The organism is Saccharomonospora sp. NPDC046836 (assembly GCF_040645195.1).
Taxonomy (GTDB): Bacteria; Actinomycetota; Actinomycetes; order Mycobacteriales; family Pseudonocardiaceae; genus Prauserella_A.
On the sequence record NZ_JBEYXW010000028.1, the window covers coordinates 1 to 56926 of the forward strand.

53 protein-coding genes, 1 tRNA gene and 1 pseudogene (1 of these 55 cut by a window edge) are annotated in these 56926 nt (G+C 67.7%); 27 read left to right on the forward strand and 28 right to left on the reverse strand.

Features of this window, described 5'->3' with window-relative positions:
* Positions 1-119 precede the first annotated feature (119 nt).
* Together ABZ863_RS26055 and ABZ863_RS26060 are read right to left on the reverse strand one after the other, a co-directional pair.
* Complete coding sequence (locus tag ABZ863_RS26055) at positions 120-578, reverse strand: DUF6632 domain-containing protein (RefSeq protein WP_358540554.1); 459 nt, start codon at positions 576-578, stop codon at positions 120-122.
* Positions 571-894, reverse strand: coding sequence for a hypothetical protein (locus ABZ863_RS26060; protein WP_358540557.1), 324 nt, complete (start codon positions 892-894; stop codon positions 571-573). The genes ABZ863_RS26055 and ABZ863_RS26060 overlap by 8 nt, the downstream gene beginning before the upstream one ends.
* A 100-nt stretch (positions 895-994) precedes the next feature.
* Between ABZ863_RS26060 and ABZ863_RS26065 the strand changes: the two genes are divergently transcribed.
* Positions 995-1654, forward strand: a complete 660-nt coding sequence (locus ABZ863_RS26065; RefSeq protein ID WP_358540560.1) for a winged helix-turn-helix transcriptional regulator — start codon at positions 995-997, stop codon at positions 1652-1654.
* A gap of 246 nt (positions 1655-1900) precedes the next feature.
* On the opposite strand, the gene ABZ863_RS26070 is transcribed toward ABZ863_RS26065, so the two are convergent.
* On the reverse strand, positions 1901-2797 hold the full coding sequence (locus tag ABZ863_RS26070) for a TIGR03619 family F420-dependent LLM class oxidoreductase (RefSeq protein WP_358540562.1): 897 nt from the start codon (positions 2795-2797) through the stop codon (positions 1901-1903).
* Between the two features lie 504 nt (positions 2798-3301).
* Between ABZ863_RS26070 and ABZ863_RS26075 the strand changes: the two genes are divergently transcribed.
* Complete coding sequence (locus ABZ863_RS26075) at positions 3302-4387, forward strand: IS630 family transposase (protein ID WP_358540564.1); 1086 nt, start codon at positions 3302-3304, stop codon at positions 4385-4387.
* Here ABZ863_RS26075 and ABZ863_RS26080 read toward each other — a convergent pair.
* The 3 genes from ABZ863_RS26080 to ABZ863_RS26090 form a co-directional block, all read right to left on the reverse strand.
* The gene (locus ABZ863_RS26080) at positions 4384-5529 is read right to left on the reverse strand and encodes a DUF222 domain-containing protein (RefSeq protein WP_358540567.1); all 1146 of its coding nucleotides are present in this window, start codon (positions 5527-5529) and stop codon (positions 4384-4386) included. The genes ABZ863_RS26075 and ABZ863_RS26080 overlap by 4 nt on opposite strands.
* A 177-nt stretch (positions 5530-5706) precedes the next feature.
* Positions 5707-7659: a S9 family peptidase gene (locus ABZ863_RS26085; protein WP_358540570.1), complete on the reverse strand. Its 1953-nt coding sequence runs from the start codon at positions 7657-7659 to the stop codon at positions 5707-5709.
* A gap of 38 nt (positions 7660-7697) precedes the next feature.
* On the reverse strand, positions 7698-8729 hold the full coding sequence (locus tag ABZ863_RS26090; RefSeq protein ID WP_358540572.1) for a TerC family protein: 1032 nt from the start codon (positions 8727-8729) through the stop codon (positions 7698-7700).
* Positions 8730-9024: 295 nt separating this feature from the next.
* On the opposite strand from ABZ863_RS26090, the gene ABZ863_RS26095 reads away from it, so the two are divergent.
* From ABZ863_RS26095 to ABZ863_RS26110, 4 genes are all read left to right on the forward strand, one after another.
* The gene (locus ABZ863_RS26095) at positions 9025-11898 is read left to right on the forward strand and encodes an alpha/beta fold hydrolase (protein WP_358540575.1); all 2874 of its coding nucleotides are present in this window, start codon (positions 9025-9027) and stop codon (positions 11896-11898) included.
* Positions 11895-12857, forward strand: a complete 963-nt coding sequence (locus tag ABZ863_RS26100) for an ABC transporter permease (protein ID WP_358540577.1) — start codon at positions 11895-11897, stop codon at positions 12855-12857. Before ABZ863_RS26095 ends, ABZ863_RS26100 begins: the two co-directional genes overlap by 4 nt.
* 151 nt (positions 12858-13008) lie before the next feature.
* Complete coding sequence (locus ABZ863_RS26105) at positions 13009-13341, forward strand: hypothetical protein (protein WP_358540580.1); 333 nt, start codon at positions 13009-13011, stop codon at positions 13339-13341.
* Between the two features lie 93 nt (positions 13342-13434).
* On the forward strand, positions 13435-13815 hold the full coding sequence (locus ABZ863_RS26110; protein ID WP_358540583.1) for a VOC family protein: 381 nt from the start codon (positions 13435-13437) through the stop codon (positions 13813-13815).
* Between the two features lie 7 nt (positions 13816-13822).
* On the opposite strand, the gene uvrB is transcribed toward ABZ863_RS26110, so the two are convergent.
* The 3 genes from uvrB to ABZ863_RS26125 all read right to left on the reverse strand — a co-directional run bounded on the left by uvrB (position 13823) and on the right by ABZ863_RS26125 (position 17626).
* Positions 13823-15982, reverse strand: a complete 2160-nt coding sequence (gene uvrB / locus ABZ863_RS26115; RefSeq protein ID WP_358540586.1) for an excinuclease ABC subunit UvrB — start codon at positions 15980-15982, stop codon at positions 13823-13825.
* A gap of 36 nt (positions 15983-16018) precedes the next feature.
* Positions 16019-16279, reverse strand: a complete 261-nt coding sequence (locus ABZ863_RS26120; protein ID WP_358540589.1) for a hypothetical protein — start codon at positions 16277-16279, stop codon at positions 16019-16021.
* Between the two features lie 90 nt (positions 16280-16369).
* A complete protein-coding gene (locus ABZ863_RS26125; protein ID WP_358540592.1) occupies positions 16370-17626 on the reverse strand; it encodes a helix-turn-helix domain-containing protein in 1257 nt (418 codons plus the stop codon).
* Positions 17627-17677: 51 nt separating this feature from the next.
* Here ABZ863_RS26125 and ABZ863_RS26130 point away from each other — a divergent pair, with 51 nt between their 5' ends.
* Complete coding sequence (locus tag ABZ863_RS26130) at positions 17678-18214, forward strand: DUF402 domain-containing protein (RefSeq protein WP_358540594.1); 537 nt, start codon at positions 17678-17680, stop codon at positions 18212-18214.
* Between the two features lie 7 nt (positions 18215-18221).
* Positions 18222-19496: a sensor histidine kinase gene (locus tag ABZ863_RS26135; RefSeq protein WP_358540597.1), complete on the forward strand. Its 1275-nt coding sequence runs from the start codon at positions 18222-18224 to the stop codon at positions 19494-19496.
* 20 nt (positions 19497-19516) lie between these two features.
* Here ABZ863_RS26135 and coaE read toward each other — a convergent pair whose 3' ends face one another.
* Positions 19517-20713 carry a dephospho-CoA kinase gene (gene coaE, locus ABZ863_RS26140; RefSeq protein WP_358540600.1) on the reverse strand — a complete coding sequence of 399 codons (1197 nt, stop codon included), beginning with the start codon at positions 20711-20713 and terminating at the stop codon, positions 19517-19519.
* Between the two features lie 159 nt (positions 20714-20872).
* On the opposite strand from coaE, the gene ABZ863_RS26145 reads away from it, so the two are divergent.
* Positions 20873-21085, forward strand: a complete 213-nt coding sequence (locus tag ABZ863_RS26145) for a hypothetical protein (RefSeq protein ID WP_358540603.1) — start codon at positions 20873-20875, stop codon at positions 21083-21085.
* Between the two features lie 161 nt (positions 21086-21246).
* On the opposite strand, the gene rpsA is transcribed toward ABZ863_RS26145, so the two are convergent.
* On the reverse strand, positions 21247-22755 hold the full coding sequence (rpsA, locus tag ABZ863_RS26150) for a 30S ribosomal protein S1 (RefSeq protein WP_358540606.1): 1509 nt from the start codon (positions 22753-22755) through the stop codon (positions 21247-21249).
* 272 nt (positions 22756-23027) lie between these two features.
* Here rpsA and ABZ863_RS26155 point away from each other — a divergent pair, with 272 nt between their 5' ends.
* Entirely contained in the window at positions 23028-23882 is an 855-nt protein-coding gene (locus ABZ863_RS26155) for a class I SAM-dependent methyltransferase (RefSeq protein WP_358540608.1), read from the forward strand.
* A gap of 66 nt (positions 23883-23948) precedes the next feature.
* On the opposite strand, the gene ABZ863_RS26160 is transcribed toward ABZ863_RS26155, so the two are convergent.
* Together ABZ863_RS26160 and polA are read right to left on the reverse strand one after the other, a co-directional pair.
* Entirely contained in the window at positions 23949-24542 is a 594-nt protein-coding gene (locus ABZ863_RS26160; protein ID WP_358540611.1) for a hypothetical protein, read from the reverse strand.
* 223 nt (positions 24543-24765) lie between these two features.
* Positions 24766-27477, reverse strand: coding sequence for a DNA polymerase I (gene polA, locus ABZ863_RS26165; RefSeq protein ID WP_358540613.1), 2712 nt, complete (start codon positions 27475-27477; stop codon positions 24766-24768).
* Between the two features lie 65 nt (positions 27478-27542).
* Here polA and ABZ863_RS26170 point away from each other — a divergent pair, with 65 nt between their 5' ends.
* Both ABZ863_RS26170 and ABZ863_RS26175 read left to right on the forward strand, forming a co-directional pair.
* Positions 27543-27986: a hotdog fold thioesterase gene (locus tag ABZ863_RS26170; RefSeq protein ID WP_358540616.1), complete on the forward strand. Its 444-nt coding sequence runs from the start codon at positions 27543-27545 to the stop codon at positions 27984-27986.
* A gap of 10 nt (positions 27987-27996) precedes the next feature.
* On the forward strand, positions 27997-28959 hold the full coding sequence (locus ABZ863_RS26175; protein ID WP_358540618.1) for a LysR family transcriptional regulator: 963 nt from the start codon (positions 27997-27999) through the stop codon (positions 28957-28959).
* Here the strand turns inward: ABZ863_RS26175 and ABZ863_RS26180 are convergent.
* Positions 28928-29716, reverse strand: a complete 789-nt coding sequence (locus ABZ863_RS26180; RefSeq protein ID WP_358540621.1) for a prolyl oligopeptidase family serine peptidase — start codon at positions 29714-29716, stop codon at positions 28928-28930. The genes ABZ863_RS26175 and ABZ863_RS26180 overlap by 32 nt on opposite strands.
* Before the next feature lie 126 nt (positions 29717-29842).
* On the opposite strand from ABZ863_RS26180, the gene ABZ863_RS26185 reads away from it, so the two are divergent.
* Complete coding sequence (locus tag ABZ863_RS26185) at positions 29843-31489, forward strand: hypothetical protein (RefSeq protein ID WP_358540624.1); 1647 nt, start codon at positions 29843-29845, stop codon at positions 31487-31489.
* A 69-nt stretch (positions 31490-31558) separates the two neighbouring features.
* On the opposite strand, the gene ABZ863_RS26190 is transcribed toward ABZ863_RS26185, so the two are convergent.
* The 6 genes from ABZ863_RS26190 to ABZ863_RS26215 form a co-directional block, all read right to left on the reverse strand.
* The gene (locus ABZ863_RS26190; RefSeq protein WP_358540725.1) at positions 31559-32266 is read right to left on the reverse strand and encodes an ABC transporter ATP-binding protein; all 708 of its coding nucleotides are present in this window, start codon (positions 32264-32266) and stop codon (positions 31559-31561) included.
* Complete coding sequence (locus ABZ863_RS26195; RefSeq protein ID WP_358540626.1) at positions 32259-33182, reverse strand: ABC transporter ATP-binding protein; 924 nt, start codon at positions 33180-33182, stop codon at positions 32259-32261. Before ABZ863_RS26195 ends, ABZ863_RS26190 begins: the two co-directional genes overlap by 8 nt.
* Positions 33179-34321 (reverse strand): branched-chain amino acid ABC transporter permease, encoded by a 1143-nt coding sequence (locus ABZ863_RS26200; RefSeq protein ID WP_358540629.1) that lies wholly within the window; start codon positions 34319-34321, stop codon positions 33179-33181. Before ABZ863_RS26200 ends, ABZ863_RS26195 begins: the two co-directional genes overlap by 4 nt.
* Entirely contained in the window at positions 34318-35328 is a 1011-nt protein-coding gene (locus ABZ863_RS26205) for a branched-chain amino acid ABC transporter permease (protein ID WP_358540727.1), read from the reverse strand. Before ABZ863_RS26205 ends, ABZ863_RS26200 begins: the two co-directional genes overlap by 4 nt.
* Before the next feature lie 97 nt (positions 35329-35425).
* On the reverse strand, positions 35426-36616 hold the full coding sequence (locus ABZ863_RS26210) for a branched-chain amino acid ABC transporter substrate-binding protein (protein WP_358540730.1): 1191 nt from the start codon (positions 36614-36616) through the stop codon (positions 35426-35428).
* A 435-nt stretch (positions 36617-37051) separates the two neighbouring features.
* Positions 37052-37666: a response regulator gene (locus ABZ863_RS26215; RefSeq protein ID WP_358540631.1), complete on the reverse strand. Its 615-nt coding sequence runs from the start codon at positions 37664-37666 to the stop codon at positions 37052-37054.
* Positions 37667-37857: 191 nt separating this feature from the next.
* Between ABZ863_RS26215 and ABZ863_RS26220 the strand changes: the two genes are divergently transcribed.
* Both ABZ863_RS26220 and ABZ863_RS26225 read left to right on the forward strand, forming a co-directional pair.
* A tRNA-Leu gene (locus tag ABZ863_RS26220) sits at positions 37858-37931 on the forward strand.
* 470 nt (positions 37932-38401) lie between these two features.
* Positions 38402-38725: a hypothetical protein gene (locus tag ABZ863_RS26225; RefSeq protein ID WP_358540634.1), complete on the forward strand. Its 324-nt coding sequence runs from the start codon at positions 38402-38404 to the stop codon at positions 38723-38725.
* A gap of 3 nt (positions 38726-38728) precedes the next feature.
* On the opposite strand, the gene ABZ863_RS26230 is transcribed toward ABZ863_RS26225, so the two are convergent.
* The 3 genes from ABZ863_RS26230 to ABZ863_RS26240 are packed head-to-tail and all read right to left on the reverse strand — an operon-like array spanning position 38729 to position 39997.
* Positions 38729-39196, reverse strand: a complete 468-nt coding sequence (locus ABZ863_RS26230; RefSeq protein ID WP_358540637.1) for an SRPBCC domain-containing protein — start codon at positions 39194-39196, stop codon at positions 38729-38731.
* Between the two features lies 1 nt (position 39197).
* Positions 39198-39668, reverse strand: a complete 471-nt coding sequence (locus ABZ863_RS26235; RefSeq protein ID WP_358540640.1) for an SRPBCC family protein — start codon at positions 39666-39668, stop codon at positions 39198-39200.
* A complete protein-coding gene (locus ABZ863_RS26240; protein ID WP_358540642.1) occupies positions 39665-39997 on the reverse strand; it encodes a metalloregulator ArsR/SmtB family transcription factor in 333 nt (110 codons plus the stop codon). The genes ABZ863_RS26235 and ABZ863_RS26240 overlap by 4 nt, the downstream gene beginning before the upstream one ends.
* A gap of 320 nt (positions 39998-40317) precedes the next feature.
* Here ABZ863_RS26240 and ABZ863_RS26245 point away from each other — a divergent pair, with 320 nt between their 5' ends.
* From ABZ863_RS26245 to ABZ863_RS26260, 4 genes are all read left to right on the forward strand, one after another.
* Positions 40318-40683 (forward strand): BlaI/MecI/CopY family transcriptional regulator, encoded by a 366-nt coding sequence (locus ABZ863_RS26245; RefSeq protein ID WP_358540644.1) that lies wholly within the window; start codon positions 40318-40320, stop codon positions 40681-40683.
* Positions 40680-41645, forward strand: a complete 966-nt coding sequence (locus tag ABZ863_RS26250; RefSeq protein ID WP_358540647.1) for a M56 family metallopeptidase — start codon at positions 40680-40682, stop codon at positions 41643-41645. The genes ABZ863_RS26245 and ABZ863_RS26250 overlap by 4 nt, the downstream gene beginning before the upstream one ends.
* 611 nt (positions 41646-42256) lie before the next feature.
* Positions 42257-43186 carry a cation diffusion facilitator family transporter gene (locus ABZ863_RS26255; RefSeq protein WP_358540649.1) on the forward strand — a complete coding sequence of 310 codons (930 nt, stop codon included), beginning with the start codon at positions 42257-42259 and terminating at the stop codon, positions 43184-43186.
* A 261-nt stretch (positions 43187-43447) separates the two neighbouring features.
* Entirely contained in the window at positions 43448-44494 is a 1047-nt protein-coding gene (locus ABZ863_RS26260; protein ID WP_358540651.1) for an NlpC/P60 family protein, read from the forward strand.
* Positions 44495-44929: 435 nt separating this feature from the next.
* Here the strand turns inward: ABZ863_RS26260 and ABZ863_RS26265 are convergent, their stop codons facing one another.
* A complete protein-coding gene (locus ABZ863_RS26265) occupies positions 44930-45178 on the reverse strand; it encodes a hypothetical protein (protein ID WP_358540739.1) in 249 nt (82 codons plus the stop codon).
* A 167-nt stretch (positions 45179-45345) separates the two neighbouring features.
* Between ABZ863_RS26265 and ABZ863_RS26270 the strand changes: the two genes are divergently transcribed.
* A complete protein-coding gene (locus ABZ863_RS26270) occupies positions 45346-45477 on the forward strand; it encodes a hypothetical protein (RefSeq protein WP_358540741.1) in 132 nt (43 codons plus the stop codon).
* Positions 45478-45530: 53 nt separating this feature from the next.
* Here the strand turns inward: ABZ863_RS26270 and ABZ863_RS26275 are convergent.
* From ABZ863_RS26275 to ABZ863_RS26285, 3 genes and pseudogenes are all read right to left on the reverse strand, one after another.
* Positions 45531-45695: pseudogene (locus ABZ863_RS26275) on the reverse strand (cation transporter); the annotation flags it as partial.
* Between the two features lie 219 nt (positions 45696-45914).
* Positions 45915-46523, reverse strand: coding sequence for a vitamin K epoxide reductase family protein (locus ABZ863_RS26280; protein WP_358540733.1), 609 nt, complete (start codon positions 46521-46523; stop codon positions 45915-45917).
* A 41-nt stretch (positions 46524-46564) separates the two neighbouring features.
* Entirely contained in the window at positions 46565-47224 is a 660-nt protein-coding gene (locus ABZ863_RS26285) for a thioredoxin domain-containing protein (RefSeq protein ID WP_358540654.1), read from the reverse strand.
* Between the two features lie 224 nt (positions 47225-47448).
* Here ABZ863_RS26285 and ABZ863_RS26290 point away from each other — a divergent pair, with 224 nt between their 5' ends.
* The gene (locus tag ABZ863_RS26290; protein WP_358540657.1) at positions 47449-47811 is read left to right on the forward strand and encodes a metalloregulator ArsR/SmtB family transcription factor; all 363 of its coding nucleotides are present in this window, start codon (positions 47449-47451) and stop codon (positions 47809-47811) included.
* Positions 47808-49820 carry a cation-translocating P-type ATPase gene (locus ABZ863_RS26295; RefSeq protein WP_358540660.1) on the forward strand — a complete coding sequence of 671 codons (2013 nt, stop codon included), beginning with the start codon at positions 47808-47810 and terminating at the stop codon, positions 49818-49820. The genes ABZ863_RS26290 and ABZ863_RS26295 overlap by 4 nt, the downstream gene beginning before the upstream one ends.
* Positions 49821-49863: 43 nt before the next feature.
* Here the strand turns inward: ABZ863_RS26295 and ctaD are convergent, their stop codons facing one another.
* Entirely contained in the window at positions 49864-51642 is a 1779-nt protein-coding gene (gene ctaD, locus ABZ863_RS26300; RefSeq protein ID WP_358540663.1) for a cytochrome c oxidase subunit I, read from the reverse strand.
* 267 nt (positions 51643-51909) lie between these two features.
* On the opposite strand from ctaD, the gene ABZ863_RS26305 reads away from it, so the two are divergent.
* The 5 genes from ABZ863_RS26305 to ABZ863_RS26325 all read left to right on the forward strand — a co-directional run.
* Positions 51910-52293 (forward strand): hypothetical protein, encoded by a 384-nt coding sequence (locus ABZ863_RS26305; RefSeq protein ID WP_358540666.1) that lies wholly within the window; start codon positions 51910-51912, stop codon positions 52291-52293.
* Positions 52294-52347: 54 nt separating this feature from the next.
* The gene (locus ABZ863_RS26310) at positions 52348-53439 is read left to right on the forward strand and encodes a PLP-dependent cysteine synthase family protein (RefSeq protein WP_358540669.1); all 1092 of its coding nucleotides are present in this window, start codon (positions 52348-52350) and stop codon (positions 53437-53439) included.
* Positions 53436-54683 carry an MFS transporter gene (locus ABZ863_RS26315; RefSeq protein WP_358540671.1) on the forward strand — a complete coding sequence of 416 codons (1248 nt, stop codon included), beginning with the start codon at positions 53436-53438 and terminating at the stop codon, positions 54681-54683. The genes ABZ863_RS26310 and ABZ863_RS26315 overlap by 4 nt, the downstream gene beginning before the upstream one ends.
* Before the next feature lie 146 nt (positions 54684-54829).
* On the forward strand, positions 54830-56098 hold the full coding sequence (locus ABZ863_RS26320) for a peptidoglycan DD-metalloendopeptidase family protein (protein ID WP_358540674.1): 1269 nt from the start codon (positions 54830-54832) through the stop codon (positions 56096-56098).
* Positions 56099-56401: 303 nt separating this feature from the next.
* On the forward strand, positions 56402-56926 hold the 5' portion of the coding sequence (locus ABZ863_RS26325; RefSeq protein WP_358540676.1) for a DUF6796 family protein. It continues 213 nt past the right edge of the window; the window shows 525 of its 738 coding nt (coding positions 1-525); its start codon is at positions 56402-56404; its stop codon lies off the right edge, out of view.

Here is a 56926-nt window from a genome sequence, read left to right on the forward strand (position 1 = left end):
TTCCGGAATCGCACACCTGCACAACATCCTCCTCACGGACTGACCCACAACACCAGTCCCATCAACCACAAGATCAGTTACGAGACAGCCCTTAGGCCACGGCGTCGTGCATCCCTTGCTCAACCGGGACCTGCAGTCGCGGCCGACTGCTGACGTCGGCCAGCACCCGATCGCCACACATAGATCACGGCGACCGGGAGCAGGACGAAGGGAATGTCGGTGAGGAACTTGCTCCAATAACGGTCGATCTCCATTGCGGCTTGGAAAGTCATGAGCACGCCGTGTGCCGCGTTCGCCCACATCGTGAAGTCGAGAAACGACCGGTGTGCCAACGGGTCACGGGCTGCGCGTAGCAGGAAGGCTCCCCACACTACGTAGATGAGCAGCAGCATGGGCGGAACGTGCGCGTGCTCGTCGCCGAAGCGAACGTCGTTCCAGATGAGCCAGTTCAGCGGCCCGCCCTGTTCGGCGAGAAGCGACGTGTTGGCCATGAACCCCAGGAACAGCAAGGTAAACAGGATCACCGTTATCGCGCCGTAGACGCGCAGAAAAATTGTGAATCCACGGTGGTCATTCATGTGCGGACACCGCCGTCCCGGCGAAACGGTAGGAACCGATCAGAGTGGCCTCGTCGGCGGTCGGCTCCCCGATGACACGGTCGCCGAAGCCGCGCTGGAACTCCGCGAACGCCGCCGACCGCGACAGGCCATTGTCGTCGATGTCGAAGTGGACGATGTGGACGAAGCTCACGCCGTCGGCGAGCCGGAATACTGCGTAGCGCATGCCATCTGGGTTCTCGGCCGCGAACTCGGCGACCACGTTCTCCACCAGTCGCTGGTTCTCGTCGGCGACCTCTGGGCGCACCCGGTACTGCACCACTTTCGACTTACCCATGATCCTCCTAACCAGATCTGAGTTGGACAATACAACTAGCTAGTTGGTTTGTCCAACCAGGGAAGCCGACTGTCGTATCTGGGCTGGTAGGCTCGGCGACATGGTGGGCAGGAGGAAGTACGACGAGGGCTGTGCCGTGTCACACGCACTCGACCTGGTTGGGGAACGCTGGGCGCTGCTGGTCGTACGCGAGCTACTGCTTGGCCCGAAACGTTTTACCGATCTGCGTGCGGGGATTACCGGCGCGAGTTCGGATGTACTGACGACCCGGCTCCGTGAGCTCCGCGAGGCGGGCATCGTCTATCAGCACAGGCTGCCTCCGCCCGCTGGCTCCCAAGTCTACGAACTGACCGCGTGGGGCGCCGAACTCGAACCGGTCATCACCGACCTGGGCCGTTGGGGCAGCCGCTCCCCGTCCATGCCGCACAACGCCCACAGCAGTATCGACTCGCTACTGCTGTCACTGCGATCGCTGTTCGACCCCGAAGCCGCACACGGCTTCAACGCGACGATCTCGCTCAGAATCGAAGGCCGCCCGTTCCGCGCCCAGGTCGCCGACGACGAGTTCCATCTGTCCAGTGGCGAGCCGGCCGACCCCATTGCAACGCTGGACACCACCCGCCAAACCCTGGCCGACCTGCTTTATGGTCCTCGCCGCCTTGACGACGCACGACGCAGTGGCCAGGCCACGACCACCGGTCCCTCCGATGTGATCGCCCGGTTCCTGAAACTGTTCCCACTACCCAAACCAGCGGAGTGAGCTGACCCCCTGCTGCGATGCGCAGGAGACTGTTTCGAGATCGCTCTGGCCTGACACGCAAAGTTCTGGCCCGTATCTTGTGACCCGCAGCCTCGACCCCACCGAAAAGGCGCAGCGCGATGTAACCGCTGGCCGGTCACCGAGACCTACTAACCAAACCCGGTGAACACGCCCATCACGCTCAGCAGCATAGTCGCCGTTGGCGAGTCCTCGCCCGCGAAGGTGTACCCCAGCCGGGCGGGCAGGTTACGGGTGTTCGAGAACGAAGCGTTCTGCGAACCGCGACAGCTCGTCACGTTGTTCGTTCGGACTTGAAGCCGTGGCGCTGACGACGACACGGGTGACGCCCTGCGCGGCGAAGGCTTCGAATTGCTCGTGGGTCATGTCGATTCCGCCCCAGCGGGTGTATTCGAGGCTATCCGGATCACGCCCGGCATCCTTGGCGGTCACGCGAGCCAGTTCCCACTGGGCCACACGTTCCTCGGGCACCAGCGCCCCACCCGGGAAGTACCCGTCACCCCGGAGACCGGCCCGGCGTGCCGCCGCCTGACTCGATCCACCGACGTGAATGGGCAGCGTCGTGCTCTGGTACGGCTTCGGAAACTGCACAAGCTTGTCGAATGAGAAGAACTCGCCCTGGAAACTGACGCCCTCTTCGCCGCCCTCCCACAGCAGACGCAACACATCGATCGCTTCATCGGCCCGCCGTCCGCGTGTGCGGAAAGCAACGTTGGTAGCCGTGGCCTCCTCCGGCAGGGTGCCCAACCCCACTGTCAGCAACCGCATCCGGCCTTTGGACAACACATCGATGGTCGCCAACTGCTTGGCGAGCACCACAGGGTGCCGATACGGCAACAACAGCACGCCCGTGCCCAGCAGGAGCCGCTCGGTCGCTGCGGCGACATAGGCGAGGGTGTCAAGCGGATCGAGGAACGGCAGCGACGGCGGGACCTCAACGTTATAGAGTCGCGCTCCGGGATACAGAACCAGGTGTTCAGGAAGGTACAGACCCTCGAAACCACACGCCTCCGCATGACGTGCATAAGCGACGATCCGATCTGGATCGAAGCCGAAATGGGAGGTGGAGTAGCTAACTCCGAACTTCATGCCTTTGCCTTCCTCGCGGATTACCAGTGCCGCCACTCAATAGCCGAATGTCATCGCCAGAAACGCCACACACGCACGTATCGTCAGCCCCGACAGTAGACTGAGTGGGTAACTTCTCACCGCGTCACAAAATTCCCGAACCAGGACAACAGGCATGTGACAGCGGACACAGTCGATCGCTGTTGAAACACGGAGGAGGTAGCGCACACGAGTTCCGACATCCACACAGGCGACCGCGGACATTGGCATCGGACACCAGCTCAGAAAGAACAAACCATGCTGACCTCCTCGCGAACACCTCAACGAGTGCTGGCCAAAGCCGAAGCGGAATTACACTCATTCCAGAAAGAAATCAAGGCACGAATCGGCCCCGGCAAGCGTTGGTGGATGCGATCAACGAAGCACAGGTGCAGCGGGCGGCGCGAGCTGGGACTGCGCCAAGATCGCTGACACTCCCGTCCGCCGCGGGTTTCAGGCAATCGTCAATACACAAGCTAGTGTCGTGAGTCAGTAGTTCGTTGGTAGTTGTAGGGTGTGGCGGTGCCGAGCCCGAAGCTTGATCCGGTGGTGTTGTCCGCCGAGGAACGGTTGGTCCTGGTGGGGTGGGCGCGGCGCCGGAAGACCGCGCAGGCATTGGCGTTGCGGTCGCGGATTGTGTTGCGCTGCGCCGAAGGTGGCACGATCGGCGAGGTTGCGGAGGACATTGGGGTCTCGCGCAACATGGTGTCGAAGTGGCGGTCGCGGTTTCTGGCCAGGCGTCTGGAGGGGCTGTCGGATGAGCCCCGTCCGGGGAAGCCTCGGACGATCACCGACGTGCAGGTTGACCAGGTGATCGTGAAGACGTTGGAGGAGATCCCGGGCGAGGACACGCACTGGTCTACCCGGTCGATGGCCGAGGCGGTGGGCATGTCACAGTCGGCGGTTTCGCGGATCTGGCGGGCCTTTGGGTTGAAGCCGCATGCGATCGAAACCTGGAAGCTGTCGACCGATCCGCAGTTCGTGGACAAGGTCCGCGATGTTGTTGGCCTGTATATGGCGCCGCCGGAGAACGCGCTGGTGCTCGCAGTGGACGAGAAGAGCCAGATGCAGGCGATCGACCGGACCGCCCCGATCCTGCCGATCATGCCCACCACCCCGGCGCGGATGACCCATGACTACGTCCGTCACGGCACGACCAGCCTGTTCGCCGCGTTCGACATCTCCAGCGGTTCGGTCATCGCCCAGCATTACCGCCGGCACCGTCACCAGGAGTTCCTGCGATTCCTCAAACTCATCGACGACGCAGTGCCTAAGGACCTGACCTTGCACCTGGTGTTGGACAACTACGCCACGCACAAGATCCCCAAAGTCAAGGAATGGCTGATCCGCCACCCACGGTTCCACCTGCACTTCACCCCGACCAGCAGCTCCTGGCTCAACCTGGTGGAACGCTGGTTCTCCGAGTTGACCAACCGCAAGCTACGGCGCTCCGCCCACCGCAGCGTCACCGAACTCGAACGCGACGTCCGCCGCTGGATCAACGAGTGGAACGCCGACCCCAAACCGTTCATCTGGACCAAGCCCGCCGACCAGATCCTCGACACCCTCGCCACATACTGCCAACGAATTAACGACTCACGACACTAGAACGGTGGGTCGTGGAGTGGTTCGGGTTTGCTGGTGTAGGTGGTACCCGTGGGTGTGGTGACGGCGACGGCTGCCGTGGTCGGGTGTAACCGGTAGGTCCACCCTGGACGGTCCTTAAGGCGGTGGTGCCGCCGACACAAGTTGACCAGGTTGGCCTGATTCGTGGGTCCCTGGCGGTTCCAGGGAATGTGGTGATCGTTGTCGCCGAAATGGGCGGGCCGATGGCACGACGGGAACCGACATTCGCGATCGCGCACCCGGACGAACTCGTCGGTCACCGCCGGCGGGCGATACCGTTGTCGCCCCACGTCGACCGGCGCCCCGGTGAGCGGATCGGTGACGATCCGCCGCCACGTCGAGGACGGTTCCTCGGCAATCTGCCTAGCCACGTCTGCCGCGATCGGCCCGTACCCCGCCAACTGAGCCGGATTGTCGTTCAAGCCAGCCAGAGTCGTGAGGTCAACGTAGACGTGCACGTCGGCCTTCGCCCCCGAACCGGTGGCATTCGAGCCGAGCAATTCGGCGAACACGTCGGCCCGAAGTTGGTCGAGAGTGCGGGATTCATTGCCGCCACGCAAGGTGCGGGCCATCCGATCAATCCGCGCATAAGCGGATGAGGCAACCTCGGCAGGCAGGTCAGCGAGCAATGTGGACATCCCGTCCTCACCCGGCAGCAACTGCACCGACCTCTCAGCCCGACGAACGGAAGCCCGTCGGGCAGCCCCCTCCGGATCGACCTTCAAAGCCCAATAGGTAGCAACCCGCCGCACCTGATGCGGATTCTTACCGACAAGACGAGGAGCGACGGTCGAGTCGACCTCCCGAGCCTGCGAGTCATTGAGCCAAGCGGTAGCGCTGGCGACCTTCGAAGCCCGATAGGAATCGACAACACCGGACTCCATAGCAGACAAAGTCCGAGGCAACCGATGAACCAACGCGGCAGACAAATCCACCATCCGCCGAGCATGCTGCTCACTCACCGAGAGCACCAACGCCAACTCAGCTACCACATCGGGAGCATGCCCCCGATGCTCGTCGAGCGAGTTCACGGCCCGATGCAGCAGGGCCTCAGCCCGCATTTTGAGCCGATTCAGACCTTCGATCTGGGTCAGAATTTGTTGGTCTAGCAAGGAATCCCCCACGAGACCATCATACCGAACCAAGTAGCCAACTACAAGCAGAACCTGACAACGATACCCGGACCGTGGGGAACTGTCGCTAGTGGACAGTGACAAAACCCAACCACAGGAGCGACAGTTTCACACGGCGCGCCGACGGCGTGCCTGAAACCCAACCACCCCAACCCAAATCGTCCCAAGTTAAGCCAAGTGACGCGCCCACCACTCGAGGACGGCGTCGAACCGCTGCACGCGATGCTGTGGTTTCCCGGACCGGGTCAGCTCATGCCCCTCCCCGGGGAAAAGCAGGAACTCGGTCTCGGTGCCGTTCTTCTTGAGCGCAACGAACATCCGCTGCGCCTGCTCGACCGGACACCGCCAGTCGTGCTCGGAATGCACCACCGCAAACGGGATTCCGATGTTGCCGACGTGGCTCAGCGGGCTTCGCGCCCGCTGCTCACCGGGGTCGGTGCCGACGTAGTTCTCGGTGAAGAACCAGCCGATGTCCGAGCTGCCGGCGAAGGAGTCCCATGCGTTGACGGCCCGCTCACTCCACGCGGCACGGAACCGGTGCCCGTGGTGCGCGGCGAGCCAGCCGGTCATGAACCCGCCGTAGGAGCCACCCATCACACCGACCCGGCTCGCGTCGGCGTCAGGGCGTTCCAGTGTGACGTCCAGCAAGGCGAGTAGGTCGTCGGCGTCGACGGTGCCGAGCTTGCCGAGTATCGCCTGACCGTGCGATTCGCCGTAACCGGCCGAGCCGCGTGGGTTCGCGAGGACGACCAGGTAACCGGCCGAGGCATAGACCTGCGCCTCGTCGAAGAGGCTCCATTCGTAAGCGGCGAACGGGCCGCCGTGGATCACCAGCAGCACCGGATGCGGGCCCGCGCCCTCGGGCGGGACGACCCATCCGTGTACCGGGTAGCCGTCGGGCGCCTGCGCGGTGAGCTCCTCGGCGGGCCGGACGCCCGCTGCCCGTAGCGGTCGCGAGAAGTCGGTCAGGGTCCGCACGGTGTCGCCTTCGAGCCGCACGACCTCGCCCGCATCGGCGGGCCCGGCCTGGACGAGGGTGATCGTGTCGCCGTCGACGGCGAAGCCGCGCACGGCAGCGCCCTCCCCCGCCAGGAGCGGGAGATCGGCCAGCGGGGCCCGGTCACCATCGCGTGGCACCGCGCGCAGCTCGGCCGCGCCGCGATGTTGCACCACGACGAGCACACCGTTGCCGAAGGGCGCGGGGTCGCCGGCGGTCTCGTCGCACAGCACCGTTTCCGGGTCGGTGAGCCGCCGCGGTTCGGCGACCGCGCCGTCGCCAGGCAGCGTCGCCGCCCACAGCCCGGAGTTCTTCGCCACGCTGAAAACGCCGGCGAACTCGGTGCCGTAGAAGAAGACCGTGCCGTCGTCGCTCACCACCGGATGCGAAGCCCGCCCCGTCGTACGCACTGCCAGCACCGGGTCTCCCCCATCGGCTGGAACCGCGTACAGGTCCTGATGCAACGTCTCGGCGCGGTCCCAGTCCCGCGCGGCGACCACGATCACCCGCTGCCCGTCCGGCGTCCACGCCGGGTCGGCAACATCGGCCGCACCGCCGGTCAGTGCCGGCGGTTCCTCGGGAGTGCTTTCGCTGAGCGCGTCCATAACGAACAGCCGCTTCGGCCGGTCCCGCAGGAAGCCGATGTCATCGATGCGGTAGTCGAAGCGGGTGATCCGCCGTGGGGCCTCCGCGGCGGGTTCGGGTGCCTCGTCTGCGCCGTCGGCGGTGGTGCCGTAACGACCGGGCTGCGGCACGCGTGCGGTGAACGCGATGCGCCGGGAGTCCGGCGCCCACACCGGTGCGTCCACCCCGAGGGGCAAGGCGGTGATGCGCCGCGGCTCGCCACCGGCTGCGGGCATCACGTGCAGCTGTGGCCGGGACAGCGCCCCGGAGGTACCCGTGGCCCGGAGGAATGCGACCCAGCGGCCGTCGGGAGAGATGGCGGGAGCGGTATCGCGCTCACCGTGAGTCCAGGGGCTGTCACAATCCGGCCCGATCCGGCGCAGCGCACTCCGGTAGGAGTTGCTGGCCAGATCGGGCCGGGTCAGCGTGACGAGGGTCAGGTCACCCCGGCAGGCGGGGCGACCGGGTACGGCAAGCAGTGCCAGGTCAGCGGGACGCACGACCCGGACATTACCGGATCTTTAGCGAAACTAACGAGTTACTTCTCCGGTCGCGAGCCGGCGGCCTCGTCCTCCGGCTCGGCCTGCTCCGGCGCAGCGGCGGACAGGTTCAGCTTGCCGGTGGCCCCGGGATCCCGCTTGGCCTTCATCAGGCTCGCGATAGTCGTGATCGTGAGCACCGTGACGATGAAGCCGAGCGACACCCAGTTGTTGATCTCCAGCCACGACGGCGTGACGTGGTACTCGTGCAGGGCGTGCAGCACGAGCTTCAGGCCGATGAAGCCGAGGATGACGGCGAGACCGTAGGACAGGTAGACCAGCTTGTTGACCAGCCCGCCGAGTAGGAAGTACAGCTGGCGAAGGCCCATCAGCGCGAACGCGTTGGCCGTGAACACCAGGTAGGCGTCCTGCGTGATGCCGAAGATGGCGGGGATGGAGTCGACCGCGAACAGCAGGTCGGCACTGCCGATCGCGACGATGACCACGGCCATCGGCGTGAGGTAGCGCTTGCCGTTCTGCTTGACGACCGTGTGGTGCCCGACGTAGTCGTCGGTCACCGGGAAGATCTTGCGCACCCAGCGGGTGACCGCGTTCTCCTGGTACTCCTCGTGCCCGCCCTTGTCGCGGACCATGCTGTAGGCCGTCCACACGAGCACCGCGCCGAACAGGAAGAACACCCACACGAAACGGTTGATGAGCGCCGCGCCGACCGCGATGAACGCACCACGCATGACGAGTGCGAGCAGGATGCCGATCAGCAGCACGCGGTGCTGGTGAATGGCGGGGACGCGGAACGACGCCATGATCACCATGAAGATGAACAGGTTGTCGACGGACAATGAGTACTCGGTGATGTAACCGGTGAAGAACTCGACACCCGGGTCGTGCCCGCCGAGCACCCAGACACCGATGCCGAAGACCACCGCACAGGAGATGTAGAAGATCACCCACCGGGCGGCTTCCCCTGTCGTGACTTCATGTGGCTTGCGGTCGACGATCACCAGGTCAACCGCGATCAGAGCGAGCAGGCCACCGATCGTGGCAAGCCAAAGCCAAACGGGCACCGTCATGTACCAAACCTCCGGTTAGCGGAAAGAACGGCCACTACCCGGAGGTCTCTTCCACCAGCGATGCTGGTCGACGGTGCCGGGTGCCACTAGGGGCAGCCGTGCTGACGACACCGCCGCGAAGGAATACTCCCCTCCACAACTCCTCCATCATCGCGGCTCGGCCCACGGAAAGCCAGCCGTGATCACCTGGGTCACCGGGTTTGCAGTCGTTACTTCGGTCACACAGGACAACGGGTCACCCCGCCTGGTGGTAGCCGTCCGGTCGTTCTCAGCAACCGTTCAATACTGTGAACCCGTGCCCCGTACTTCCCTGTTGCACGGCCGTCGCGGGCGCCTGCCGGCGCTGCTCGTCGTGGTCGCCGTCCTGATCACCGGCGGTACCGTCTGGCTGAGCGGCGACGACCAGCCCGCCCGGTTCCGCACACAGGACGCGATCATCGACGTGCCCGCGGCACCCGGCTCGGCCGACCGCGTGCAGCTCGACACCACGCTGTACGTGCCGGAGAGGACCCCCGCGCCCGCCATCCTGCTGCCGCACGGCTTCGGTGGTGACAAACAGAGCGTCAGCCGGGAAGCCGGCGAGTTCGCCGACCGCGGCTTCACGGTGCTGACGTACTCGGCGCGGGGCTTCGGCCGCAGCACCGGCCAGATCGCGCTCAACGACCCCGACTACGAGGTCGCCGACGCGTCCCGGTTGCTCGACTTCCTCGCCGGCCGCCCGGAGGTGCTCAAGGACGGCCCTGACGACCCCCGCGTCGGGGTGACCGGCGCGTCCTACGGCGGCGCGCTCGCCCTGCTGCTGGCCGGCACCGACGAGCGGGTCGACGCGATCGCTCCGGTCATCACCTACAACGACCTCGCACAGGCACTTCTGCCCAACGCCGCGACGCAGGGCACCGTCGACGCGCGCACCCCGGCCGCCACGGCGGCCAGCGCGGACGGCGTGTTCAAGAAGGGCTGGGCCGGCACGCTGTTCTCCACCGGGCTGGGTACCCCGATGGCCTCCGGCGGATCCGGCGCCGACGCCGTGGAAGCCGGGGACGAGGTGGACAACGGCACCGCAGGCAGCGCGCAGAACGGCGGCGGTTCGGCGGCACCCGCGCAGGACGCGCAGCCGGCGCCGCCCGCGGCGCAGCCAGGTGAGTGCGGCCGGTTCACCCCGCAGGTGTGCGCCGCCTACACCGACGTCGCCACCAACGGGCGCGCGAGCGCGCAGACCGTCGCGCTGCTGCAGCGGGTGTCACCGGCCTCGGTGACCCGCAACATCACCGCGCCCACGCTGCTCGTGCAGGGCGAGAGCGACACGCTGTTCGGGCTCGACCAGGCCGACGCCAACGCCCGGCAGATCACCGAGGCGGGCGGCAAGGTGACGACCATCTGGTACACCGGCGGCCACGACGGCGGCGGCCCCGGTCCCCAGCTGCGTGGCAAGCTCGGCGACTTCCTGTCGTACCACCTCATGGGCACCGGCAGCGACCCCGGCACCGGCTTCACCTACGACGTCCAGGGTGCGCTGCGGGCCAACGGGGCTCCCTCGGTCCGCAGTGTCGAAGCGCCTGCCTACCCAGGCCTGGCCCCCGGCAACACCGAGCGCCACGACGTCGCGCTGACCGGCGGCGAGCAGCCGGTGCTGCGCCCGCCGGGCAGCTCCCCGGCCGCGGTCAGCGGCATCCCGGGTCTCAACCGCGTCATCTCCGGCTCGTCGCGGCTGTCCGGCATGTTCGCCAGCGACCTGCCGGGGCAGTCCGCGGCCTTCACCTCCGCGCCGGTCGGCTCGCAGCTGCTCGTGGCGGGAGCATCGACGGTGCGGTTGCGGGTGGCGGCGCAGGGCCGGGTACCCGAGGGCGGTGCGGTCCTGTTCGCCAAGCTCTACGACGTCAACCCGGACGGATCACGCACGCTGCCGGGCAGTGCGGTCGCGCCCATCCGTATCCCGTCGCTGCCTGCCGACGGCTCACCGGTTGACGTCACAGTGACCCTGCCGGGCGTGGTGCGGCCCGTCGAGTCGGGTCACTCCCTGCAACTCGTGGTGAGCACGACCGACCAGGCCTACCAGACGCCCGCCGAACCGGCCCTGTACCGGCTCTCCCTCGCCGACTCGCAGCTCTCCGTCCCGGTCGTGCCGGGTACGTCGGTGACCTCCGGCTGGCCCGTCGGCCAGCTGCTCGGCATCGGGGGCACACTGCTCGCGGCCGCCGTGATCGCCGTGGTAGCCGCGCTGCGCCGCAGGCGCTCACACCAGGTCGACCCCGAGCTCGCCGACATCCCGATGGTGATCGAGGGCCTCACGAAGTCCTATCCCGGCGGGCTGACCGCGGTGAGGGAGCTGTCGTTCCGCGTCGAACCGGGACAGGTGCTCGGCCTGCTCGGCCCCAACGGCGCCGGCAAGACCACCACCCTGCGCATGCTGATGGGCCTCATCACGCCCAGCGCCGGAGAGATCAAAGTGTTCGGCCACCGGATCTCCCCCGGCGCGCCGGTGCTGTCCCGGATCGGCTCGTTCGTCGAAGGCTCCGGCTTCCTGCCGCACCTGTCCGGTGCGGCGAACCTGCGCCTGTACTGGGAGGCCACCGGCCGGCCTGCCGAGAAGGCGCACTTCACGGAGGCGCTGGAGATCGCGGGCCTCGGCGATGCGGTGCACCGCAAGGTCCGCACCTACAGCCAGGGCATGCGGCAACGGCTCGCCATCGCACAGGCGATGCTCGGGTTGCCGGAGCTGCTCGTACTCGACGAGCCCGCCAACGGGCTCGACCCGCCGCAGATCCACCAGATGCGCGAGGTGCTGCAGCGCTACGCGGCGACCGGCCGCACGGTCGTCGTGTCCAGCCACCTGCTCGCCGAGGTGGAACAGACGTGCACCCACGTGGTCGTCATGCATCGCGGCAGGCTCGTGGCCGCCGGTGAGGTGCACGAGATCGTCGCCGCCGGTGGCGAGGCGACGTTCCGGGTGGACAACCCGCAGACCGCCGCGGAAGCGCTGCGGGTGGTCAGCGGAGTGTCCAGCGTCGACATCGACGGCCCACTGGTGCACGCCGATCTCGACGGGCTGCCACGGTCGGAGGCCGTCGCCGCGCTCGTGCGGGCCGGTGTGTCGGTGGAGCAGGCCGGGCCGCGGCGCCGGCTGGAAGATGCGTTCCTGCAACTGGTCGGGGAAGGTGACGGCTCATGAGCAAGGCACGCAGGACGGCCGAGGAGAACGCCCACCTCGACCAGGGCGTGCACACCGATCCGGCGGCACTGGAGGAGCTGACCGACGCGGCCAGCAGCGAGGCCACGGAGGTCGGCGCCGACGGCGCGGTCGCCGGGTACCGCGCCGGCCGCACCCTGCGGCTCGGCGTGGAGCTGCGCAGGCAGCTGCGCCGCAGGCGGACCCAGCTGGTGCTGGGGTTCGTGGTGCTGCTGCCGCTGATTCTGGTGGCCGCGTTCGAGATCGGTGACGCCAGCCCGAACCAGCGCTCCGGCGGCTTCATCGACCTGGCGACGGCGAGCGCGCCGAACTTCGTCGTGGTGGCGCTGTTCGTTTCCGGGTCGTTCCTGCTCCCGATGGTCGTCGCGCTGTACTTTGGCGACACGATCGCGAGCGAGGCGTCCTGGTCGAGCCTGAAGTACCTACTGTCGATCCCGGTACCCCGGCACCGGCTGCTACGCCAGAAGGCGACGGCGTCGGCGTTGCTGTCGGCGATGACAGTGGCGGCACTGCCGCTGGTCGCGCTGATCGTGGGCATCATCGGTTACGGCGCGGGCGAGGCGATCAGCCCGACCGGCGACGCGATCCCGTTCGGCCGGAGCCTGCTGGCGATCCTGCTCGGAACCGGCTACATCATCATTCAGCTGGCCTGGGTGGCCGCGCTCGGCCTGTTGCTGAGCGCGTCGACCGAAGCCCCGCTCGGCGCGGTCGGCGGCACAGTGCTCGTGTCGATCCTGTCGTCGATCCTCGACCAGATCACCGCGCTCGGCGACCTGCGGGAGTTCCTGCCAACGCACTACTCGTTCGCGTGGGTGGACCTGATCGCCACCGACATCGACTGGGCCAACATGGCCAGCGGTGTGCTGTCGTCGGTCGTGTACGCGACGGTGTTCGGGCTGCTTGCCGCCCGCCGCTTCGCCACCAAGGACATCACCAGCTGACGGCACAACGAGAGGTTGGCAGTGCCGTCTCTGCACACCGAGCGGGTTGGCGACATTGCCGTGCTGCGGATGGCACACGGCAAGGCCAACGCGCTGGACACCGACCTGTGCCGGGAACTGATCACCCGGATCGAGGAGGTCACCGCCGACGGTGACTGCCGCGCCGTGGTCCTCACCGGCGCCCTACGTCGAGGAGTTCCTGACGCTGCTGTCGGAGGCCTTCCTGACGCTGTTCGACCTCCCCCGGCCGGTCGTCGCCGCCGTGAACGGGCATGCGATAGCGGGCGGCGGGGTACTCGCCGCGGCCTTCGCCCAGACCAAGTACCAGCTCCACCGTCCGTTCAACGAGCGCATCGGCGAGCAGCGCGCGGCCGACGACCCGCGGGCGGGCGAGCTGTGGACAGCCCCGGAGCCCTGCGCGCCACTGACGCCTACATCCAGTCGGTGCTGGCCTGAAAGCGAGTTCTCCTTCAACGCCTGCTGACAAGCGTGCACTGGGTGACTGACAATTCCCGCATAGCCACTGTGCCGTCTTGTCCCACGCTCGCAACGGGCGCAGCCCGGCAAGGAGGCCGCCATGCCACGCCCCATGCACTTCGAGATATTCGCGAGCGATCCGGAACGTGCCATTACGTTCTATGTGACCGTCTTCGACTGGGCTTTCGAGAGATGGGGGTCCGGCTCCTACTGGCTGATCTCCACCGGCGACGGGCCCGGCATCGACGGCGGGCTGGCGCAGCGGCCGGGTCGCGCACCCGGGGAGAGCTGCGTACCCAACGCCTGCGTGCTCACGATGCAGGTCGCCGACATCGACAGCGCGGTACGGACGGTGAAGCAGGCAGGCGGCACGATCGCCCGGCCGAAGAACGCGATCCCGCGTATCGGCTGGCACGTCTATTGCCGCGACACCGAGGGCAACCTGTTCGGGCTGCTGGAGGACGACCCGAGCGCCGAGTAGCGGGCAGCTACTTGACGCCGGCGGCATCCATGCCACGCAGCTCCTTCTTCAGCTCGGCGATCTCGTCGCGCAACCGGGCCGCCAGCTCGAACTGCAGGTCCCGCGCCGCCTGCATCATCTGGTCGGTCATCTGCTGGATGAGGTCGGCCAGCTCAGCGCGGGGCATCGTGCTGACGTCGCGGTCGGTCAGCACACCCGAGCTGCGTACCCGGTCGCCCTGTTCCGGCTTCTTCCCGCGCGAGACGTTGCGGCCGGAACCACCGACGGCGATCCCCTCCTCCGAGTCCTCGGCCTCCGTGTAGACGCGGTCGAGGATGTCGGCGATCTTCTTGCGCAGCGGCTGCGGGTCGAGGCCACGTTCGGTGTTGTAGGCGATCTGCTTCGCGCGCCTGCGGTTGGTCTCCTCGATCGCGAACTGCATCGAGTCGGTGATCTTGTCGGCGTACATGTGCACCTCGCCCGACACGTTACGGGCGGCGCGGCCGATCGTCTGGATCAGCGACGTACCGCTGCGCAGGAAGCCTTCCTTGTCGGCGTCGAGGATCGCGACGAGCGACACCTCGGGCAGGTCGAGGCCCTCGCGCAGGAGGTTGATCCCGACGAGAACGTCGAAGTCGCCGGACCGCAGTTGCCGCAGCAGCTCCACCCGGCGCAGCGTGTCGACCTCCGAGTGCAGGTAGCGGACGCGGATTCCGAGCTCCAGCAGGTAGTCGGTGAGATCCTCGGCCATCTTCTTGGTGAGCGTGGTGACCAGCACCCTCTCGTCCCGCTCGGCGCGGAGCCGGATCTCGTGCACCAGGTCGTCGATCTGGCCCTCGGTGGGTTTGACGACCACCTCCGGGTCGACCAGGCCGGTCGGCCGGATGACCTGCTCGACGAACTCGCCGCCGGCCTGCCCCATCTCGTACGGACCGGGGGTCGCCGAAAGGTACACGGTCTGGCCGATGCGGTCGCTGAACTCCTCCCAGGTCAGCGGCCGGTTGTCCAGTGCGCTCGGCAGCCGGAACCCGTGCTCCACGAGTGTGCGCTTGCGCGAGGCGTCGCCCTCGTACATGCCGCCGATCTGCGGCACGGTCACGTGCGATTCGTCGATGACGAGCAGGAAGTCCTCGGGGAAGTAGTCGATCAGCGTCGCAGGAGCCGAACCCCCCGGCCGGCCGTCGATGTGCCGCGAGTAGTTCTCGATGCCGGAACAGAACCCCACCTGACGCATCATCTCGATGTCGTAGGCGGTGCGCATGCGCAGCCGCTGCGCCTCCAGCAGCTTGCCCTGCTTCTCGAGCTTCGCCAGCCGCTCCTCCAGCTCGGCCTCGATCGCGTGGATGGCCTTCTCCAACCGATCGGGGCCCGCGACATAGTGGGTTGCCGGGAAGATCCGCACCTCGCCGACCTCGTTGACGATCTCCCCCGTCAGCGGGTGCAGGTAGTACAGCTTGTCGATCTCGTCGCCGAAGAACTCGACACGGATCGCGAGCTCCTCATAGGCCGGGATGATCTCCACGGTGTCACCGCGGACCCGGAAGGTGCCGCGCGCGAAGGCGAGGTCGTTTCGCGTGTACTGGACGTCGACCAGCGCGCGCAGGAACGTGTCGCGCTCGACCTCTTCACCGACCGTGAGCTTCGCCGAACGGTCGAGGTAGGACTGCGGCGTGCCGAGACCGTAAATACAGGAGACGCTGGCGACGACGATGACGTCGCGCCGCGACAGCAGGTTCATCGTCGCCGAGTGGCGCAGTCGCTCCACATCGTCGTTGATCGACGAGTCCTTCTCGATGTAGGTGTCGGTCTGCGGAACGTAGGCCTCTGGCTGGTAGTAGTCGTAGTAGCTGACGAAGTACTCGACGGCGTTGTGCGGGAACAGCTCGCGTAGCTCGTTGGCGATCTGCGCGGCGAGCGTCTTGTTCGGCGCCATCACCAGTGTCGGCCGCTGGACCCGCTCGATCAGCCACGCCGTGGTCGCCGACTTACCGGTACCCGTGGCGCCCAGCAGCACGACGTCCTTCTCGCCTACCCCGAGCCGGCGCTCCAGCTCATCGATGGCCGCCGGCTGGTCACCGGCCGGCTGGTACTCGCTGACCACCTGGAACCGGCCGTCCGACCGAGGGACCTCGGAGACCGGCCGGAACTCCGACTGCGCCAGCACGGGGTGTTCCGTTGCGAAAGCCACGCCATCCAGGGTAGGCGCACGCACCGACAATCCGCGTCAGCGGGCGACCGGCAGCAGCCCGCCCGGCGCCGAGCGCGCCGACATCATCAGGCACACCTCACAGGGCATCCCGGTGATCGCAGTCAGCAGCTCGGCCTGACCTGGCCCGATGCGCTCACCGCAGAGTGCCACCAGTTCGCCGGGTGCGGTGTCCGGCACACGGACCACGTGACACACCCGTCTGGTCTCGCCAACTGTGCCCTGCCGCAGGCGGACAACCATCACCGCGTCACCCGGTTCCGGCACTGTCGACCCCATACCGGGCAGAGTAGAAGGCCACCCCACGAAATGCTTCGTGTTGGGATAACAATGATCTACGACACAACTGGTCCGGTAGACCGAAAAGGCTCAGCTCAAGGTGAGTACGGCGGCACCGAGCCGGTGGCACAGGCTGAGCGCGAGCTCGACGTCGAGCCGGTTGTCCGCGACGGGCCTGCCCAGTAGCTCCTCGGCCTTGCGCACCCGGTACTGCACCGAGTTCTTGTGCATCGTCAGCCGCGCCGCGGCGGCGGTGTAACTCCCGCCGGCGGCGAGGAAAACACGGAGCGTCTCGCGCAGCCGGTCGTTCTGCTCGTCGTCGACGGCCAGCGCACCCAGTGTGTCCGCCACCCAGGTCCTGGCCGCAGTCAGGTCCGATGCCATCAACGCGATGGCGCCGACCTCGCGGAACAGCAGCGCTCTTGCGCAGGTCCGGCCCGCGGCGAGGGCCAGAGCGTGTACACGTACCGCCTGACGGTGCGTCTGCCGGAACCCGGCGATGCCCGCGCCAGGCTCGCCGAGCGCGACCCGGATGTCGGGGTCCTTCTCGAGCACCCGCTCCAGCAGCGCGCGATCCCATGATCCTGGCCGCTCGGCCGGCAGCCATACCCACGCGCACAGCTCGTCGTTCGGTACGAACAGGGGCCGGACGTCTCCGCCGAGCTCCACCGCGAACCTTCCGGCCACCGCCTCGAGCCCGGCCAGCGGGTCAGCGGGATGAGTGGACCGGGGATACCAGACGATCATGCCGACATGCCGCCCACGCAGGCGGTACCCGAGCGCCGCCTCACCGGCGTCGATGTCGGCCAGGTCGTCGTCCAGTAGTGCACGCACCCGCGCGGCCCGCACGGCACTGCGGTTGAGCAACCAGTTGTCCCGCTCCTCTTCGTAAGCCGCCACCACCTGCTGGGTCACCCGATCAATGAAGGTCACGGCTCCGGCGAGCGCCGCGCGCATGGCCACACCCAGCACAACGGGATCAGCGATCTGCCGGGCACCCTCGTCGAGCGCGCGGTCCAGTACCGACATCTGCCCCAGGTAGTACGCCCGGATGAGGTCGATCACCGGCGTGCCGCGCTGCGCGAGCCTGCGCGCGTACTCGATCGCCGCGGCGGGTGCTTCGGCCCGCTCGGGGTCGATGCCGTGCTGGAAGATCCGCAGTGCGGTGTCGATGTTCTGGTACACGCTCGCGGCGAGCAGGCTGACCATGCTCTCGTCGTCGTGTGCCAGATGTGGCAGCTCCCGCTCGTACAGGGTCACCAGGTCGGCGGTCAGCTCCGACGCACGGCCGGTCAACGCGGCGGCGACGAGGGACACCTGCTCCTGGAAGGCGGCTGCGTCCTGCACCTGGATCACTGTAGGGCGTGACGCTCGCCGTGTCTGTGTAAACCCCGGAAGATGGCAGCCATGCACCCGCCGAAGCTGGAGAGGTTCGACGTCGCAGCCCGTACCAACACCGATCCCAAAGGGATCGTCCGCGCGGTCGAGGAGTACCGCATCGAGCCGTTCGGGCTATATATGGCACGACAGGCGCCGGGCCGCACACAGTTCGACTACCTGGAGTCCTGGCTGCTGCCCTCACTCGGCCTGCGCGTGACCGACTTCTGGTTCACCCCGGGACACGAGCGCGACCAGGACTTCTACCTCGACGTGGTGACCATCGAGACCGAGGGCGACACCTGGCTGGCGACCGATCTCTACCTCGACCTCGTCCTGCGGGGTGGGCGCGACGTCCAGGTGCTCGACACCGATGAGCTGCTGGCGGCCGTCGCGGGCGGCCTCGTACGGCCCGAACAAGCCTGCCACGCATTGGAGACCACCTACGCGACGGTCGACGCGCTGGCCCGGCACGGTTACGACCTCGCAGCCTGGTTATCCACTGTGGACATATCGTTGACCTGGCGGCGGCATCCGACGGGCAGTGCCTGGAGATAATGCCCTGATGAAGGACGCGCGCGCCGACCACCCGTCGTCGTGGCTACTGCCCGTCGACGGGAAATCGCCGTGGGGGCCATGGCTGCGGCGGCTGGAACGCGGGCTCGCACCTGTGCTGCTGGCCGTCTCCACGGTGCTCAGCGCGGCGCAGGGCCCGCCATGGGGGCAGTGGTGGCCCACGCTGGCTCTGGCGGGCCTCGCCCTCGCGTGGGTGCTGCTCACCGACACGTTCCTGCCCGCGCGGCTGCGCACGCCGTGGTTGCTCGCCCTCTTGTTCGCCGGGACACTCGCGCTGGCCGCGGTGCTCATGTCCCGGGACATCGTGTTTCTCGTGTTCATGATCGCGTGCTTCTTCAGCTCGTTCGAGCTTCGCCCGCTGCCCGTCGTACTGCTCGGGCTCGCCGCCACCTCCACCCTGATCAACAGCATGGCCTCCGGTGGCCCCCTCCAGGCACTCCGTGACTGGCCGGCGCCCTTCATCACCATCGTGATCGTCCAGACGGTGGCGATCGGCGGTGGCTTCGTCATGTCGCGGCAGCTCGTGGAGCGCAACGAGCAACGGCGCAAGGCGATGGCCGAGTTGGAGGCGGCGCTCGAGGAGAACGCGGGCCTGCACCGGCAGCTCCTCACGCAGGCGCGGGAGGCGGGCGTGCTCGACGAACGGCAGCGGCTGAGCCGCGAAATCCACGACACGCTCGCGCAGGGCTTCACCGGCATCGTGACGCAGCTCCAGGCCGCACAGGAGGCCAAGGAAGATCCGCAACTGTGGCAACGGCATCTCACCGCCGCTACGGCGCTCGCGCGGGAGAACCTGCAGGAAGCCCGGCGTGCCGTGCGCGCACTCAGCCCCAGTGCCCTGGAGTCCGCCGGGCTCCCGGACGCGCTCGGCGGGGTGGTCGCGCGGTGGTCGGAACGCACAGGCGTGGCCGCAACCTTCACCACGACCGGCACCGTCCAGGCACTGCATCCCGAGATCGAGGCGACGTTACTGCGGATCACGCAGGAGGCGCTGACCAATGTCGCGAAACACGCGCGCGCGAGCCGGGTCGGCCTGACACTGTCCTATATGGAGGATCTGGTGACGCTCGACGTGCGCGACGACGGCGTGGGTTTCGACGGGGACCGGACGCGCCCCAGCCGCGATGGCGACCACGGCTTCGGGCTGGCCGGTATGCGGCACCGGCTGCACCGGCTCGCCGGGTCACTCGTGGTGGAGAGCGAACCGGGCAGCGGCACCGCCATCTCCGCCAGTGTCCCGGCGATCACGGCGCGGGAGGCGTGACGAGCGCCGATGCCGAGGTGCTATGGCGTCCAGCCGGTACGCTCCGCCCACATCTCGGCGCGCCGGAACGCGACGTCGACCCAGGCCTGCTTCTCGTCGGCGTAGTGCTCGATGGTGCCGTCGCCGGCATGCGCGCGGGCGAGCCGGTACTTGATGTCAGTGTACACGGCCACCTCGGCTGGGCTCGCGCGCAGCCAGTCACGGAACAGCAGCGCGAGCCGCCACGCGGGGCCCTGCACGGAACGAACGTGGAGGTTGACCGGACGTGCCGGATCGGCGCCGTAGTGCAACCGCTTGTCCCACCGGGCTCGCGGCGTGGCGCCGTCATCCTGCGGGTGGTCGAACCAGTGCCCCTCGCCGCGGACGAACCCCGCATCGGACAGCGCATCGCTGATCGCGTCCGCATCGTCGAGGGTGGGCACCGTGAGCTGGAGATCCAGCACGTCCTTCGCGTCGAGCCCGGCAACCGCGGTCGAGCCGATGTGATCGGCACGCACCAGCCTGTCCCCGGCCGCGAGCCGGATCCTGGCGAGCGCACGCTCGGCCTCTGCGGGCCACGTGTCGTCGTGGGCGACGATGTGCGGTGAGCCGGGTGGCCGGGGCCTGCGCAGGCGGAGATTGGCTTCGAAGGGCACCAGCCGGTCCGCCCACAGCGCATCGACCTCGGCCAGCACGAGGTCACGGCTGCCGCTGTTGTCCAGCCACACGTCGGCGACCGCGCGCCGCTGCCTGCGGTCCGCCTGCGCGGCAATGCGCGCGCGAGCGTCCTCTTCGGACATTCCGCGGGCGTCGACGAGCCGGCTGATCCGGACGGCCTCCTCGGCGTCGACCACGATCACCAGGTGGTAGCCGGCCGCGTGGCCGCCTTCGACGAGTAGCGGGATGTCGTGCACGACGACGGCGTCCGGTGGGGCCTGCGCCACGAGCTCCGCCGTGCGGGCACCGATCAGGGGATGCAGGATCGCGTTGAGCCGCAGCCGGGACTGCTCGTCGGCGAACACCCGCGCGGCGACCGCTGCCCGGTCGAGGGCACCGTCCGGGGTGAGGACGTCGTCGCCGAACTCGGCGACGAGTTCGGCGAGCCCCGGCGTGCCGGGTTCGACGACCTCGCGTGCGATGCGATCGGCGTCGATGAGGACCGCGCCGTGCTCGGCCAGCCGGGTGGCGACGGTGGATTTCCCGGCGCCGATTCCTCCTGTCAAACCCACTCGCAGCATGACGGCATTCAAGCAGGCGGCCCCAGGAGCGGCTCACCATGAGCCTTCAACCAAAACGTGATGCAATTGGTGAGAGTGACACGCCGATCATTTACCACAGTTCCGCGCGTCTCTTGCGTACGGTGCCGGGCGAACGCGGGTCGCCCAGACGGAGGAACGATGCCAGCCAGTAAGTACGTCGGAAGGCACAGGCTCGGCACGCCTGGGCTGGCGCACTGCGTCCTGCACCGCGAGGTGACGGTGGCACTCGACGAGTACCGGCGCAACTGGCTGACCGCGTTGCTCGTCCCTGCCAAGCACAGCCTCGCCGGCCTGCGCCGCCGAGCGCGCGCGGCCGCGTACGAGCGTGCCTGGACGCCGGCCACCACCTAGCCCGGCGCCGAGTAGACCTTCACGCCCAGCGGCCCGCACTGTCACCACGGTGCGGGCCGCTGAACTATGCGCGCTCCGGTACCGCGGGACGGCACAACGGCAGTGGCCCCGGTTCCGGGGAACCGGGGCCACTGCCGTAGTCAGCTCAGCGCTGGTGTCGCTCACGCACCGCCGGAGAGCTTCTCCCGCAGTGCGGCGAGCTGCTCGTCGCTGGCGAGGGTGCCACCGCTGTTCTTCGAACCCTGGTCGGACTGGCCACCGGAGGTGTAGCTCTGCTCGCCACCCTCACCACCGGCCTCGCCCTCGGCAGCAGCCGCCGCGTTGGCCTGGGCGGCCTCCGTGACCTGGCGCATGTGCGCCTCGTAGCGCGTGTGCGCCTCGGCGTACTGCTTCTCCCACTCCTCACGCTGGCTCTCGTAGCCTTCCTGCCACTCCTGCGTGTCGGGGTCGAAGCCCTCGGGGTAGATGTAGTTGCCCTGCTCGTCGTACTCGGCCGCCATGCCGTACTGGGTCGGGTCGAACTCCGAGTCCGACGTGAAGCCCTCGTTGGCCTGCTTGAGCGACAGCGAGATGCGGCGGCGCTCGAGGTCGATGTCGATGACCTTGACCATGACCTCGCCACCGACCTGCACGACCTGCTCCGGGATCTCCACGTGGCGCTCGGCCAGCTCGGAGATGTGCACCAGGCCCTCGATGCCCTCCTCGACGCGGACGAACGCGCCGAACGGGACGAGCTTGGTGACCTTGCCCGGCACGATCTGACCGATCGCGTGGGTGCGGGCGAACTGGCGCCACGGGTCTTCCTGGGTGGCCTTCAGCGACAGGGACACGCGCTCGCGGTCCATGTCCACGTCGAGCACCTCGACGGTGACCTCCTGGCCGACCTCGACGACCTCGCTCGGGTGGTCGATGTGCTTCCAGGACAGCTCGGAGACGTGCACCAGGCCGTCGACGCCGCCGAGGTCGACGAACGCACCGAAGTTGACGATCGACGACACGACACCCTTGCGGACCTGGCCCTTGGCGAGCGCGTTGAGGAACTCGCTGCGCACCTCGGACTGGGTCTGCTCCAGGTAGGCACGGCGGGACAGGACCACGTTGTTGCGGTTCTTGTCCAGCTCGATGATCTTCGCCTCGAGCTCGCGGCCGACGTAGGGCTGCAGGTCGCGCACGCGCCGCATCTCGACAAGCGACGCGGGCAGGAAGCCGCGCAGGCCGATGTCGAGGATCAGGCCGCCCTTGACGACCTCGATCACGGTGCCCTTGACCGGCTCGTCCTTCTCCTTCAGCTCCTCGATCGTGCCCCAGGCGCGCTCGTACTGAGCGCGCTTCTTGGACAGGATCAGCCGGCCCTCCTTGTCCTCCTTCTGCAGGACAAGGGCCTCCACCTCATCACCGACGGTAACGACCTCAGCCGGGTCGACATCGTGCTTGATGGACAGCTCACGAGACGGGATGACACCCTCGGTCTTGTAGCCGATGTCGAGCAGCACTTCGTCGCGATCGACCTTGACGATGGTGCCTTCGACGATGTCACCATCATTGAAGTATTTGATTGTCTTGTCGATCGCGGCGAGGAAGTCTTCCTCCGTCCCGATGTCGTTGACGGCGACCTGCTGCGGCTGCGCCTGCGCGGTGGCACTCGGGGCGGTGGTGGTGTCGATGGTCATTAGGTGGGTTGCTCCGGTAGCGGATTGGTGTAGGAGATCTGCAGTTTGCGTCGCACATCGATGGGCACCAAGGCGACGGCCAAGCAATCGTCCAGCCAGGAACGGCCGCGAGCATCACCTTGAGGTGCGCGACCCTGATCACTCAGCACTGATCACTGAGCCCGAAGGCAGCGCGAACCCACTGCGCTAGAGAACATCGTACGCGGCACCCGGTGCACCACACAATCAGGGTCGGCCCCGGCCGAGTGGCGCCGACCAGGGAGGATGACTCCGTGTCCGCACCGTTACCCGCCAATCGCCATGATCGCGCCGAGGAACTGCTCGGGACCGCGGGCGTCGCGCACCGCCAGGTCGGCTCCGCGGAGGCCACCGCGGCCAACCTGGCGTGGTGGGACGCCGATGCCGACGCCTACCACGCGGAGCACGGCGAGTTCCTCGGCGAAGCCGACTTCGTCTGGTGCCCCGAGGGCCTGCGTGAGGCCGACGTCCGCCTCCTTGGCGGGCTAGCGGGTGCCGACGTACTGGAGGTGGGCGCCGGGTCCGCGCCGTGTGCCCGCTGGCTCGTCGCGCAGGGCGCACGCGTGGTCGCCGTCGATCTCTCCGCGGGCATGTTGGACCACGCGAAGGCAGGCAACGAGCGCACCGGCCTCCGGCCCGCGCTGGTGCAGGCCAGCGCCGAGGCCCTGCCGCTGGGGGATGCCCGATTCGACGTGGCGTGCTCGGCCTTCGGCGCCATCCCGTTCGTCGCGTCGGTGGACGCGGTCTTCGCGGAGGTCGCCCGGGTCCTGCGGCCGGGCGGTCGCTGGGTGTTCTCGGTGAACCATCCGATGCGCTGGATCTTCCCCGACGACCCCGGCCCCACCGGGCTCACCGCCAGCCAGCCGTACTTCGACCGCACCCCGTACGTCGAGGTCGACGCGTCCGGCACCGCCACCTACGTCGAGTACCACCGCACGCTCGGCGACTACGTCCGGGCGCTGACGGGCGCGGGTTTCCGGCTTGTCGATGTGCTCGAGCCCGAGTGGCCCGCGGGGCACACCCGCATCTGGGGCCAGTGGAGCCCGCTGCGCGGCAGGCTCTTTCCCGGCACGGCGATCTTCTGTTCTGTATTGGACGCAGCGCAGTAGAGCTGCTCGCGTCGCGTGTGGACGATGTGGCTGCTGGCCCGGAGCCGGCGGCGCGGTCAGTAGCCGTCAGTAGCCGTGCACCGGGCGGCGCTCGCCGAGCTGGTGCAGTGCGGAGGGCCTGCGCTCCAGTGCCCGCTGCAGGGCCTCCACCACCCCGGTGCCGATCTCGTCGTGGCCGAGCGGCCGCGGCGGCTGGTCGGACACGTCGCCGAGCAGGACCTGCTGGGTGGGGTGCCCGTGCAGCAGCGGTTCGGCTTCGTCGGGTACCACGGCCAGGTCCGCCAGCGCCCGCACCTCGACGATCGGGGCGCCGGGCGCCAGCAGCGGTTCCACGGCGCCGAGCACGGCCCGCCTGTACGACTCGTGCACCCACGCCACCAGCAGCTCGGCGGGTCCGGTGAGGGCCTTCTCGGCCTTACGGGCCAGCTCGTGTGGCCGGTCCCAATGTGCCTCGACCCAGATGGCGCGGCCCGCGCCGACCCGGTCGTTCCTGCGGTTGCGCCGTGACCACGACATCGGGTGCGTTCGCGTCTCCTCGACGGGCAGCGGACAGTACCGCCGGCTCGGCAGCACAACGCGCCAGCCATCGGCGGCCAGCTCGCGCGCGACCAGGCTGAGCATCCCGGAGCCGGCGAGAACCAACGCGTTGCAGGCCGTCATGTTCGGTAACTTACCCCGTTTGCGCGATTTGAACCGCCGCCGCGAGTCCCCCGCTCCAGCGCGCGAGTCCCCCGCTCCAGACGGCGAGTTGCCCGCTCAGGTGCGCGAGTCCCTCGTTCCCGACGGCGAGTTGCCCGCACCGGCACACCGCACCGAATGCGGCGCGCCGAAGTGGGCGCTGTCAGAAAACACCCAAGGCCACCTTGGGGAGCGAAAACCGGGGCTAGTGAGCGGCGTCGTTCCAGGACTGGCCGAAGCCGACGGAGACCTCGAGCGGCACCGCCAGCTCGTGGGCGGCGCCCATCTGCTTGCGCACGAGGGCCTCCACCTCGGCCTGCTCGCCGTCGGCCACCTCCAGCACCAGCTCGTCGTGGACCTGCAGCAGCATCCGGGTGCGCAGCTGCGAGTGTTCGAGCGCCCGGTGCACGTTCAGCATGGCCACCTTGATGATGTCGGCCGCGCTGCCCTGGATGGGCGCGTTGAGGGCCATCCGCTCGGCCATCTCCCGGCGCTGCCGGTTGTCACTGTTGAGGTCGGGCAGGTTGCGCCGCCTGCCGAAGATGGTCTCCGTGTAGCCGACCTTCGCGGCCTTCTCGACCACGGTGTGCAGGTAGTCCCGCACGCCGCCGAACCTGGCGAAGTAGTCGTCCATCAGGCCGCGTGCCTCCTCGGTGGAGATGCGCAGCTGCTGGGACAGTCCGTAGGCGGACAGGCCATAGGCCAGGCCGTAGTTCATCGCCTTGATCTTGGCCCGCTGGGCCCCGGTGACCTCGGTGGGCTCGACGCCGAACACCCGCGCCGCCGTCGCCGCGTGGAAGTCGAACCCGGACTGGAACGCCTCGATCAGCTCGGTGTCCGTCGACAGGTGCGCCATGATCCGCATCTCGATCTGGCTGTAGTCCGCGGTCATCAGCTGGGTGTACCCGCCGCCCACGACGAACGCCTCCCGGATACGGCGGCCCTCGTCGGTGCGGATCGGGATGTTCTGCAGGTTCGGGTCCACTGAGGACAGTCGCCCGGTCGCGGCGATGGTCTGGTGCAGGGTCGTGTGGATGCGTCCGTCGGCGGCGACGGCCTTGATCAGGCCCTCCACGGTGGTGCGCAGCCGCGTCGCGTCGCGGTGCTCGAGCAGGTGCTGCAGGAACGGGTGCTCGGTCTTCTCGTACAGCGTCTGCAACGCGTCGGCGTCGGTGGTGTAGCCCGTCTTGGTCCGCTTGGTCTTGGGCATGCCGAGCTCGTCGAACAGCACCACCTGCAGCTGCTTGGGCGAGCCGAGGTTGATCTGCTTGCCGATGACCCGGTAGGCCTCCTCGGTGGCCTGCTTCACGCGGCCGGCGTAGTGCGCCTCGAGCGTCGTCAGCTGCTCCAGATCCACCGCGATGCCCGCGGCTTCCAGGTCGGTGATGACCTCGAGCAGCGGCAGCTCGATCTCCTCGAGCAGCTTCGCCCCACCGACCCCGGTGAGCTCCTCCGCCAGCGCACCGGCCAGCTCCGCGACCGCACGGGCCCGCACCAGCTCGCCGTGCATGATCGTGGTGTCGCCGTCGTCACCGTCGAGCAGCGACAGCTGCCCGCCATCGGCGCTACCTTCCTGCCGCAGCTCGCGGTGCAGGTAGCGCAGCACGAGGTCGTCCAGTTCGAACGACCGCTGGCCCGGCCGCACCAGGTACGCGGCCAGCTCGGTGTCCATCGCCAAGCCGGCCAGCCGCCAGCCGCGCGCCAGAACGGCGTGTAGTGGGATCTTGAGGCCGTGCCCGACCTTGCGCACCGCCGGATCGGCCAGCCACGCCACGAGCGCCTGCTCGTCGGCTTCGTCCAGTGTGGACACATCGAGGTAGGCGCCCTCACCGTCCGGGGCGGCCAGCGCGATCGACTGCAGGTCGGAGGCCACCGACGCACCGGTGGTGCGGAAGGCGACGCCGACGGTCCTGCCCGTGCCCGCGTGGGTACCCAGCCAGTCGGCGACCGTACCGGGCGCGAGCGCGCCGCCGTTGACCTCGAAGCCCTCGTCGGCCTCGGGCTCGGCACTGGACAGCGTGGCGAACAACCTGTCCCGCAGCACCCGGAACTCCAGCTCGTCGAAGAGCCGGTGCACGGCATCGCGATCCCACTGCTGCACCACGAGATCCGTTGGTGCGGCGTCCATCGGGACGTCGCGGACGAGCTCGGTCAGCTGCCGGTTCAGCAGGACGGCGTCGAGGTGGGCGCGCAGCGCGTCACCGACCTTGCCCTTGACCTCGTCGACCCGGTCGACCAGCTCGCCGAGCGAGCCGAACTGCTTGATCCACTTGGCGGCCGTCTTCTCCCCCACCCCCGGAATGCCGGGCAGGTTGTCCGAAGGGTCGCCGCGCAGGGCCGCGAAGTCGGGGTACTGGACTGGGGACAGCCCGTATTTCTCCTCAACCCCGGCGGGATCGAAACGCACCAGGTCCGACACTCCCTTGCGCGGGTACAGAACGGTTGCCGAGTCCGAAACGAGCTGCAGCGCGTCGCGGTCGCCGGTACAGATCAGCACCTGGTAGCCATCGGTCACCGCCTGGCTGGTGAGGGTGGCGATCAGGTCGTCGGCCTCGTAGCCGCGCTGCTCCAGCGCCGGGATGGCGAGCGCGGCGAGGATCTCCTTGATCAGCTCCACCTGGCCCTTGAAGTCGTCGGGCGTGGCGAGCCGGTTGGCCTTGTAGTCGGCGAAGGTCTCGGAGCGGAACGTCTGCCGGGAGACGTCGAAGGCGACGGCCAGATGAGTGGGAGCCTCATCGCGCAACAGGTTGATCAGCATCGAAGTGAACCCGAACACCGCATTGGTCACCTGCCCGGTCGACGTGCGGAAACGGTCCGCGGGCACCGCGAAGAACGCCCGGTACGCCATCGAGTGACCGTCGATGAGCAACAGCCGGGGTGTGTCATTCGCTACTGAGGTGTTTGCGTTGGGGCTCACGCCCGTGAGTCTAGGGTGAGGGCCGGACAGTCCTGTCCGACGTGTCGAACTAGGAGCTGTGAGTAGTGACCGAGGGCGTGTCGGAAGAGGAGATCCGCGAACAGCTGGCGGGCATCAACCCCGAGGTGGCGCAGCAGCAACTCAACGACAAGGTCGGTCTCACATTCGTCGAGCTCGACCCGGAACGCGTCGTGGGAACGATGCCGGTCGCCGGCAACCTGCAGCCCTACGGCCTGCTGCACGGCGGGGCCAATGCCGTACTGGCCGAGGCGCTCGGCTCCACCGTGGCGGCCCTGAACGCCGGGGTCGGCCGCGCCGCGATGGGCTTGGAGCTCTCGTGCACGCATCATCGCGCCGCGCTGCACGGACTGGTCACCGGCGTCGCGACGCCGCTGCACGTCGGCCGCAGCACCATCACGACCGAGATCGTGATCACCGACGAGTCCGGCCGCCGCACCTGCACCGCCCGCCTGACCTGCATCGTCCGGGACAGGCCGCCAGGCTCCTGAGTTCACGGCCATGGACCTCGACGTGGCCCAGGTGCGGGCCTTTGTCCACACCGCCGAGCTGGGAAGCTTCAGCCGCGCCGCCGAGCACCTGTTCCTCACCCAGCAGGCGCTGTCCAAACGCATCAGCCGGCTCGAAGCCGCGCTGGGCACGCGGCTGTTCGTCCGCGCGAACCGCACCGTGGAGCTGACGGCCGATGCCGAGCGGTTCCTGCCGCATGCCCGTGAGCTGATCCGTGCCGCCGATGCGGCAGTGGCCGCACTGCGCGGCGCCGACGGTCCGGTGCGGCTGGACCTCCTCGACAATCGGCTCTCCCCCATGTTCATGCTCCGCCGCATGGCCGAACGCGATCCGCGGCTGCGGGTGGAGCGCAGCTGGCGGCACGGACTGGCCAACACGATCGATCCCCTGCTCCGCGGCGACGTGGAGGTGGCGTTCGGCCGGGTGCACGACCTGGGCCGGGAGCTGCCCGCCGAGCTGGAGCACCGGCTGATCCGGCTGGAACCGCTGGTCGCGATCCTCCCGCCGGAGCACCCGCTCGCCGGCGGGACCGCCGTTCGGATGGCTGACCTGCGGCAGGAGGGCATCTGGCTCCCCTCCCTTGCCGGGCCCGTCGAGTGGCTGGGCTTCCTGCGGCGGATGAGCGAGCGTCTGGATGTGCCGCTCGACGACTCCGGCGTGAGCTACGACCTGCGCCACACACTCGAACAGGCGCGCAACGGTACCTGCCGGGTCACCCTGGCCGGGGCGGATATGGAGCTGGCGCCCGACCTCGACCTGCGGGTGCTGCCCTTCGACCCGGCGCCGCTGTTCCCCTGGTCCGTCGTGTGGCGCCGGGGTAGACAGCGCCCGGCGGTGGCCCACCTGCTGGAGCTGGCAGACCGCACGAGCCGGGCCGAAGGCTGGTGCGCCTACGACCCCGGGCACTCCTGGCCGCCCGAGCTCACCGAAGGTGCCACTGGAACCAGGCGGTGAACTCCGCGTCCACCGTGGCGGCGTGCGCGGTCTGCGGCGCGGCCTCGATGCCTGGTTCCTCGGCGAGCGCGTGTCCCATGCCGGGCACCACGACCAGCCTGCTGGCATCACCCAACGCCTCGTGCAGGTCCGCGGCGGGCTCACGGAACTCCGCGTCGTCGTGCTCGCCGACCACGAGCAGCACATGCGGATCGAGCTCGCCTGCCCGGCAGACGAAGTCGAAACGGTCGGCGACCGCACGGGAAGGTTCGGTCCACCGGTAGCTGACGCCGAACCGCCGCTCGTTGGCCGCCACCGCAGCCGACAGCCGGGTCACCGGGTTCACCAGCGCCGCCGCGGCGATGGGCAGCTCCGCTCTGGCGAGCACCTCGAGCGCCACGGTGGCCCCTGCGGACCCACCGGCCACCCCGATCGGCGCGTCGGCGAGCGACAGCTGCTCACGCAACGCGGCTACAGCCGCGGGGAACTCCGCGGCGGCCTGGTCGGTGACCGGCTCCGCGACGTTGCGGACGTAGTCCTCGCCCGCCAGCCGGAAGAACTCCTCCGGACCACCAGGCAGGGCCCGCGCACCGAACATCGGGAGTCCTAAGTAGACTCGCCAGGCCGGGACACCGCTCATCGGCAGCGCCGCGGCCATCGCCAGCTCGCTACGTGGTGCGTCCATCAGGTGCCATGTGACGATCAGTGGTGCGGCGGTGCTGCCGTCGGCCGGAGGCAACGCCACGAACGGCACTCCTGCGGCGACGTCCTGGATCATGGTCCTCCTCAGCTCGGTTTCCATGGTGTCCAGCTAAGCGCCCGGGCCGGCAGGCGTCCAACAGCTTCTCGCGCGCCTGTCACAACCACCGGTTGTGAGAGGGAGGTCCTCGACTAGCCTGGCGGCGTGGAAAACGACGACGTCGAGTCACTGCTGGCCGAGCTGGCCACCTGGGCAGAACACAACAACCGCACGGCGGCCGTCAACCTGATGGAGGCGGAGACGTTCCTGTGGGTCCTCGAGGAAGAGCTCGGCGTGACCGACCTCGCCGAGCTGGGCAAGGGTGACCTCTCCGAGCTGTTGCTCGATGTCTACCCGGAATCCATCGACATCCTGCCCGACGAGGTCGCCGGCATCGTGCCCACGGTGCGGCAGTTGCTGGACTTCGCCGGTGACACACAACGGATCGCCGGCCCGGCGCTGGCGGTGCTGCGGGCCGAACTCGACGAGATCGAACCGGCCTTCGCCGACGCCATGGCCGAGCCCGGTCTCAAGGAGATCTACGACCTGCCCGACCGGATCGGCCCGATCCGGCTACCGTCCGAAGTGGAGCTTGCCGCGGCCGCACGGGAGTGCCGCCCGCTGGCGCGCGCCCGGCAGCTGGCCCTGTGGTGCGGGGCGGGTCGCGCCGTCGAACCCACCGGACTCGCTGCCGCGGACACCGTGACCGCAGCGGGTGCGCTCGGCCTCGCCGAGAGCGCGGTGCCGGAACTCTTCTGGCTGGCCGAGGACGCCGGGTTCCTGACGATCATCGACGAGATGACGACGGAGCCCGGCGATGCTCTCACCCACTGGCCAGAGGGCACCGACGAGCAGGTGCTCGCGGTATGGCGGAAGGCCTTCGATGCGGGATTCCTGTGGTACCTGCACACCAGGGCGATCCTCGCGGGTGAGGACACATTGGACTTCAGCAGCACGGGCACGTGGTCCCTGTCGCTGTTTCTCGCCCGCCACGCGGGGCTGCCGACATCGATGGTCAGCAGCCTCGTGCAGGCGCTGGCCACCGGCGAACTCGACCCCGACCAGGCGCAGCGGACCTGGGCCGCCTGGGTCGACGAGCACGGCGAGCCAGCAGCCGCCCTGCTGGAGTGGCTGACGCAGCTGGGTGCCGTCGAGGTGGGCGATGACATCGTGCGCGCGACCCCGCTGACCACCTACGCCGTGCGCGCGAAACTGATCGAATCCGGCGTGGAGGTGCCGCTACTGCCACCGGTGGAGGAGATGACCGCGGCGGATCTTCTCGCGGTCGGGCGAGACGGCCTCGCGAGCGAGATGGAGGTCGAGGCCGTGGCATGGCTCGGCTCGCGTGGCGCCGAGCCGGCCGCCGAGGAGCTGCTCGCGGCAGCTGCCGAGGGCGGCCCGGCCGATCGCGTGGCCGTCTTCCTGCTGGTGCGGGAGGTTCTCGGCACCGCGGCCGCGGTGCCGCTGCGGAAGGCGCTGGAGACGCCGGCATTGCGGCTACACGCCAAGGCGGCCCTTGCGCAGCTGCTCGGACCGCATCCGGATTTCGAGACCTCCACCGCCGAGCGGGCTTGGCTGGCCGTCGACTCGATCGCCGGCACCCTTCTCGGCGCACCAGCCGAGACGCTGCCCGACGGGTTCGCCGTCGAGTTCGGGCCACAGCAAGCAGGACTGCTGGAGCAGATGTGGCGGGTGGACCATCCGGACGTCTGCGAGGTACTCAACCTGCTGGGCCAGCACCACCCCGACAAGACGGTCGCCAAGGCCGCCCGCAAGGTCGCCTTCAAAGCCGCCGACCGCGCCAGGGGCTGACCTCGCGCTGACACGGAAAACGGCTCGTCACCAGCGAAACCGCCGGTGACGAGCCGTTTTCGATCGGTACTACGCGACGCCGAGGTAGGCCTCCTTGACCGACGCGTCGGCGAGCAGTTCCTTGCCGGTACCGGTTTTGGTGATCGTTCCGGTCTCCAGCACATAGGCCCGGTGCGCCCGCGACAACGCCTGCTGCGCGTTCTGCTCCACGAGCAGCACCGTGGTGCCTTCCTTGTTGATCTCCGTGATGATCCGGAAGATCTGCTGGATGAACTGCGGCGCCAGGCCCATCGACGGTTCGTCGAGCAGCAGCAGCTTCGGCTTGGACATCAGCGCCCTGCCGATCGCGAGCATCTGCTGCTCACCACCGGAGAGCGTGCCGCCCGCCTGGTTGCGCCGTTCCGCCAGCCGCGGGAACAGCTCGAACACGTGGTCCATCTCAGCGGCCAGGTTCTTGCGGTCCTTCCGGGCGTAGGCACCCATGTCCAGGTTCTCGAAGACCGTCATGCCGGGGAAGATGCCCCGGCCCTCCGGTGCCTGCGAGATCCCGCGCACGACCCGCAGATCCGCCCGCAGCCGCGTGATGTCCTCGCCGGCGAAGCTGATCGAGCCCGCCGACACGGGACGGATGCCGGAGATGGCACGCATGGTGGTGGACTTGCCTGCCCCGTTGGCACCGATGAGCGTGACGATCTCACCCTCGTTGACGGTGATGGTCAGGTCGGAGACCGCCTTGATCCGGCCATAGTGGACGGACACACCGGACAGCTCAAGCAACGTCATCGTCGGGCACTCCAAGGTAGGCGGCGATCACAGCGGGGTCCTCCCGGATCTCGGAAGGCACGCCCTCAGCGATCTTCTTGCCGAACTCCAGCACGACGATCCGGTCGGTCACGCCCATCACGAGTTTCATGTCGTGCTCGATGAGCAGGACCGTGTACCCGTCATCGCGGATCTTGCGGATCAGCCCCATGAGCTGTTCCTTCTCGGCGGGGTTGAAGCCGGCCGCCGGCTCGTCGAGGCAGAGCAGCTTCGGCTCCGTCGCGAGCGCGCGGGCGATCTCCAGCCGTCGCTGGTACCCGTAGGGCAGGTTCTTCGCCTTGTCCGCTGCCCTGTCGACGATCCCGACGAAGTCGAGCAGCGCCATCGCCCGCTCGATTGCCGCCTTCTCCTCCCGGAAGTGGCGGGGAAGGCGCAGCAGCGAGCCGATCACACTCGTCTTGTGCCGCGCGTCCGTGCCGACGACCACGTTCTCCAGCGCCGTCATCTCGTCGAAGAGACGGATGTTCTGGAACGTCCTGGCGATACCGCGCCGGGTGATGTTGTACCTGGCGAGCTTGCCGAGCGGCTTGCCCTCCAGCAGCACCTGGCCCGAGGTCGGCCGGTAGACGCCCGTCATGGCGTTGAAGCAGGTGGTCTTGCCGGCGCCGTTGGGCCCGATGAGGCCCAGGATGTCACCACGCTGGATCTTGAACGACACCGAGTCCAGCGCGGTGAGACCACCGAAACGCATCGTCAGGTTGTCGATCTCCAGCAGCGTTTCCCCGACACCGACCGCGATCTCCCGATCGGGTGCGACCACCTCGGCGACCTCGGCCTCGTGCTGTTGGAGCTCGGCCTCGGTCATCTGCTGCAGTTCGGCCACGAGGCCGCCCTCGGCGGGAACCTCGGGCTCGTTGCCCTGCCCGGTCATCGCAGCCCCCCGTTCCGGTCCGTGGCCGTCGCCGTGTCATGGCTGATCTGCTCGCCCTTGCCGAGTAGCCGCTGGTACGCCTGTCTGCCGTAGGTGAGCAACCGTTGGCGCGCACCGAGCAGCCCCTGCGGCCGGAAGATCATCAGCACGATGAGTGCCACACCGAAGATCAGGAAGCGGTACTCCGCGATACCCAGGAACCGCAGCGGCACGTAGGCCACCACGATCGCGCCGAGGATCACGCCCACCTTGTTACCCGATCCGCCGAGAATCACGGCGGCCAGGAACAGCACCGAGGTGACGATGTCGAACCGCTGGTTGTTCACGAACGCCAGCTGACCCGCGTACAGCGCACCGGAGAGACCACCGATGGCCGCGCCGATGACGAACGCCCAGATCTTGAACTTGAAGGTGTTCACACCCATGATCGCGGCGGCGTCCTCGTCGTCGCGGATGGCGACCCAGGACCGGCCGACCCGGCTGCGCTCGAGGTTTCCGACCAGCACCAGGATCAGGATGATGATCGTGACGGTGAGGACGTACCACGGCGTGCCGTTGGTGTTGTTGAACAGTGCCGTGCCATCGGCGTTCGTGCCCGGCGGATGACCGACCTGCTGGAAGCCCTGGTTACCGCGCAGCGGCTCCAGGTTGTCGGCCAGCAGCCGGACGATCTCGCCGAACCCGAGCGTCACGATCGCCAGGTAGTCGCCACGTAGTCGTAGCGTCGGTGACCCGAGGATGACGCCGAACACCATCGTGATCGCCATCGCGATCGGCAGGACCACCAGGAACGGCAGCTTCGTCAGTGCGGAGTCGGGGCTGGTGAACAGCGCGGCCACGTAGGCCCCGACCGCGAAGAACCCGACGTAGCCGAGGTCCAGCAACCCGGCCTGCCCCACCACCACGTTGAGCCCGATGGCGATGAGCACGTACCGCGCCACCTCGAACATCGCGATCTGGAAGTCGTAGCCGGGCTCGGTGCTGATGATCGGCGGGTTCAGCACGGGCAACAGGTAGATCAGCGCGACCAGCGGGATGAGGACCAGCCACTGGACCGGCCTGCTCAGGTTGTTCCACCACTCGCCGATCGAGCGGCGGCTCGTGGTCGTCGTCTGGGGAGTTGTCGTCGTCGCCGTCATACTCGTGCCTTTCCGAGCGACTCACCCAGGATGCCGGTCGGGCGGAACATGAGGATGAGGATCAGCAGTGCGAACGCCACGACATCGCGCCACTCACCGCCGAACAAGGACTGGCCGTAGTTCTCCATCAGCCCGAGCAGCAGACCGCCGAGCAGCGCGCCGCGCAGGTTGCCGATACCACCGAGCACGGCGGCGGTGAAGGCCTTGATGCCGAGCAGGAAGCCGCCCTGGTACGCGGCGCCCTGCGGGATCTTCATCATGTAGAACAGCGCCGCGGCACCCGCGAGCAGACCACCGATGAGGAACGTCAGCATGATGACGCGTTCCTTGTTGACACCCATCAATGTCGCCGTGTCCGGGTCCTGGGCGACCGCGCGGATGCCGCGGCCGAACCTGGTCCGGTTGACGAAGGTGTCGGCGACGAAGAAGAGCACGATGGACGCCACCACGATGGTGATCGTGATGTTGGTGACGCTGACACCGAAGATCTCGAAGACCGGTTCCGGCCGGAGCAGCCGGATGGCCTGCTCGGGGTTACCACCGCGCCAGATGAAGATGAGCTGCTGCAGGACGAACGACGCACCGATGGCCGTGATCAGGAAGACCAGTCTTGGCGCGCCTCGTTTGCGCAGTGGCCGGTAGGCCACCCGTTCCAGCACGAGTGCGGTGGTGCCGGAGACGGCCGCCGCGGCGACCAGTGCCAGTAGTAAGAACCCGATGAGCTCGAAGACCGCGAGCTCGACGGTGGGGCCGGGCCGGAACCCGAGCCCGTAGAAGGTGAACCACGTCGCGTAGGCGCCGTAGATGAACACCTCGGAATGGGCGAAGTTGATGAGCTTGAGTACGCCGTAGACGAGGGTGTAGCCCAGCGCCACGAGTGCGTAAATGCTGCCCTGTGAAAGGCCGTCGACCGTGTTGGCCCAGAACTGGTCGACCAGCCCGGCGACATCGAAGTTGATCCAGCCGTCGCTTTGGGCCAGATACAGCGTGGACAGGTCGTGATGAATGGACAATGCGTTCTCCACGTGGGGATCGGGGCGCGTGCCCGGCGGGGTCTCCGCCGGGCTCGCGCCCCGACTACAGAGTGCGTGACCCGAGGATCGATCAGTCGGGCTTGATCTCGGTGTTGCGGACGATCTTGCCGCTCTCGACCTTGTAGGTCCACACGGTGCTCGCGGCGAGTTCGCCCTTGTCGTCCCACTTGAAGTTCTTGGTCAGGCCCTGGCCCTCGTAGCCCTTGACGAAGTCGAGCAGGGCGGCGCGGTCCTGAGCCCCGGAGTCGATGCCCTTCAGCAGGATGGTCGCGAGGTCGTAGCCCTCGGGCGAGTAGGTGCCCGGGTCGCGGCCGTTGCTCTCAGCCTTGTAGGCGTTGGTGAACTCGGTGAACTGGTCGGCGGGCACGCACGGGCAGGTGAAGTACACGCCCTCCGCCGCGTCACCGGCACCCTTGACGAACTCGTCGTCCTTCACACCGTCCGGGCCGACGAACTGAGCCTCGACACCGGCGTCGGAAAGCTGCTGCGCGAACGGCGAGGCTTCCTGGTAGTAACCGGCGTAGAAGATGGCGTCGACGTTCGCGCCCTTGATGCTGTTGACCACGGCGGAGAAGTCGGTCTGCCTGGTCTTGACCTCTTGCTGGCAGGTCGCCTTGTCGGCGAGGCTCGAGGTGATGGAGTTGGCCAGACCAATGCCGTACTCGGAGTCGTCACGCACGACGCAGACGGTCTGGGCGCCGAGGTCGCCGGTGATGAACTCGGCGGCGGCGGGACCCTGGCTGTTGTCGTTGCCGAGGCCACGGAAGAAGGTCGTCCAGCCGTTCTCGCTCAGGCCCGGGTTGGTAGCCGACGGGGTCAGCTGGACCAGACCTGCCTCATTGAAGATGTTGCCGGCAGCCTTGGACTCACCGGAGAAGGGCAGGCCGACCACGCCGATGATCTCCTGCGTGTTCACCATCTGGGTGACGATGCCGGGCGCGCGGTCCGGCTGGCCTTCCGTCTCGAACTCCTGGAGCTCGACCTGACAGTTGGCGTTGTTGTCGTTGTGCCGCTTGATGGCCACCTTGACGCCGTTGAGGATGTTCTGCCCCAGCGCCGCGTTCTGGCCGTTGATCGTGCCTGCGTAGGCGAGCTTGGTACCCGCATCGCAGGTGGCGTTGCCGTCGCCCGCCGGGTCGGCGGCGTTGGCTGCTTGGGCCGGGGCACTGTCCTGGGGGGGCTGCGAAGGCTGCTCGCTCCCCGAGTCGTCGGTGCGCGCCGAGCAAGCGCCGAGCACCAGCGACGCGGTCGCCGCCAGCACCAGAGCCCGCCCAAACCGGTTTCTTGACACTTTTCCTCCCAAAGTCCTTCAAAGAGCAGGACGCGACTCACCGCGAAAGCCGGGACCCTGACTGGGCGATGAAGGTAGCGGTACGAATAGTCAGTTGCACAGCAACCTGCGCTGTTGTATCCACATCGTGACGGTTATGGGAACTTTTTACGGTTCGTTCACACCCGGTCGCAGTACCGAAACAACTCGATCCGGACAACCAGTGATCACTGACCCGCTGCGATCGGCTCCTCCTCGTACATGTGTGTACACAATCCGGTTGCGGAAATGGGGAGGACAGTACAGGACCCACGACGCCTCCTCACACGAACGGGTGACACAACACGCCTGGGACCCCAGGAGAACAGCAGAAAGCCCCACCAGTGTGACCTAGGTCACACTGGTGGGGCTTTCTGTGAGTGGCCGCTACTTGCTGATGTTGTCGATGATCGCCTGCGCGACAGCCTTCATCGTGGACCGGCGGTCCATCGCCGTGCGCTGGATCCAGCGGAAGGCATCCGGCTCGGTCAGCCCCTGCTGCGACATGAGCAGGCCCTTCGCCCGGTCGATGACCTTGCGTGTCTCCAGCCGGTCGGTGAGCCCGGCGACCTCGGATTCGAGGGCCTGCAGCTCCGAGAACCGGCTGATGGCCAGCTCGATCGCGGGTACGAGGTCCCGCTTGGCGAACGGCTTGACCAGGTACGCCATCGTGCCCGCGTCCCGCGCCCGCTCGACCAGGTCGCGCTGGCTGAAGGCGGTCAGGATGACGACGGGAGCCACCCGGTCACCGGTGATCTTGGAGGCTGCCTCGATACCGTCGAGCTTGGGCATCTTGACGTCGAGAATGACGAGGTCGGGCTTCAGGTCGTTGGCGAGCTTGATGGCCTCTTCCCCGTCACCGGCCTCGCCGACAACCTCATAGCCCTCCTCGCGCAACATCTCGACGAGGTCGAGCCGGATCAGTGCCTCGTCTTCCGCGACGAGAACTCGACGCTGCGGTGCGGCAACAACACCGTTGGCCTCGGTAGCCGCTTCGGTCACCGGGGTCCTCCTGGACGATCGACGGGTTAATGGGAGCGGGGTACCGCTAGTGAAAGATTACCGGGAATCGCGCCGTTGCAGAGATGGCGTTCGCCACGTGGCGTGACCGCCGCGCCAGCGACTCGCCAGCGTCATTCCGTGGTAGCCCGAATGCTAGGGGCCCATCGACGCGGAGTAAAGTTCCATCCCACGCCCCCGTAGCCCAATCGGCAGAGGCAGCGGTCTCAAAAACCGTCCAGTGTGCGTTCGAGTCGCACCGGGGGCACGTACAGGATGCACAGAGGCTTTGACCTTCATCTCTACCACAGTTTGTGGCCTGTACGAGCATCTCTTCCTCCACGGTATGGCCGATCTCGGCAACGGCGATCACGTCGTCGGCCGGCAGGGTGACTTTGTCGGCGAACTGATTCGCCAGCGGGTACGGCGAGGGCATGACCGGCCGCGTACCGGGAAGGTTCCGGTGGGCCGGCCGTTCTCGGCTTACTTCAGTCGGTATTCCCTACGAACCGGCCCGCAGCCGAGCATGGGGCCTCTGGGCGGCGATCGGCGCCTCCGGTCTCGGCGCCGGCGCGCTGCTCGGTGGCGTGCTGACAGCATGGTCGTGGCGATTGACGTTCGCGATCAATGTGCCGCTCATGATCGTGTGTGCACGTGGCGCGATCCTGTGGATTCCGCCGGACCGAAACCTGGCGTCAGTCCAGGTGCCTGTGATCGCTGCAGGGCACGGCGTTGTCGTTGGCACTCGGGCTTACCGCTGCGACGGAGCAGGGGTGGCGGTCCCCGCTGGTCCTTGCCGGGCTGGCACTGGCCGTGGTCCTGGGGATCGGGTTCATCCGCCAGGAGGCTGTGTCTGCGCGAGCTTTGCTCGAGCCGCAACTCCGGCGCGTGCACACTTTGTGGACGGGCGCTGGGATCACGGCTCTCTGCATGGTGAGTGTGGGCTCGTCCTACTACCTGCCCACGCTGTTGCTCCAATACCAGTGGAGTTACAGCGCACTCGGCGCCATCGGTGTCGCCTTGCTGAGCGCCAGCAAGGCCAAGGCGCGCCTGACGCAGTAACCGTCAGGCGACGGATAGGGCAATCGCCATCTTGTCGAGGCATTGCTCCAGTCCCAGCTTGGAGATTTCGACCGTCTGCGGCGACGTGTAGCCGAGCTCCGTAACCGTCAGCTCGGTCTTTTGGCCGGTGCTGGTGAACGTGACGACGTGGCGTACCCGGGCCGGGATGTCAGGCGGCAGACCCAGCTCGGCTGGGGTTCTCGGCTGCCAGTCCACGTCGGCGAAGCCCATGATGAACTCCAGGCGTTGCAAGGGAATCACGCGCTCGTAGGTCCAGGTGTTGTACAGCTCGGCTCCGTCAGGGGAGCGCATGCTGACTCGAGACCTCCCGCCCTCGTGGACTTCCATCTCGGCGACCGGCGCGGTGAAGCCGTCTGGGCCCCACCACTGATGCACGTATCTGGATTCGGTCCAGGCCTGCCAGACTTGCTCCACGGTTGCGTCGAAAACCCGGGTGGCCTTGACTTCCATGTCAGCTCCCAGCGATGAGATCGGCCAGCAGGTCCATTGATTCCCGGATCCCTCTGTCCATGTCGGTCGGGATCCAGCCGTCACGGTCCTCTACGGACTGAAAGAGGCTGACCTGGACGTACTGTGTCCGGCCATCGACCTCCTCGAACGACTCGGTCACGAGCTGCAGGTACCCCGGCCCGCCGTGTTCGAACTCGAACGTGAAAACGGTGCCTGAGGGTGCGACGACGTCGTGGTAGACGCCGCGGAACGCGTACTCGTTGCCGTCCTCGTTGTTGCGACTGACGAATCGCCATTTGCCGCCGTGGCGGACGTCCATCCACTCGACAGTGGTGGTGAAGCGCCGAGCGCCCCACCAGCGCGGAATCAACTCCGGGTTGGTGAAGGCCTGGAACACCACGTCGCGCGGTGCGTCGAACTCGCGCTTGATGATGATGTCCTGCCTGCCCGGCTCGAAAATCACCTCGGTCATCCGTCCTCCTTGGCTTGTATCTTCTTGATCTCGGCTTCCAGCCGGTCGAACGAGTCCTGCCAGGCCGCGCGGTAGCGCGCGATCCACGCGGTGACCGCGTCCAGCGGCGCGACCTCAAGTCGGCACGGCCGCCACTGGCCCTGCCTGCTCCGACTGATCAGCCCGGCGGCCTCAAGCACCTTCAGATGCTTCGAGATCGCCTGTGCCGTCATGTCGAACGGCTGTGCCAACTCGTTTACCGGCGCAGGCCCGTCCGCGAGCCGGGCCAGGATCGCCCGGCGGGTCGGGTCGGCCAGCGCGGCGAACGTCCGGCTGAGCTCGTCTTCCATCCATATCCAACCGCTAGGTTGATAAACCAACTCGTTGAGTATGCGGGCTGGGGTTGGTTGCGGTCAAGGAGAGCGTCGAAAGCAGTCAGGTCTTGGCACCTTGCCGCCGTATGACCATGCGATGATCAGCATCCTTTGCAGGTCAAAGCCTGCACCGTTGTCTGCTGTGCGACTACCGGGACGTCTCTTAGCTGGATCGCGTACGCCACTTCGAGATCGTGCGTCTGGGCCGCAAGGAACAAGCCCACGAGAGCGCCGCCCACGAACCGCTCCCCACACAACGGCGCCTCACGTACGATGTTGCATCGTAAGGGGGTGCCATGCACGGTCTCGGTGAGCTCGAAGCCGCAGTAATGGATGTGCTGTGGCGAGCGGAAGAACCGGTCAAGGTCCGACATGTTCGAGAGCAGCTCAACACCGGCAGGCAACTGGCTTACACCACTGTGATGACCGTGCTGGACAACCTGCATCGCAAGGAATGGGTCGAGCGCGAGCTCCACGGCAAGGCTTACTACTACCAAGCATCGTTCAGCCGGGAGGAGGCCGCCGCGCGGTCGCTTCGTGACGTGCTCGAGTCCTCGGGAAACCCCGAAGCGGTACTGATGCACTTCGTCGCGTCGGGATCCGACGAACAGACCGACCTGCTGCGCAGCGCCCTACGCAAGAAACGGGTCCGGCGCCGATGACGATTGCTGCGGCGTTGCTCGCCGGGGCGCTCGCCGCGGGCTGGTTCGTCCCTGGCGTCCTACGACGGGTGGACCTGCGACGCCGCGACCCGTTGCCGTTGATCGTGGCGTGGCTGATCTCCATGGTGGGTGTGGTGCTCACCGCCGCGGCAGGCGTGCTGCTGTTGCTCACACCAGGACACGGTGGCGTCGCCTCCCTGCTCACTCTCGTCGACCAGTGCTGGTCCGCAATCCAGCATGGCTCGCCGCCCCGCGCCGAAGAGCTCGCCAGCCTCCTGGGTCTGGCTCTGCTGTGCGCCTTCGCCATCAGGCTCGTTCTCGTCTCCTTCCTCGGTGCCCGGCGGCGGTCCCGCGCACGGCGGGAGCATCTGTCCCTGCTGCGGCTGGGCGCCCGAAAGGAGACGGGCCCGCCGGACACCTGGTGGCTCGCGCACGATCGTCCGCTGGCGTTCAGCATGGCCGGTCGGCCCGGTGTGATCGTGGCGACCGAGGGCCTGACCAGGCACCTCGGCGACCGCGCGGTCACCGCGGTTCTCACGCACGAGCACGCTCATCTCGTCGGCCGGCACCACCTGCTCATCGCGACCGCGGACACCTTGCGCACGGTGCTGCCGTTCGTGCCGTTGTTCGGCCAGGCTCCGTGCGCGCTCCGCGAGTTGGCCGAACTGGCCGCCGACACCGTGGCTGCACGCCGCTGCGGGCCTGCCGCTGTGCGGACCGCGCTGCTGAAGGTCTCCAGCCACGGTGCTCCGAGCCCGTCATTGGCCATGGCGCAGGAAGCCGTGGACCTGCGACTCGCCCGGTTGCGCTTCGAGCCCGTTACGCCGGGCAGGCTGCGCCGAGCGATCTCGTGCGGGCTCGCGGGCATGACCGCAGCTACCCTGCCTGTTGTCACGGGACTTGTCCTCCTACTGGGAGTCGCCGCGGTGATCTGTCCTCTCGTACTGCCCTGGAGGGTCTGAACGCTGCTCTTCGAGCAGCTCCCGCTCGGCACTCACGACGTGTTCTCCTCATCGGCGGTCGCGCCCACATCCGTCTCCGGTGTCCGCCGTCGCCGGAGCATGAACAACATCATCCCGCCCAACAAATCTACTATTCGGCATAGTGGTAACGTCCGCGCACGAATCCAGAAGACAGAACAATCCCCCGACCCTCGAGAGCCAGCGCGCGCCCCCACAAGGAACCGCCCGAGCGGCGCCCCGCTACGCGCCCGCTGATATACTATCCGTGATAGTAGAGCTGGCTCCACGTGGTCATGCCCGGATCGACGAAGTGAGCCACACGCGACGGTCCACATCCCGCAGGGCGTGGTCTATTTGCCCAACGAAGCGCCCGCCGGGCTGAGTTCGCGCTGCCGGCCAGGTTGCTCGTCACCAGATTGGCGTAAACCTATCGCGACGTATTCATACATGCGCATATGTTTATGTTATTCTGCTGGGGCGGCAAAGGTCGCTGAGATCTCCGGACGAGGCCAGGTAGCCACCCCGGAGCGAGTACTAGCGAAGTTCGTAGAGGAGCAATCTATGGTGCACCACGCCTACTGGCCAGCTGGAACGCGGAAAGGATCATGACGATGTCCGGCGACCATGGACATGGGCACGGACTGACACCGGATCAGGCCGTCTCGGCTGGGGGGCGGTACCTGACCCGGCTGTGGATCGCGGTCGGGCTCGGCGCCGTCACGTTCGTCCTGCAGGTAAGTGTCGGTCTGCTGACATCGTCACTGGCGCTGTTGGCTGACTCGGCACACGTTTTCACCGACGTATTCGGTGTCGCGCTCGCCGCCATCGCAATCACCGTTGCTCAACGAACCCGCAGGCGCGCGGCGCACACCTACGGCCTGTACCGGAGCGAAGTTCTCGCTGCCCTGGTCAACTCCGTCCTGCTATTCGCCGTCGCCGGCTGGGTACTCTACGAGGCGATCGGTGCTCTCCGGGAGCCATCGGAAGTGCCCGGCTTGCCGGTGATGGTCGTCGCAGCGGTGGGGCTGCTGATGAACCTGATCTCCTTCCTCCTGCTGCGCAGCGGCGCGAAAGAGAGCCTGAACATCCGCGGCGCGTATCTCGAGGTCATGGCCGACATGCTGGGCTCGTTCGGAGTACTGGCCAGCGGCGCGATCACCCTGTTCACCGGCTGGAAATACGCTGACCCGCTCATCGGGGCCGCAATCGGGCTGTTCGTCTTACCGCGCGCGTGGCGGTTGGGCCGCAACGCGCTGCGAATCCTGTTCCAGCATGCACCCGAACGCATGGACCTGGCCGAGATGAAGTCCGCGCTGGAGGCGTTGCCCAACGTCAGTGGCGTGCACGACCTGCACGTGTGGACGTTGACCTCAGGCATGGAGGTGGCCTCCGCCCACCTCACCACCGCTCATGACGCCGACCTCGCGGAGGTGCTCGGCACTGCACAGCGGCTGTTCGCCGAGAACTACCACATCGAGCACGCCACCCTGCAACTCGAGCCCGCTGGAGGCAAGCGAGGCTGCCATCAGCTCAACTGGTAACCACACTCGTCGCCCAGTTCGGTCGCGGACTCGGCCACCACCGGGCTGGCTAACGCTTCGATCACCGCGCGTGCCAGATCGCCCAGGCACATGAGCGCGCCGCGCGTATCAAGCACACACACCGCTGGCGTGCATCATCTCCCATGACTCTTAGTACTAAGTCAGATAGTGGACATGGGTGAGACGATCACCCTATGGTGGCTGCGGATCGGCGGGGCGGTCTCACGGTATGTCCGCAATACTTGAGGAGTAGCACTACTCGTGAACGCGCACCGACGCCGGCAAGCTAGGACGCTGGCCGCCGCCACGCTCGCACTCACCGTATCGCTGACGCCCCTGCCCGCTGCCGCGCAGCCGCCCGACGACACATCGGACGACATGGAGCGCTACCAGCAATTGGGAGCCCAGGCGGCCAAGGCGGACGAGGACATGCTCCAGGCCGAGCAGGCACTGGCCGACAAGCAAGGACAGCGCGAAAAGGCCGACACCGCCCTGGCCGACGCGACGCAGGCGCTCGAGCTCGCCCAGCGGGAGGAGCTGCGGTTCCGCGACGAGGTCGACGAACTGACCTTCGCGTCGTTCCAGAACGGCCAGATCAGCCGCTGGCACGCAGTATTGACCAGTGACTCCCGTCGCGACTTCCTCGACCGGATGTCCGCTCTGGGCGTGCTCGCGAACAACAACGAGGAGAGCCTGGTGCGGCTCAGCGAGATCACCGACCGCGCCGACGCGGCGCAAACCGCCGCAGCAGAGGCCCAGCGCACCGCGGCAGACGCCGCCGTGGCGGCGCAACGTGCTGTCGACGAACTCGAACGCCGCCAGGAACAGCTGGACACGCAGATCTCCGAGGTCCGGACGGCACTCGACGCACTCAGCGAGTCCGAGCAGGCGTCGCTGCAAACCGTGCAGGACCACGGTTCGTACGCCGGCCCACCTGGGGCAGCCAACGACGCGCTCCAGGCCGCACTGTCCATGCGCGGCTCGGCCTACGAGTGGGGTGCTGAAGGCCCCGACACGTTCGACTGCTCAGGCCTGACCTCCTGGGCCTACGCGCAGGCCGGGGTGAGCATCCCACGGACGAGCCGACAGCAGTGGTACGCGGGACGAGCCGCCTCGCTCGACGCGCTCGTGCCCGGCGACCTGCTGTTCTTCGACGACGGCACCGGCAACCCGGACGCCATCCACCACGTCGGCATGTACGTCGGCGACGGCAAAATGGTCGACGCGCCCACCGAAGGCCAGGTCGTGGACGTACGGTCGATGGAAGGCGACGGCCACCTCCTCGGAGCACGCCGGATCGCGGGCTGAGTCCCGCGACCAGCTGCTGAACGCACACCTCTCGATGTCCGGCTCCACGACCCTGCTGGTCGGCTGGCCGGTGTGGATGGCGGGCGTCCCGGCGCCCGCCGCCACCGGGCGCGTGATGCAACTACTGGTCGGCGTTCCAGCACGGCGCCGCCCCGCCCTCGTGCAGCGGGCACGGCACACCGGAGCACGCTGCGGTCCTTCTGGCGACCCGCGTCCGTGTCACCGGAGACGCTCCGGCTCGCCCACGAGCGGCCCCTCGCGTTCAGTGCCGGGGCTGCTGAGGGCTGATCGTCGCGACCAAAGGTCTGCCACCCGCGCAGGACGCGCTGCGGACGCTGTTCCCGTCCATCCCCCTCGTCGCCCGTGCGCCGAGCGTGCTGCGCGAGTTCGCCGTTGCGGAGCCGGCACGGTCCGCTCGGCCCCCGCCGCTGAGCGTCAGTGCGGCTCGCCCCGATGCTGCCGGATCATCGTCAGCAGACCAGTCAGCCACAGCAGGACCACCGGCACCAGCAACCAGGGCACCTTCGCGACAGCGCCGACGACGGCCGTGCCCGCCGCCAACACGAGTGGCACGACCACCCGCGGTCCGTCCTTGTTGAGCAGCGCACCCACGAGCGCGATCCACGCAGCCATGACCGGCAGGTAGAGCACTCCCTGGGGAATGGCCGACATCATCAGCAACATACCTCCGAAGCTGCGAGATCAGTGTGTCCATGGACGACGATCCTCGCCGGGCGTTGTCGAATGCGGCGCGGTGAAACGGTTGCGCGGCCCAGCCGACCACAGGAACGGCCAGAGCGAGCAGCACCCACTGCCAGCCGGGGAACCGCCACTGCGGCAACACCGTGAACATGACCGACAGATCAGCGACCGGCACGAACAACAGCACGGAGACGATCAGCCTGCGCCACAGCGCTCTCGCGGTGTCCTGGCCGTCGTCCTGGGTACCCGGACGGTCCGGCGCCAGGACCTCGGCCTGGTAACCCGCGTTCACCACGGCCGCAACTAGTGCTTGGTCATCGACCTCGGCACCCGCGGAAACCCGAGCCCTTCCCGTGGCGAAGGTGACTCGCGCGTTCACCGATTCGAGCTTGTTCAGCTTCCGTTCAACTCGAGCGGAGCAGGCGGCGCAGGTCATACCGGACACCGAGAGTTCCACCTCGCGGGTCCCGGCGGCGTCGCGCACCGGCAACGGGTTCATCGATGCGGCACCTCTGGCATGGGACAACGGTCGAGACGATGACAACTACGACAGATAGTAACAACTAAGTTCGATCGTAGAAGCTCAGGTTGAGATCCGGCGTGCACTCCGGTCTGCGCATCGATCACCTCCACCTGTTCTGCTTCCCGGACGTCCGGACACCCCTGTCCTCCCACATCGCCGGGACTGCGGTGCGCGCCGAGTGGCAGTGGCCGCCGGTCAGCCGAGCAGGCTCGACCAGTACCACCAGAACGCCTGGCCGACCAGGGCGAACAGAACCAGGTACCAACTGGTGAGCACCGCGCCGTGATACCTGACCAACCACCGCCCTACCGGGCGCAGCGAAACCGGAAGCGGCAAGTGGCCGGCGGCCAGGTTATAGAGCGTGGTGTACCAGAAGATCGGCAGCATCACGGCCCACACGACCAGGCAATAAGGACAGAGCGCGCCGATCTCGTACACGCTTTGCACAAAGAGCCAGTGCACGAATCCGACACCGAAGAGCGTCCCGGCCTGCAGACCGAGCCAGAACCACCTCGGCAGGCGGACACCGGTCAGCAGCAGTACCCCGATCGTTGCCACCACAGGAAAAGCCACCACGCCGATGATCGGATTGGGGAACCCGAAGGCCTCCGCCTGCGGCGTCGACATCACCGATCCGCAGGACAGGACCGGGTTGATGCTGCACACGGGGACGTAGTCCGGGTCAGCCAGTGAGTTGATCTTCTCGATCAGCAGCGCCACCGCGGCGAGCGCTCCCACCACGCCACCGAGCGTGAGAACGTACGCCGTCGCCCTGCGCAGGAACGTGGAGAGCTCCGGCGCCACCGGTCCCGGCCGCTCACTCACGGTGTCCGGCACGGTGGCGCTCACCGGGCCAGCGCCGACTCGACCGCGGACCGCAGATCGCCCAGCGAACCCGGCGAGATCTGCTCGCCGTTCAGGAAGAAGGTCGGCGTGCCCTGCACCCCGGCGGCCATTCCATCGGCCTGTTCCCGGCGGACCCGTTCCGCGACCGCGTCGCTGTCCAGGTCGGCGCGGAACCGTTCGACATCGAGCCCCAACTCGCGCGCGTAACGAAGGAAGACCTCGTGCTGCGGCGACTCGCGGTGACCCCACTCGGCCTGCCCTTCGAACAGGGCCATGTACATCCCCTCGAAGGAGTCCTGTTCGGCGGCCGCCTGCGCGGCGCGCGCCGCCAACTCGGCGTTCGGGTGACTGGGAACCGGGAAGTACCGCACCACGTAGGTGATCCGGCCCGCGTACTCCTTACGAAGCTGCTCCACCGCAGGATAGGCGGCGCCGCACGCCTCACACTCGAAGTCGAGGAACTCGACGAGGGTCACCTTGCCGTCCGGCGCGGTCGACAACCGGTGGCTGTCTGGGCGCACAAGCACCTCACCGAGCTCGTTTCGCGGCCCGGCCTCCGTGGGCGGCGCGCTGTCCGGTTTGGACACCACGAGCAACACGGCGACCGCCACTGTGGCTACCGCCACCAGGACGATCGTGACCTTGAGATTGCGTGTCATACGGTGCTTCCTCGTGTCATTCAGTCGGTCCACGAAAAGGGACGATCTCAGCAAATGCGGCAAACAACGCGCCCGTCCCGGACTGTACAAGAGCGGGACCGGCGCACACCTGACCGACCGGCCGCCCCCGGCTGCGCCGAGCAGCCACGAAGCCATCGACGGCGTGACGTAGCGCAGACTATCCAAAGTTGTCCAAACATATCAACGTGCGTTAGATTGATGGCATGAGTGCCGACCATTGCGATCTGCTGTGTATCGACTTCGACCACGCCGAGAGCCTGCGCAGGGCACTCCCTGAACCCGGCGCGCTGCAGGTCAGGGCGGATCGACTGAAGGCGTTGGGCGACCCGACACGGCTGCGGATCGCACATGCTCTACACGCGGGCGAGGAGCTGTGCGTCTGCGACCTCGCCTGGATCGTCGGCTCGTCGCAGGGATTGGTGTCACACCACCTGCGGCAGCTCCGCTCGGCAGGGCTGGTCGCATCGCGCCGCGACGGCAAGCTGGTGATGTACCGGCTCACGTCGCACGCCCACCTGCTCCTGGACGTCGTCGGCGCACCCCAGGTTGAGGTTGATCCGGCATGAGTGCGCAGTGCTGCGACACCGGCGAGAACCAGCACCATGACGAGCACGACGAACAGCCGCGGCGGCTGCGGCAGGTCCGTGAAGTTCAGCTCGCCGGTACGGCGGGCGTGCTGGTCGCGGCGGGCTACCTATCGGGCTGGCTTGGCTCGGAGCCCGCTGGCCTGGCTCTGCACCTGACGGCAGCCGCGCTCGGCGGGTGGACGTTCGTCCCCGGCACACTCCGGGCACTCTGGCGCCGCCGCATCGGCGTCGGCACGCTGATGACCATCGCCCTGATCGGTGCGCTGGTGCTGGGTCAGGTGGCCGAGGCGGCCATGCTGGCGTTCCTGTTCTCGATCAGTGAGGCGCTGGAGGACTACTCGCTCTCGCGCACCCGTCGCGGCCTGCGGGCACTGCTCGCGCTGGTACCCGAGCGGGTCACCGTGCTCCGCGACGGCGAGGAGACCGTAGTCGCTCCCGGAGAGCTGCGGGTCGGCGACCGGATGCTCGTGCGCGCGGGAGAACGTATGGCCAGCGACGGGATCGTCGTGGACGGACGCTCCAGTGTGGACACCGCGGCCGTCACCGGCGAGTCGATGCCGGTCGAGACGGGCCCCGGCGACGAGGTCTTCGCCGGCTCCATCAACGGCAACGGCGTGCTGACCATCGAGGCCACCGCGACCGTCGCCGACAACTCCCTGGCCAAGGTCGTGCGAACGGTCGAGGACGCGCAGCGCCGCAAGGGTGCACGCCAGCGCATCGCCGACCGCATCGCCAGGCCCCTGGTGCCCGCCGTCATGGTGCTCGCCGCGCTCATCGCCGGGCTCGGCGCACTGTTCGGGGACCCCGTGACCTGGCTGGAACGCTCGCTCGTGGTGCTCGTCGCCGCCGCCCCATGCGCGCTGGCGATCTCCGTCCCGGTCACCGTGATCGCCGCGGTCGGCGCCGCCACACGTCTCGGTGTCCTGGTCAAGGGCGGCGCGGCACTCGAGACGCTCGGAACCGTGCGCACCGTGGCACTCGACAAGACGGGCACGCTCACCCGCAACAATCCCGCCGTCACCGAGGTCATCGCCACCAACGGCGGCGACGGCGCGCGGGTCCTCGCGGTCGCCGCCGCACTCGAGGCCCGCAGCGAGCACCCGCTCGCCGCCGCGATCCTCGCCGCCGCACCGCAACCCGTGCCCGCTCAGGACGTCTCCACGGTTCCGGGTGCGGGCCTCGCCGGCATCGTCGACGGCGCCCCCGCGCGGCTCGGCAAGCCCACCTGGGTCGACCCTGGCGCACTCGGACCCGAGGTCACCCGGCTCCAGGACGCCGGCACCACGGTCGCCGTCGTCGAACACGCCGGCACCGTCGTCGGCATCATCGGCATCCGCGACGACCTGCGCCCCGAGGCCGAGGAGACCGTCCGGGCACTTACCGCCGGCGGCGTGCGCGTGGCCATGCTCACCGGCGACAACGCGCGCACCGCAAGCGCGCTCGCGGCCGAGGCGGGTATCGAGGACGTGCACGCAGAACTCCGCCCCGAGGACAAAGCCACCCTCGTCGAACAGCTGCGCGACCGGCATCGCGGCCCGGTCGCCATGGTCGGCGACGGCGTCAACGACGCCCCCGCGCTTGCCACCGCGGACGTGGGCATCGCCATGGGCGCCATGGGCACCGACGTCGCCATCGAGACCGCCGATGTCGCACTCATGGGCACCGACCTGCGGCACCTGCCGCAAGCGCTGGCCCACACCCGCAGGGCCCGCGCGATCATGCTGCAGAACATCGCGCTCTCGGCGGCGATCGTGCTGACCCTCGTCCCGCTGGCCGCGTTCGGCATCCTCGGCCTCGCCACCGTGGTGTTCATCCACGAGCTCGCCGAGGTGTTCGTCATCGGTAACGGCGTGCGGGCCGGCAGGCTGCGCCCGCTCCCGGGAACCACGCCGCCACCGGCTCCGGACGACAGCTGCTCCTGCTGCGCCACCGATGCCGTGGACACACAGGTCGTCGCCGGCCCGACCCTGTCCGTCCGCCGGAACTGAGGACAGCCGGATCCAGTACAGGCGACCGTACTACCGGCGGAGGCTACTTCTCGCTCGCGTTGTCCCGCGTGTGCTCACCAGTGACAGCGGCCTCGGTGAGTGCCTGTGCCGACACCTGCGCGCCCACGTGCACCTTGGGCTTGCCGGTGAAGGTGATCTCACCCTCGTGCCGCAAGCGCTCCACCATGTGCGGGTAGTGCAGTTCGAACGCGGGCCGTTCGGAGCGGATCCGGGGCAGCTCGGCGAAGTTGTGCCTCGGCGGCGGACAGCTCGTGGCCCACTCGAGGGAGTTGCCGTAGCCCCACGGGTCGTCCACCGTGACCCGCTCGCCGTAGCGGTAGCTCTTGAAGACGTTCCAGATGAACGGCAGCGTCGACGCACCGAGGAGGTAGGCGCCGATGGTGGAGATCGTGTTCAGTGTGGTGAAGCCGTCGGACTGCAGGTAGTCGGCGTAGCGCCGCGGCATGCCTTGCGCGCCGAGCCAATGCTGCACCAGGAACGTCGCGTGGAAGCCGATGAACGTCGTCCAGAAGTGCAGCTTGCCCAGTGTCTCGTCCATCATCCGGCCGGTCATCTTCGGGAACCAGAAGTAGATACCGGCGAACGTGGCGAACACGATCGTGCCGTAGAGCACGTAGTGGAAGTGCGCCACCACGAAGTACGAGTCGGAGACCTGGAAGTCGATCGCCGGGGCCGCCAGTAGCACGCCCGAGAGACCGCCGAAGAGGAACGTGACCATGAAGCCGACCGAGAACAACATCGGGGATTCGAAGGTCAGCCGCCCCTTCCACAGCGTGCCGATCCAGTTGAAGAACTTGACGCCGGTCGGCACCGCGATCAGGAAGGTCATGAAGGAGAAGAACGGCAACAGGACCGCCCCGGTGGCGTACATGTGGTGCGCCCACACCGACACCGACAGCGCCGCTATACCGAGCGTGGCCCAGACCAGGCCCTTGTAACCGAAGACCGGTTTGCGGCTGAACACCGGAAAGATCTCCGACACGATGCCGAAGAACGGTAGCGCGACGATGTAGACCTCGGGATGGCCGAAGAACCAGAACAGGTGCTGCCACAGGATCACCCCGCCGGTGGTGGGGTCGAACACGTGCGCCCCGAGGTGCCGGTCCGCGAGGAGCCCGAGCAGCGCGGCGGTAAGGATCGGGAAGGCGATCAGGATCAGGATGCTGGTCACCAGGATGTTCCAGGTGAAGATGGGCATCCGCCACATCGTCATACCGGGAGCGCGCAGGCAGACGATCGTGGTGATCATGTTGACCGCGCCGAGAATCGTGCCCAGGCCCGACACCAGCAGTCCGGCGATCCAGAGATCCGCACCTGCGCCCGGCGAGTAGATCGCGTTCGACAGGGGCGTGTAGGCGAACCAGCCGAAGTCCGCCGCGCCGCCCGGCGTGAGAAACCCGGCCACAACGGTCAGCCCGCCGAACAGGTAGAGCCAGTACGAAAACGCGTTCAGCCGCGGGAACGCCACGTCGGGCGAGCCGATCTGCAGCGGGAGAACGTAGTTCGCGAAGCCGAACAGCACCGGCGTCGCGTAGAGCAGCAGCATGATCGTGCCGTGCATGGTGAACAGCTGGTTGTACTGCTCCTGGGACAGGAACTGCAGGCCGGGGCGCGCCAGCTCGGTGCGAATGAACATCGCCATCGCGCCGCCCACCATGAAGAAGGCGAACGACGTGACCAGGTACATGATGCCGATCTGCTTGTGGTCCGTCGTGCAGAACAACCGCAGCAGATACGAGCCCTTCGGTGCGATCCGCACCGGTGACGACTCCGCAGCGACCCGTACCGGTGTCACGACCATGCTCGAACTCCGTTCCTCGGCCACATTCAAACTACTAAACTTGATAGTACGACCAAAGGTAGTTGATATCTCAGCACCCCAGGGTTAGCAGTCTTACGATGTCATCTAGTAGATAGTCCGATCGCGAAAACCCAGTTCAGCAAAGGGAAATCCGCGGATGCTAGCCCGGCGAGCACTGACACGACCGAGTGAAGGCACCGTCCGGTCGCGCTCCGCGGTCGTGATTGCCGGTACGTTGTGGTTACTGTGGGGCACCAGAAAAACGCGATGCGTACATGCGTAACCACCCGTCTCGGGCTGGGTTTCCTGGTACTGCTCGCGTACTTCGTCTGTCACAGCGTGCCGGGTCTCGGCGACTACGACGCGACCGCCGACCACTCCATCACCGCGTCGCAGGAGCTCGTTCAGTCCGCCAACGACTGCGACCCCGATCCATGTCACTCCCCGCCGGAACACGCGCACTGCGTCGCGGTCCCTCGCTCGAACGACGACACCGCCATAACGTCCGGCGTTCAGCCGTCGGTCGGCCCGGAGGGTTTCGACACCGTCGGAGGGCAGTGGCCTGCGACGGCGATCCGCTTGTGCCCGGACGCGCCCGTGCCGGACTCCGGCCGCGACCTGCTGCACGCGCTGTGCGTGCTGAGGACCTGACAGGCGGCCCGCGCCAGCCCTTCACCGTCACCGCACAGCACGAAACGGATCAGCATGCTCTCGCACGACCTCGTTCCCCCTGCCCGCACGCACGCCCACCGCGCACACTCCGTCGGCAACACCCCGGTGGTCTGGATCGACGCGCCGTTCACCAAGGACGGCAAGGGATTCTGGGCGAAGCTCGAAGGCCACAACCCCGGCGGGATGAAGGACCGCCCTGCCCTGCACATGGTCGCCCGCGCCCGCGAGCGCGGCGAGCTGCGGCCGGGCGGGCTGATCGTGGAGTCCACCAGCGGCACGCTCGGCCTCGGTCTCGCGCTGGCGGGGATCGCCTACGGCCACCCCGTCGCGCTCGTCGCCGACCCCGGCATGGAGCCGCTCGTGCACCGGCTGCTGCTGGCCTACGGCACCCGCGTCGACATCGTGCGCCAGCCGCACCCCACGGGCGGCTGGCAGGAGGCCCGTCGCAGGCGGGTGGCCGGCCTGCTCGCCGAGCACGCGGGCTCCTTCTGTCCGGACCAGTACCACAACCCCGACAACGTCGAGGGCTACGCGCCACTCGCCGTCGAACTGAGCCAGCAGCTCGACCGCGTCGACGTGCTCGTCTGCTCGGTCGGCACCGGCGGGCACTCGGCGGGCATCACCAGGGAACTGCGCCGCCACCACCCCCACCTGCGACTCGTCGGTGTCGACACGGTCGGCTCCACGATCTTCGGTCAGCCCGCCCGCGCCCGGCTCATGCGGGGCCTCGGCTCGAGCATCTACCCCCGCAACGTCGACTACGCGGCCTTCGACGAGGTGCACTGGGTCAGCCCGCGCGAGTCCGTGGTGACCTGCCGCAAGCTGGCCGCCTCGCAGTACGCGACCGGCGGCTGGAGCGTCGGCGCCGTCGCGCTCGTCGCAGGCTGGCTCGCCCGCACGAACCCCGCAGACACCCGGATCGTCGCCATCTTCCCCGACGGCCCGCAACGCTACTTCGACACCGTCTACAACGACAGCTACTGCCACGAACACGGACTGCTCGACGCACCACCACCGGACGAGCCGGACGCCCTCGCCGACCCCGGCGAGCGGGAGGTCCAGCGCTGGACCCGGTGCACCACCGTCCTGGACCCACTCGCCGCGCACACCGGAGGTGACCGGTGAACGACATCGTGCGCCAGTTCCGCTCGTTCGACCGGCCGGTGCGCCTGCTGGCAGTCAACCAGTTCACCATCAACATCGGCTTCTACATGCTGATGCCCTACCTGGCGGCTCACCTCTCGCTCGGTCTCGGGCTGGCAGGGTGGCTCGTCGGCCTGATCCTCGGCGCGCGCAACTTCTCCCAGCAGGGCATGTTCCTGCTCGGTGGCAGCCTGGCCGACCGCTTCGGCTACAAACCACTCATCGTCGCCGGATGCGCCCTGCGGACCGCCGGGTTCGCGATGCTGGGACTGGTCGACTCGGTACCCGCGCTGCTCGTCGCCTCCGTAGCGACCGGCTTCGCCGGCGCACTGTTCAACCCTGCCGTCCGTGCCCATGTCGCCGCCGACGCCGGGAACCGGCGCGTCGAGGCCTTCGCCCTGTTCAACGTGTTCTACCAGTCCGGCATCCTGCTCGGCCCGCTGATCGGGCTAGCACTCACCGGCGTCGCGTTCCAGCTCACCTGCCTCGTCGCCGCCGTGGTGTTCCTCGTCCTGACCGTCCTGCAGGTCCGGTCGCTGCCCGAACGCCGCTCCGAGCAGGCACGGACCTCGCTGCTCGACGGCTGGCGGGTGGCCATGAACAACCGGCGCTTCCTCGCGTTTTCCGCCACGATGATCGGGTCCTACGTCCTGTCGTTCCAGGTGTATCTGGCGCTGCCGCTGGAAACCCGCAGGCTCGCACCCACCGAGACCATCGGCACCATCGAGGTGGCCGTCCTGTTCGCGGTGTCCGGTGCGCTCGCGATCGTCGGCCAGCTGCGCATCACGGCGTGGTGCCGTCGCCGATGGAGCCACGGCCGCTGCCTGGCCACGGGGCTCACGCTGATGGGGCTGGCCTTCCTCCCACCAGTGGTGACGGCCGCCAGCCCTTCAGGACCGCTGTGGACCTTCGGGCCGATGGTGGTCTCCGTCGCGCTGCTCACGCTCGGGACCGTGGTGGTGTTCCCGTTCGAAATGGACACGATCGTCACCCTGTCTGGAGACCAGTTCGTCGCCACCCACTACGGCCTCTACAACACCATCTGCGGCATCGGCATCGCCATCGGCAACCTCGCCACTGGCGCGGCGCTCGATCTCGCACGGGACAACGGGGTGCCGTGGGCGCCCTGGACAGTGCTCGCCGCGGTGGGCGGAGCGTGTGCGTACGGCGTTCGTCTGCTCGAGCGCGGCGAGCGGCTGGAACGGCGTCCCGTCACCGTGAGCTGAGCTCACCGGTCGCCGGGCCGCACGTCGACTGCGGCCGACCACGCCGGTGATCGCTCACGAGGGTGACTCATGTTGCCAACGAGGCTGATGTTACGGCAGCATACAATTAATACTATGCTTGATAGTTGTCAATAAGGTGGTCGAGCATGCCCAGGCGTGGCAATGTGCTTCCTGGCGCGCTCGCGGCCGTAGTCCTAGTGCTGGCGCTGCCGGCGCAAGCCGCTGCGGTGCCACCCCCTCCCCCGAACCCTGGCGACGATGAGCTTCGTGCCAGCAGCGCGGAAGCCACGCGCGCCGCTGAGCGCGTCGGCAGCCTCGCCAACCAGGTCGCCGAGGCGGAGGCCGCGGTGTCCGCCGCGCAGCTCGAACTCTCCACCCAATACGACGCCGTGACGGCAGCGCAGCGCGATGTGAAGAGAGCCCGCACGGAGGCAGAGGCCGCACAGGTGGCCGCCGACAACGCCCGCCTGGAGGTCGACGCGTCGATCAGCCAGCTACGGACCGCGCAGCGGGAACTCGACCGGTTCGCTGCCGCGAGCTTCCGCCAGGGAAGCACTGTCGGTTCGCTCAGCGCCTACATCGGCGCGGACAGTCCGAAGGACCTGCTCTCCCGCTCGTCGCTGCTGAACGCCGTGAGCGACTCGGGCCTGGACGCGCGGGAGGCGATGCAGCGCGCCGTGACGGACATGGCCAACGCCGACTCCGCGGCGCGCGCTGTCCGCGAGGAAGCGAACAGAAAGGAGCAAGCCGCCACACAGGCCGAGATCGAGGCGGATCGCGCCTACCGGGCCGCCGTCGCCAACGAGACCGCCGCCCAGCTCCACAGCGCCGAGCTGCTCGAGCGCAAGCAATCCCTCGATGCCGAGTTCGCCCAGGCCCAGCAGGCCTTCGCGGAACTGGAGGGCCGGCGCCGCGACTACACCGCATGGCAGGCACGCAAGCGAGCCGAACAGGCCGCCGCCGCACAAGCGGATCCGCCCGCGTCCTCACCGGCGAATCCGGGGCCGGCACCGATCCGCTCCCGGCCCGCGGGCGGCGTGGTCGCTCCCACCTACGGCGTCATCACCTCGACGTATGGACCACGCTGGGGTGTGATCCACTACGGACTCGACATCGCCAACAGTATCGGCACGCCGATCGTGTCGGTCAGCGATGGCGTCGTCATCTCGTCCGGCCCCGCGAGCGGGTTCGGGCTCTGGGTTCGGGTGCGCCACGACAACGGAATCATCACCGTCTACGGGCACATCAACGAGAACCTGGTCTCCGTGGGTCAGCGCGTGGCCGCGGGACAGTTGATCGCCACGGTGGGCAACCGCGGCCAGTCCACCGGCCCACACCTGCATCTCGAGGTGCTGAAGAACGGCAGCAAGATAGATCCGCTGTTCTGGTTGCGCGCGAATGGCGTCTCACTCTGAGAGCCTGACCTGGGTGCTCACGTTGCCGTCAGCGCGGAGTTGGTTGAGCGGCGGCGCGACGCCGGTGACGCGGGCCGAACGACGGACATATCGACGATGTTCATCGGCCACGCTGTTCTCGGCGTCGTGCGCAGGCAAAGTGTCCATCTACTGGATGAACCCACATCTCCACCACTTGACATCAACACATCAATACGTATTAGTATGACTATGTGAACGGGCAGCACGAAGCCATCAGGCTCACCCATTACGCACCGTGATCCCTCGGCCAAGACCATCCAAGTCAAGGAGCGAACTGAAACCATGAAGCGACGAAACATGGTCCGCGCGACGGGACTAGCCGGGGTGGCAGCGGCAGCGGCCTATGCCGTCAGTGACGTACTGCTACTCGGCCGGAAGGCCGACCCCGAGAAACACCCCGCGCTCCAGGGGCTCGAAGACGTGAACAAACCACTGATGCCACTGCTGTCGATGGTGCCGGCATCCACGAACCGGCTCGCCGCAGGCGCCCTGACCGGCGTATACGCAACGCCCCTCTACCTCGCGGCCGCGTGGCACGTGTACCAGGGCTTGGCCCCGGCCGGCCAGCGAAAGGCGCTGCCGCCGTCGCTGCTGCTGGCTGCCGGATTGGCCTGGACATCGTTCACCCATGGCTCGTTCTTCCACATCGGACGGATCTACCAAGACCTGGACGCCCTGGGCGAGGATGCCCGCGCCCGGGAGAGGCTACTTGCCACGGCCAAAGCGTTCGAACGAGCCACCGTCAGCGCTTATGTCCCGCTCGGCGTTGCGACGGTGGCAGCATCCGGGCTGATTATCGACGCGATC

Bases quoted from the DNA above. Each gene is read 5' to 3' on its own strand.
- ABZ863_RS26055 (WP_358540554.1), bottom strand. From the start codon at position 578: ATGAATGACCACCGTGGATTCACAATTTTTCTGCGCGTCTACGGCGCG.
- ABZ863_RS26060 (WP_358540557.1), bottom strand. From the start codon at position 894: ATGGGTAAGTCGAAAGTGGTGCAGTACCGGGTGCGCCCAGAGGTCGCC.
- ABZ863_RS26065 (WP_358540560.1), top strand. From the start codon at position 995: ATGGTGGGCAGGAGGAAGTACGACGAGGGCTGTGCCGTGTCACACGCA.
- ABZ863_RS26090 (WP_358540572.1), bottom strand. From the start codon at position 8,729: ATGACGGTGCCCGTTTGGCTTTGGCTTGCCACGATCGGTGGCCTGCTC.
- ABZ863_RS26100 (WP_358540577.1), top strand. From the start codon at position 11,895: ATGAGCAAGGCACGCAGGACGGCCGAGGAGAACGCCCACCTCGACCAG.
- ABZ863_RS26110 (WP_358540583.1), top strand. From the start codon at position 13,435: ATGCCACGCCCCATGCACTTCGAGATATTCGCGAGCGATCCGGAACGT.
- ABZ863_RS26120 (WP_358540589.1), bottom strand. From the start codon at position 16,279: ATGGGGTCGACAGTGCCGGAACCGGGTGACGCGGTGATGGTTGTCCGC.
- ABZ863_RS26130 (WP_358540594.1), top strand. From the start codon at position 17,678: ATGGCAGCCATGCACCCGCCGAAGCTGGAGAGGTTCGACGTCGCAGCC.
- ABZ863_RS26135 (WP_358540597.1), top strand. From the start codon at position 18,222: ATGAAGGACGCGCGCGCCGACCACCCGTCGTCGTGGCTACTGCCCGTC.
- coaE (WP_358540600.1), bottom strand. From the start codon at position 20,713: ATGCTGCGAGTGGGTTTGACAGGAGGAATCGGCGCCGGGAAATCCACC.
- ABZ863_RS26145 (WP_358540603.1), top strand. From the start codon at position 20,873: ATGCCAGCCAGTAAGTACGTCGGAAGGCACAGGCTCGGCACGCCTGGG.
- rpsA (WP_358540606.1), bottom strand. From the start codon at position 22,755: ATGACCATCGACACCACCACCGCCCCGAGTGCCACCGCGCAGGCGCAG.
- ABZ863_RS26160 (WP_358540611.1), bottom strand. From the start codon at position 24,542: ATGACGGCCTGCAACGCGTTGGTTCTCGCCGGCTCCGGGATGCTCAGC.
- ABZ863_RS26175 (WP_358540618.1), top strand. From the start codon at position 27,997: ATGGACCTCGACGTGGCCCAGGTGCGGGCCTTTGTCCACACCGCCGAG.
- ABZ863_RS26180 (WP_358540621.1), bottom strand. From the start codon at position 29,716: ATGATCCAGGACGTCGCCGCAGGAGTGCCGTTCGTGGCGTTGCCTCCG.
- ABZ863_RS26195 (WP_358540626.1), bottom strand. From the start codon at position 33,182: ATGACCGGGCAGGGCAACGAGCCCGAGGTTCCCGCCGAGGGCGGCCTC.
- ABZ863_RS26200 (WP_358540629.1), bottom strand. From the start codon at position 34,321: ATGACGGCGACGACGACAACTCCCCAGACGACGACCACGAGCCGCCGC.
- ABZ863_RS26230 (WP_358540637.1), bottom strand. From the start codon at position 39,196: ATGGAAGTCAAGGCCACCCGGGTTTTCGACGCAACCGTGGAGCAAGTC.
- ABZ863_RS26235 (WP_358540640.1), bottom strand. From the start codon at position 39,668: ATGACCGAGGTGATTTTCGAGCCGGGCAGGCAGGACATCATCATCAAG.
- ABZ863_RS26240 (WP_358540642.1), bottom strand. From the start codon at position 39,997: ATGGAAGACGAGCTCAGCCGGACGTTCGCCGCGCTGGCCGACCCGACC.
- ABZ863_RS26245 (WP_358540644.1), top strand. From the start codon at position 40,318: ATGCACGGTCTCGGTGAGCTCGAAGCCGCAGTAATGGATGTGCTGTGG.
- ABZ863_RS26250 (WP_358540647.1), top strand. From the start codon at position 40,680: ATGACGATTGCTGCGGCGTTGCTCGCCGGGGCGCTCGCCGCGGGCTGG.
- ABZ863_RS26255 (WP_358540649.1), top strand. From the start codon at position 42,257: ATGTCCGGCGACCATGGACATGGGCACGGACTGACACCGGATCAGGCC.
- ABZ863_RS26265 (WP_358540739.1), bottom strand. From the start codon at position 45,178: ATGTTGCTGATGATGTCGGCCATTCCCCAGGGAGTGCTCTACCTGCCG.
- ABZ863_RS26270 (WP_358540741.1), top strand. From the start codon at position 45,346: ATGACCGACAGATCAGCGACCGGCACGAACAACAGCACGGAGACGATC.
- ABZ863_RS26285 (WP_358540654.1), bottom strand. From the start codon at position 47,224: ATGACACGCAATCTCAAGGTCACGATCGTCCTGGTGGCGGTAGCCACA.
- ABZ863_RS26290 (WP_358540657.1), top strand. From the start codon at position 47,449: ATGAGTGCCGACCATTGCGATCTGCTGTGTATCGACTTCGACCACGCC.
- ABZ863_RS26295 (WP_358540660.1), top strand. From the start codon at position 47,808: ATGAGTGCGCAGTGCTGCGACACCGGCGAGAACCAGCACCATGACGAG.
- ctaD (WP_358540663.1), bottom strand. From the start codon at position 51,642: ATGGTCGTGACACCGGTACGGGTCGCTGCGGAGTCGTCACCGGTGCGG.
- ABZ863_RS26305 (WP_358540666.1), top strand. From the start codon at position 51,910: ATGCGTACATGCGTAACCACCCGTCTCGGGCTGGGTTTCCTGGTACTG.
- ABZ863_RS26310 (WP_358540669.1), top strand. From the start codon at position 52,348: ATGCTCTCGCACGACCTCGTTCCCCCTGCCCGCACGCACGCCCACCGC.
- ABZ863_RS26320 (WP_358540674.1), top strand. From the start codon at position 54,830: ATGCCCAGGCGTGGCAATGTGCTTCCTGGCGCGCTCGCGGCCGTAGTC.